This window comes from endosymbiont of Riftia pachyptila (vent Ph05) (assembly GCF_000224455.1).
GTDB lineage: Bacteria > Pseudomonadota > Gammaproteobacteria > Chromatiales > Chromatiaceae > Endoriftia > Endoriftia persephonae.
Window position 1 is genome coordinate 1 of record NZ_AFOC01000007.1, and the last position, 53,884, is coordinate 53,884.

Genomic DNA, 53,884 nt, shown 5'->3' on the forward strand with positions numbered 1-53,884 from the left:
AATTCATGACTTGATCAGGGGCTCCTTAAATAAATCGTTTGTAGGTTCGACTGTAGTTGGGCTGGCTCGGCTGAAGCTGAACCTACGGTGGCTGTGAGCCGATCTTCTGAATCTTTGGTGCCTTTGTCTGCGCCACCCTTCTCATTTGCGCGAAGCGGGCGAGTGCTCGGAATGTTGAACGATTTGATGTGCCTGAGTGATTTGTTCAGGGCGTTTTGGAACAGATCATTCAGCTGGGGGAAGTGGGATTTCTTGATCTGTATCAATGGCCTGGCTCTAACCATAGGAAAAACCGGGGTTTGTTGGTCAGGATAGGATTTGGCTCGGAATATGCAGATAGCTGAATCGAATTGGACCGTCGGCAGATCAATTAAGTTCCGGGGTCCGGATTCAGAATTTTCGGAATACCGATAATTGATAATCTGACTTGGAGGAAATCCAATGGGTGTACGAGTCAAGACCGGACATACCCTGCTGGCGGCAGCGCTGGGACTGGGTATGACGTTCGGTGCACAGGCCGGCAAGTATCCCGATATTTCACCTCTGCCTGATCTGAAGATCAACAAGGCAAAGGCAGAGTTGGGTAAGCGGCTGTTTTTTGATCGCCGTTTGTCGGGAGATGCAGGTATCGCCTGTGCCGACTGCCATCAACCGAAGCATGGGTATGCGCATCCCGATGCGCTCTCTCCGGGTTATCCGGGCAATGGCCATTTTCGCAACAGCGCCAGTCTGGTCAACACGGCACATAAGAAGGTGTGGAACTGGGATGGTCGTATCGGCACCAACCTGAACGATATGACCCGTGAGATGCTCACGGAAGACTACATCATGAATATGGATATGCGGATCATGCAGGAGCGTGTCAAGCAGGATCCAAAATATCTTGAGATGTTCAAGGCTGCGGGCATGGGCGAACCGTCAAACGGTAAGATCCGTAAGTTGATCCCTGAGTACCTGAAGACCCTGACCTCTCGCGGAGCGCCTATCGATACCGGCAAGATGTCCGCTGCAGCCAAGCGCGGCAAGAAGGTATTCGCGGGTAAGGGTGGCTGCATCCAGTGCCACAACGGTCCGCTGGCCTCTGATGGCAAGGCCCATAATACCGGTGTTCCCGAGAACTTTGATGTCTTCCTCGATCCGATGAACCACCAGGCATTCCTCGCCTTTGCGATGTTTCAGGGTATCGAGAACTACATGAACCTGAAGCGTGATCCGGGTTACTACAACGTCACCCTGAATGCTGACGACATGGGTAAGTTCGTGACTCCCAGTTTGCGTGAGTTGAAATACACCGCGCCCTACATGCACAACGGTATGCTGAAGTCGCTGGATGATGTGATCGCCTTCTACAACAAGGGCGGTGGCAAAGATAGCCGCAAGAGCAAGTTGCTGAAGCCTCTGAAGCTCTCCAAGCAGGAGAGACGCGATCTCAAGGCATTCCTGCTCTCCATGTCCGGTGAGCCTCTGACCAGCAGCAAGTATGTCTGGAAGGAAGCCTATCCGGCTGAGTATCCAGTGATCGAAAACTGGACTCAGGTCAAGAACTAAACGTCGAGGAGACAGCGATGAGTAAGATGAAACAGACTCCGACCCTGTTGGCCGCTGCCATCACGACAGCACTGCTGGCCGGTTGCGCTGCCCAGGTGACGGCGGAACAGTCCGCTGCCCCGGCTGCAGCGCCGGCAGCCGCAAAGATGGCCAAAGGGCCTGCGCCTCTGGCGCCTCTGCCTGCGCCGCCAATTCCGCCGGACAATCTACAGAGCCCTGAAAAGGTCGAATTGGGCAAGATACTCTTTTTTGATCCGCGTCTCGGTGGTGATGCCTCTACCGGTTGCTCCACCTGCCACGAACCCGATCAGGGCTGGGCATGGGCTGAGGACTTCTCCCGTGGTTATCCCGGTACCGTCCACTGGCGCAACAGTCAGACCGTGGTCAATAGCGGTTACATGCCCCGCCAGTTCTGGGCTGGTTCCGCCTCTTCCAATGAGAAACAGGCACGGGGTGCTGCCAGGGGTGGTGTGGCCGGTAATGGCGAGGCCGACATCATGGAATCACGGCTGAGACTGATTCCTGAATATGTCGAGCGATTCCGTGATGTATTCGGTACCGAGTGGCCCTTGGTTCGCGACGCCTGGCGTGCCATCTCCGCCTTTGAGCGCACTTTGAACAGTCGTGGTGAGTATGAGTCCCAGGTGGATAAGTACCTGAAGGGCGACAAGAGTGCACTGAACGCTGAAGAGATCAAGGGCAAGGCCCTTTTCGAGGGCAAGGCTGGCTGTATCCAGTGCCATAACGGCGCAGTGGCCTCTGATCAGGACTTCCACAATATCGGTGTACCGCCGAACAAGCGATGGGAAGAGGATGGCCTGGCACAGATCACCTTCCGCTTTGAGCAATATGCCAAGGGTCAGACTCAGGAGGGCTACCGTAAGGCCAAGTCAGATTGGGGCTTCTACTATCGCTCCAAGAACGCATGGGACAAGGGTAAGTTCCGCACCGCACCGCTGCGCTACCTGAGTTACACCGCGCCCTATATGCACAATGGTGTCTTCTACACCCTGGAAGAGGTCGTCGACTTCTACGATCGTGGTGGTTTTGATGAAGAGGGACGCACCACTCTGTTCCCAGAGAACAAGAGCAAGCTGATTAAACCGCTTGGTCTGACCGACGACGAGAAAGCAGCTCTGGTGGCGTTCCTCGAGGCGATGTCCGGTCCGGAGATCACCATAGAGAAACCCAAGATGCCCGAATATGCACCGCTCTTCACCAGGGCTGAGCTTGAAGCGGCACAGGAGGCAAAATAATGTCTGATATCGAGAAAAAAGACGAGACTGCAGCAGATCACGGCAAGTGCATGCTCAGCCGTCGTCAGTTCCTGATGTACAGTGGTTCTGCGGCAGCCGCAGCAAGTACTGTTTCGATCAGTCTGTTCCCTGGCCAGGCCGCAGCAAAGGCCCGTGTCGTGGGCTATCCGCGCAAGAAGATCGGCCAGCTCAGTGCCCTCAAGGATAACGAGCCGCTGAACTTTAATTATCCCGATGATAGCGCGATGAATATGCTGGTCAAGCTGGGTGGCGTGAAGGCTGGCGGCGGCGTCGGCTCACAGCGCGATGTGGTGGCCTTCAGCTACCTCTGCACCCACCAGGGCGGCAACATGATTGGCAAGTATCAGGCGGTGGGCAACCATCGGGTACTGGGCCAGTGCCCGCTGCACCTCTCCACCTATGATCTGACGCGTCACGGCATCATCGTCTCCGGACAGGCTTACCAGAGCCTGCCCCAGGTGCTGCTGGAGGTGGACGGCGACGATATCTATGCCGTTGGCATGATGGGCCTGATCTTCGGTCGTAACGAAAATCTATCGGAATCCTGAGGAGGAGAATAGACAATGGCAACTAAATATTACCTCCCTGAGGATCATACACCGCTGCCGCCGAAAAGCGCGGATGTGATGACCACCTGTTGCGACTACTGCATCGTGGCCTGCGGTTATAAGATCTATCGTTGGCCGGTAGGTGCGCCGGATGGTGGCCCGAAGGCCTCAGAGAACGCCTTCAATACTGATTTTCCTTCTGGTCCGCTGCAAGCTTGGGTGGCTCCCACCCAGCACAACGTCGTGATGCACAAAGGACGTCCCCACAATGTGGTGATCATCCCGGATAAGGACTCCAAGGTCGTCAACGTTGGCGGTGACTCCTCGATCCGTGGCGGCTGTATCGCGCAGAAGTGCTACAACCCCGACAAACCGACCAACGACCGCCTGACCTCGCCCCTGGTGCGGATCAACGGTACTCTGCAGCCGGTGAGCTGGGACTTCGCCCTTGATATCGCCGCCGACGTGGCCAAGCATGTCATCAAGGAGCACGGTGCCAACGCCTACAGCGTCAAGACCTACTCCTACCAGTACTTCGAGAATACCTACGCGATCAAGAAGTTTGCCCGTCGTCACATCAAGACCGCGGCGTTCACCTTCCACGATACGCCCTCTGATGTGACCTCCACCCCCGGCTTCCGGGATGCAGGTTTCGACAACTTCGGTCCGGCCTACAAGGACTGGGGGGATGCGGATGTCTTGATGATCTGCGGTACCGATCCGTATGAGACCAAGACGATGATCTTCACCCAGTTCATCAAGCCCGCCATCGACCGCGGCCAGAAGACCATTTGGCTTAACGTGCGTGAGACCGCCGGTATCGCCTACGCCAAGAGCCGCGGCAATGCGCTCTTCCTGCAGGTCAACCCCGGTACCGATACCCCGGTATTGGGCGCCATCTCCCGCATCATCCTGGAGAACGGCTGGGAGGATAAGGATTGGATCAAGCACTGGGTCAACGACAAGTGGGGCTCCAGCTCCGGCTTTGGCCAGGGTACTCGTAACACCCCCTGGCAGTGGCGTACTACCTGGGGCAAGTTCCAGACCAATGGTGTCTACGGCAAGAAGGGCTACAAGGCCTGGGTCATGTCCCAAAAGGAATATGAGCCCGAGGTGGCGGCCAAGATCGCCGGTCTCGATGCCAAGGATCTCTACAAGGCAGCCGAGTGGCTGACGGGGGCTGGCAAGGCGCGTCCCAAGGCGTCCTTTGGTATCGAGAAGGGCTTCTACTGGTCCAATAATACTGGCAACACCAATGCAATCTCTTCGATTGCCACCATCTGTGGTGCAGGTGGGCGTCCGGGTCAGGTGGTTGGTCGTTTCGGTGGCCACCAGCGTGGTGGTGCCGGTGGTGGCAGCTATCCGCGCAATAGGTCACCGGAGAAGGTGCCGGGGCGCCGTCGTCGCTCCCTGGATACCGATCGTTGGCTCTATTCAGGCCACACCCGCATGGCGCATGTCATCGGCACCACCTGGATCCAGGCGATGACTGGCTCCAACGGTCTGCACGCCAAGTTCGAGGAGCTGGTGACCAACAATCCAAACCAGGTCACCTCCTGGGAGAAGGATGAGATCATCAAGACCCTCAAGGCACGTGCCGACTCCGGCGGTACCGTGGTGATCGACCAGGATATCTACTTGCGCGATCCGATCGGCGCCCGCTTTGCGGATATCGTCTTTCCGGCTGCCACCTGGGGTGAGGAAGATCTGGCCCGCGCCAATGGCGAGCGTCGTATCCGCCTCTACCAGAAGTTCTACGATGCACCCGGTGATGCCAAGCCGGACTGGTGGATCATCGCCGGGCTGGCCAAGCGGATGGGTTTCGAAGGCTTCGATTGGAAAGACTCCAACCAGGTCTGCGAAGAGTCCTCCCGCTCCAGCCGCGGTAACCGCAAGGCCTACCACATGATCAAGGTCGCCGCCCATGCCGAGGGCAAGACCCTGCATCAGAAGCTGGCAGAGTTAGGTACCGAGGGCATCCAGGGGCCGACCTTCTACAATTACGAGACTGGCGAGCTGTTGGGGTCGGTGCGGCTGCACAACACCACCATGACTCAGGAGCAGATCGAGAAGGAAGGGCGCACCAAGGGTGCCAACATGATCAACAAGAAGGGAACCCACTTCAATTCCCAGACCGGTCGTGTGAACATCCAGAAACACCCCTGGAGCCTCTATGCAGACTACTGGGAGTGGATGAGTCCGAAAGAGGACGAGCTGTGGCACACCAACGGTCGTATCAACGAAGTCTGGCAGTCTGGCTTCGATGATATTGAGCGTCGCGCCTACATCACTCAGCGTTGGCCGGAGAACTTCACCGAGATCCATCCGGATGATGCCGCGGCCCGCGGTATCGAGTCGGGTGATCGGGTGATGCTCTACTCCAACCGCGTACCGGTGCACAAGAACACCATCAAGGGTGTGCATGGCAAAGACTTCCAGTTTTCTGAACTGATGAAGAACGGCCATATCGCACTGGAGAAGGGTGCCACCACGGCGATCGCGATCGTTACGCCACATGTGAAGAAAGGGACACTCTACTCCTACTTCATCACCCAGGGTCAGCCTTCGAATGCGCTGCAGGGGCGTGTGGTGGATAACATCAGTGGTAACTACAACTACAAACTCGGTGTCTGCAAGATTAAGAATCTTGGCCCTTCCGAGTATAAGGATGAGTTCCGCAGCATGTCGTTCGCACCGCGTAACATTGTCTGATCACATCTTCACTCTTTACTGAGTGACATGCGGGGCTTCGGCCCCGCTTTTTTTTGCTATGCAGGGCGAGTCCTATCCTCCTCACTATTTCATGGGCTACACTGGTCTCTGCCGGAGCCGGCCAGCTCCGATCGGCGTGGAGGAACGCCGCCACACAGGGAGCAAAAGGGGCGTCAGAATCCTGTGGAACCGATAATCAGAGCAGCGGATAGGAGCCACTCTCGTTGCATAACTCACCTGGGTGTTCACCTCTGTTCCCCCGTCTCTCCTTGCTGAGCCATCCATATTGAGGGGATTGCATGATGACAACAGTAGATTCAGATGCTGGTGGAGCCAGNCCAGCCTGTGCCGATGCGCAACAAAAATATCATCCTGTGCTCCGATGGCACCGGCAATCGCGGTGGTATTGGCAAGGGTACTAACGTATGGCGACTGTTTCAGGCGGTGGACCGACATGGCCATCTGCAACAGGGGGCGGATGAGCAGGGTGACGATGCACCCTGTGAGCAGATCACCTTCTATGATGACGGGGTCGGCACCTCTGACTACAAACTCCTGAAACTGCTGGGCGGTGGCATGGGCTTCGGTCTCAGTCGTAATATCCGGGACATCTACAGCTTCCTGGTAAAACATTACCAGACTGGCGATCGGATCTACCTGTTTGGTTTCAGCCGTGGCGCCTTCACCGCGCGCTGTGTGGCCGGCCTGATCGATACCTGCGGCATCATCGAGCCTGGTGCAGATGATGATGAGCTGAAGAGGCGGGTGAGTGAGACCTTTGCTGCTTATAAATTCAGCTATTGGCAGGGGCTGAGTGGCATGGATCGACTGGCCAGCCTCGCTGATGACAAGTTGAAACAGGTTGGCATCAAGTACCGCAGAGCCTGGCGATGCCAAACCAACCATGGTGAGGATGGCAGGGAGGCCCCTTCCACTGTGTTGGTGTCTGGGATACGGTGGGGGCGGTTGGCATGCCGGTAGATGAGTTGCGCGATGGCCTAACCTGGCTGCTACAACAGCTGGCCCGGATTCGCTTTCTTAGCAAGTATGTGCCGGTGGTTGAGTTTCTGGATGGCACCCCGCCCAGACATATGCAGCATGGGTTTCACGCCCTGGCAATCGACGATCAGCGCCAAGCCTTTCACCCTACGCTCTGGAAAGAGAGCGGAAACCCGGCAGAGGGGGCGCAGGTCGAACAGGTCTGGTTTGCTGGCATGCACTCCAACGTCGGTGGCGGCTACCCCAAGGATCAACTCGCCCTGGTCAGTCTCGACTGGATGATGGACCGGGTCGAGGCGTGTGGAGTGCGTTTTCTCGAATCCAGCCGTGCAGCGGTCCGCCAGCAGTTGGATGAGCATGGCAGGATGTACGATTCACGTGCTGGTCTAGGCATCTACTATCGCTTTATGCCCCGTGATCTGACAAAGCTCTGGAGTGATGCGACAAAGAGTGATGCGGCAAGGCCTATACTGATCCACCAGAGTGTCATGCAGCGCATTAGCGCCGCCACCCAGGGCTATGCCCCCCACAATCTTTCATCGAGCTTTAATCTGGTGAGTCGCACGGCCCTGAACCCGCCTGTTTACCAGCAACAGCCTTGGCAGGTGGATGCCGGCAAGTGTGACTATTACGATGTCTGTTTGGCGCGCAGTGCTCACTATGCCAGTTGGCGGCGGATCATCTACATGCTGCTGGTTGGCGCTACGCTCATCTTTCTGGGCCTGATCACCATGCTTGATCCCATACCCCAGGGAGAGATGATTGAAGCTTCACCGTTGTTGGGTGGGTTGATCAGCCTGCTGCAGTTTCTACTGCCGGATATGCTCGGTGGCCGTCTCGAGGCGCTAGGTGCCTACGAGGCGCCATTCTGGAGCCTTGTCGGGGTGCTTGCCCTCCTGTTTGTGGGCCATCGTCTGCTCAAGCGGAAGATGATAAATAGCGCCCAGGCGGGTTGGCGAAGGATCTTCCCGCTAAAGTCAGACTAACCAGTGTTGATCATGCAGAGCTACCAAACTACTCCCGGATCGAGGCAGCCGCTGGGTGCCTCACTCTCTTCGGCAGGCGCCAACTTCTCTATCGTCAGCCCTGACGCCACCCGGGTCGAGCTGCTGTTGTACGAGCATCATGATAGCCAGGCGCCGTTTCAGGTGATCGAACTTGATCCCGAGGTCAACCGGACCTTCATGTGCTGGCATGTCTTCGTCAAAAAGCTGAAGGCTGGCATCCACTACACCTGGCGGGTCGACGGTCCGTCGGACCCTTATCTGACAGGCAAGCGTTTTGATCCCAGCATCGAACTGCTCGACCCTTGGGCCAAGGCGGTCAGTGACAGTCGTTGGAATCGCACAGCCGCAATGCGTGGTGAAAAAAACGGCAGCATGCGCGCCATCGTGGTCAAGACCAAGGTCGGTAGCGGCGACCGGGAGGAGCGCCGCCGCCGTCGCATCCGGAAGGGGGCGTTTCGCTCCCAGGATGCGATCATCTACGAGATGCATGTGGGTGGATTTACGCTGCACCCCTCATCCGGGGTGGCGCCGGAGAAACGTGGTACCTTCGCTGGTGTGATCGAGAAGATCCCCTACCTGAAATCCCTCGGTATTACTCATGTGGAGTTGCTGCCGGTGATGGCATTCGACCGACAGGATGTGCCGGCGGGAGTGGCCAAGCGGGGGCTGAGCAACTACTGGGGCTACAGTACCCACAGCTACTACAGCCCGCACCCCCACTACTGCATCAGCCCGGAACGCGGTACCCACCTGGATGAGTTCCGAGAGATGGTGGATGCGCTGCACGAGGCGAATATCGAAGTGATCCTCGATGTGGTCTTCAACCACACCGCCGAGGCGGGAGAAAATGGGCCGGTGATCAACTTCAAGGGGTTGAACAACGACGTTACTTACCATCTCGATCCGGATGAGCCGAGCCGCTATCGGGACTTTACCGGCTGCGGCAATACCGTCAACTGCAACAATCCGGTGGTTTCCAACTTTCTGGTCAGCTGCTTGGAGTTCTGGGTCAACGAGCTGCATGTGGACGGCTTCCGCTTCGACCTCGCCAGTGTGTTGTCGCGGGGCGAGGATGGCGAGCCGATGGCCAGCCCACCGATCATCTGGGCGATCGAGCTGTCACCGGTGCTGAGCACCAAACGCATCATTGCCGAGGCTTGGGACGCGGTCGGGCTCTATCAGGTCGGCAATTTCCCCGGCTATCGCTGGAGCGAGTGGAACGGGCGTTATCGGGATGTGGTGCGGCGTTTTGTGCGCGGCGATCCTGGTATCCTCGGCGAGGTGGCGACACGCATTAGCGGTAGCAGCGACTACTATCGACACCAGGGGCGCCACCCCTTCAACAGCATCAACTTCGTGACCTGCCACGACGGCTTCACCTTGTGGGACCTGGTCAGCTTCAACCATAAACATAACCAGCCGAACGGTGAGCACAACCGGGATGGTCACAACGACAATCTCAGCTGGAACTGTGGTGTAGAGGGGCAGACCGAGGATGCAGAGATCCTCGCACTGCGGCGGCTGCAGGTGAAAAATTTCATGGCGATCCTGATGCTCAGCCAGGGGTTGCCGATGATCCTTGCCGGTGATGAGGTGCTGCGCAGCCAGCAANGAATAACAATGCCTGGTGTCAGGATAATGAAGTCGGCTGGTTCAACTGGGAACTGACCGAACAGAACAGGGAGATGTTGCGCTTCACTCGAGGCATGATCGCTCTGCGTAAACGTCACCCAAGCTTGAAACGGCGTCAGTTTTTGACCGGTGTGCCAGCGGCGGCGTCCGAGCTGGCCGATATCACTTGGCATGGAAAGAAATTCGGGCAACCTGCCTGGGACGATCCGGTTTCACGGGTGCTGGGTTTCACCCTCGCCGCGGTCGCGCCGGGTGAAGCCCATCTGCATGTCATCATGAATATGTCTGAGCGGCGACAGCGTTTCTCTCTGCCAGCAACGCCGGACATCAGCTGGCGGTTGGCTGTGGATACTGCTGCGGCTGCCCCTGATGACATCCCTGACCCTGATCAGCAGCCCTACCTCACTCGCGCTGAATTCGAGGTGGAGGCGCACAGTCTGGTGGTGCTGGAGGGGGAGGACTGCGGTAGCGGTTGCACAGACTGAGCCTTGCCATCATCATCACCCCCTTCATCCAGATTGCAAAGCAGAGAGGCAGATGGGTAATTCGCTACAGGATCAACTGCTACAGGCGGGAATGATCGCTAAACAGAAGGCCAAAAAGATCAAGAAGGCCAAACACAAACAGGACAAGCAGCAGCGCAAAACCAAGAGGCCTGTGAGTGATCAAGTCAAACAGCAGGCGCAGCAGGCACAGCAGCAGAAGGTGGCGCGGGACCGGGAGCTGAACCGGCAGAAGCAGCAGGCGGCAGAGCAACGGGCTGTTGTGGCGCAGATCCGCCAGCTGATCGAGCAGAATCAGGTGTCGGTAGAAGAGGGGGCTGAGATCGCCTACAATTTCACGGATGGCAGCAAAATTCGGCGTATCCATGTCAGCGAAGGCCAGCATGCCCTGTTGAGCAATGGCCGGCTCGCTGTGGTGCGACAGGGAGAGGGTTACGCGATGGTGCCGGCGGTAGTCGCTGAAAAAATCCGCCAGCGGGATGCCAGTGTCATCCTGGTGCTGAATGAGTCACAGCCGCAGGATGACGAGGATGATCCCTACGCTGACTTCAAGGTGCCCGACGATTTGATGTGGTAGGCGTTGTCTGCTTAGCCGCCTAGCAGGGCCGGCTTTTCGCCACTGCGCCGCCGACGTTGGGATCCACTAGCTGAGCGCTGCTGTGCAGGCCGTGTCGGCTTCTTGTGTGACTTGCTCTGGGAGCGGCGCTGGCCATCGGCGTGGCCGGCATGATCGGCATGGGAGTCGCCTCTTTTCTGCGTATTCGATCTCTCTGTCTGTGCACCAGAAGTGCTGCGTTTTGCACTAGAGCGGCCTTCGGAACGGCGCTGCTGGGGTTGCCCCGATCGCCGGCCCTGTCTCTGTCCGCCTGGCGCGCCGCGTCCCTGCCTGATCGGCTCTGCCGGGATGCTTGGGTCGGGTTCGTAACCGGGGAGCACCTTCTCGGTAATCTTGCGCTTCAGTAGCCGCTCGATGTCCCGCAGCAGCTTGTGTTCGTCGATGCAGACCAACGACACCGCCTCGCCCTCGTTGCCGGCGCGACCGGTGCGGCCGATACGGTGCACATAGTCCTCCGGCACATTCGGCAGCTCATAGTTGACCACATGCGGCAGCTGATCGATATCGAGCCCGCGGGCGGCGATGTCGGTCGCCACCAGCACCCGTACCTCACCACTCTTGAAGTTGGCTAGCGCCCGGGTACGTGCCCCCTGACTCTTGTTGCCGTGGATCGCCGCGGCGCTCAGGCCATCCTTCTCAAGCTGTTGTGCCAGCCGGTTGGCACCGTGCTTGGTGCGGGTGAAGACCAGCACTTGGCGCCAGTTGTTGGCGCCGATCATGTGGGAGAGCAGCTCACGCTTGCGCGCCTTGTCTACCGGGTAAACTACCTGGCTGACTAGCTCGGCGGCGGTATTGCGGCGGGCCACCTCGATCTGCTCCGGCTGGTTGAGCAAGTCGCTGGCCAGCCGTTTGATCTCCTGCGAATAGGTGGCGGAGAAGAGCAGGTTCTGGCGCTCATGGGGCAGTAGCCTCAGCACTTTGCGGATGTCGTGGATGAAACCCATGTCGAGCATCCGGTCTGCCTCGTCAAGCACCAGGATCTCGATGTGGGAGAGATCCAGGGTCTTCTGTGAAACGTGGTCGAGCAGGCGGCCGGGGGTGGCGACCAGGATGTCGACGCCGTGACGTAGCTTTTCGATCTGTGGGTTGATCTTCACCCCGCCGAAGATCACGGTGGATTTTAGCGGCAGATATTTGCCGTACTGCTCCACGCTCTCGCCCACCTGTGCTGCCAGCTCTCGGGTTGGGGTCAGCACCAGCGCCCGTACCGGGCGGCGGCCTTTTCCTTGAGCATGTTCCTCGAGCAGTTCCAGCAGCGGCAGGGTGAAACCGGCGGTCTTGCCGGTGCCGGTCTGGGCGCCAGCCATCACGTCGCGGCCGCTGAGGATGACCGGGATCGCCTGCTGTTGGACTGGCGTGGGTTGAGTGTAGCCCTGTTCGGAAACAGCACGCAGGATCGGGGCCGAGAGGCCGAGTTTCTCAAATGACATAGTGTTTTTGATTGCGCCAGAGGCGGTTGGGAGTAGAGCGTTGTGGGGGAAAGCGTAGAGATTGTCGCTGAATCGCGAGACTCTAGCGCGTGCTAAGCCAGATTGCAAATTCAGACCACACGACACCACTATCACGTCATCTATCTCAGCAAGTCGTTGTGTTACCACCAAGAGCACAAAGGACACGAAAGCGATAACAGTTTGTTTCTAATGCGGCTTTGTGCCCTTCGTCATTGCATGACGCAGTCTTGTAGACGGTGTCCTATTCGTAGCCCGGTGGCCGTTTGCCCGAGAGCAGATAGGCAAAGGCGATCACCTCGGCTACCGCACGGTAGAGGGCCTCGGGGATCTCATCACCCAACGGGATTTGTGCCAGCAGGGCACTGAGTTCGGTGTCCTGGTGCAGCGGGATATTGTGCTCTTTGGCGATAGAAAGGATCTGTTCCGCCACTGCCCCCCGCCCTTTAGCAGTGAGCCTGGGGGCGTTGCTGCCATCGTAGTTGAGGGCGATGGCGAGGTCGGCCTGCCGCTGTTTGTCGTCGCTCATGCCTTTTCATCCAGTAGCGAGAGGCCGCTGGGCAGTTCCCGCTCTTCTGTCGGTATGCCCTGATAGGCCTTGATCTGTGTGACTTCGAGGCCAGCCTTTTCGAAGGCGCTTTTCAGTTGGCTGGTATGTCGCTTCAGCAGTTGGGTGGTGTGTGACTGTTCCGCCCAAAATAGACTGGAGATGCTTTTTCCCTGCAGTCGCAGTTGTACCCGCATCGGACCGAGTCCCGCTAGGTTCATGCGCAGGGTGAGGCTCCAGATCTGTTCTTCATCCGGGTTCTCCTGAGTGCCCTGTCGCTTGATGAAGATGGTGAATAGATCGGTCTGATCCGCATTGCGGATCGGCAGCTCAAACTGCCACAGTTGGCGACTGGGGTCATCCTGGGGGAGGGAGTTGAGCTGCAGCGTTTCGATGCGGGCGAGGCCGGAGTCGAGCTGCTTAGCGAGGTCAAGCAGCAGCCGGGTGGCCGCTTCGCCCAGTGGTTGAGGTGCCTGGGGGGCGGCTTGGGGGAGTTGAAAGCGGCTTGCCACTCCAGCTCTATCTCCGAGCGTGAATTTGAGTACACCGAGCAGCTGCAGCAGACTGATCTTCAGGTCGCCCGCCTGTGGCCTGCCCTCCAGCAGGCTGCGTTCGCTGAAGAGGCCGCTGTTGCTCACGCCTTCACGCAGTCGCTGGATGAGCTCCGGCCGAGCGGAAGTGAGCAGCTGTTGGGTGATCTGGCCTATCGACTGGCGCAGACTCTCCGGCAGCTCCCGGCTGGCTGGGCTGGAGAGCAGTTCGGCGAAGCGCTGGAATAGCTGTGTAAGGGGCTGTTGTCGCGGCAGGATCGATTTCAACAGAGTACTCTGGATCTCAGCCAGGCTGCGTCCGGTCACCAGCTTGAGTTCCGGCAGCTCGCCTGCCTTCTCCACGCTCAGGGTAAGCTGCTGTCCGGTCTTGATGGCAAGTTGGGTCTGGGCGATTAGTTTGGTGACACCGATCTGCAGCCGCACACTGCCATTGATGTTGTCGCTCAGGGCCGTGGCCTTGAGCAGTTGCCCCGGCTTGAGGCTATTTAGCAACTGCTCCCGGGAGGGGGGCGGCGAGAGCTGCTCGGTCAGTTTCAGATGGGTGATGTGCATGGGCTGGTGCCGAAACCCTCTTTCAAGCGCTAAACATCCCTGCCGGCAGGGGCTGGAAAAAGTATAAGCGACTTGGAGGGCGATTCAATTTCGCTTTGGTTGCGCCGCTAACGGGGAAGACGAGGTGGCTGATGTCTACTGCGATGAGTGAACAGGAACAGAGATACCCGGACCAATGGCTGTTGCGCTGTAAGGGGGTGAAGCACGGGCCCTATCCAGCGGCTAGCGTGCGCCGTAAGCTGTTGCGGGGTGAATTGGAGCTGAGCGATGAGATCAGCCGAGATGGCCGCCAGTGGCAGCGGATTTTGCATGTCGCAGATGTGGTTCCCCTGCAACTGCGCGCCCTGCTTGGTGAGAAGCAGGCAGGGCGTCTGTTTGCCCATCGTGTGCACTCTGGGCATGAGCGGGAGGATGCACTCAGCGCACCTCTGAGTCCTGTGGTCATCCTCGCGTTGGTTGCGGGGCTGCTGAGCTTACTTGGTGTAGCGCTCTGGTTTGGCGTGCCGCCGCCAGTAGATCCACCCCGATGTGATGCGCCGCCCGGGCCAGGTGTCAACTGGCGCAACTGCGTGCTGGCGGGGGTCGATGTGGGCTCGGCAAGCCTGCAGGGTGCCAATCTGAATAGTACAATTCTGCGTGGTGCACATCTGACCGCCACCAATCTGGAACATGCCGATCTGCGTTATGCAAATCTGACCAAAGCCGATCTGGCCTATGCGCTGCTCAGCGGGGCGAGCCTGATGGGGGCGGATCTGCGTGGTGCGGATCTTTCCCACACTGATCTGCGCGGAGCAGATCTGCGGTTTGCCGATCTGAGCGGGGCGAGCCTGGCAGGTGCGCAGCTGCAGGATGCGCATTTTGACCAGGCGCTCTGGCTGGATGGCAAGCCCTGTCTGGTGGGCTCCAAAGGCAAATGCCTGCGCTGAATCTCACCCTTTCTGGGGCTGATCCTCTGGCCGGCTGGAGAAGGATTCGGTCTCGTATCGGAAAATCTGCACACTGCCGGACCAGTGGTTCTCGGGGAGTCCTGCCTTGCGCTTCAGTTGGCGAAGAAAATCTTCCGGTTGTGGCAGTGAATCCCAGACTGAGGGGAGGAAGGTGCCGCGATTATAGCCCTCTTTCAGGATCAGCCCGTCGCGACCGGGGCGCAGCTGGGCGAGCAGCTCGGCCTCGGAAGTGAACTCCAGTGGCACAGAGGGGGTCAGGATGGAGATGTGGAGTTCGATGCTGCTCAGCTCGCTGCGTTTCAATGGCGGGAAACGCGGATCCCGGAAGGCGGCGGCGTAGGCGTTGTCGGCGACATCTTTCACTAGTGGCTGGAAGGCCTCCAAGTGGCCGATACAGCCGCGCAACATGCCATGTTTGTTGAGTGTGACGAAGCTGGCGCGTTCCTGCTGCAGGGGCTCGGGGTAGGTGTCAAGCTTGGTCTCGGGGGCGCAGCCATTGTCGAGTCCATAGGCTATCGATTCGAACGCGACCGCCATCAGCGTGTCACGCTCCACGCTGCCCAAGCGATCGGTGGTTACCTCTATCATGGTCTCTACCATGTGTCGCCGGGAGCAAAAAAGCAAGTCTGGATTCACGCTACCCCATTCGCCATAATCCCGCCCTTTTCACACACAGGAAGCTCACCGCATGTGGTTTAAAAATCTGCGTATCTACCGTTTAAAGCAGGCGTTTGATCTCTCCCAGGAACAGCTGCAGGAGCTTTTGCAGGAGCGGGCGTTCCGCCCCTGTGGTCCTAATGAGCCGTTATCGGTGGGGTGGGCGGCGGTGGTTGCCGGTCAGGAGTCAGGCTTCTGTCACGAAAATACCGGTAGCCTGATGATCTGCATGCGTCAGGAAGAGCGGCTGTTGCCTGCGCCGGTGATTAACGAGGCGGTGGCGGAGCGGGTTGCGGCGGTGGAGGAGGCGGAGGCGCGCCGCGTTTCCCGCAAAGAGCAGCGGGAGATGCGCGATGAGATCACCTTTGAACTGCTGCCGAAGGCGTTTACAAAATCCTCTTATCTGCATGCTATGATCGATCGCTCGAATCGCTGGATTCTGGTGGATGCGGCCTCGGCAAAGCGGGCGGAAGCGCTGTTGAGCCTGTTGCGGGAGACACTGGGCAGCCTGCCGCTTCGTCCGCTTGAGAGCCAGATTGCCCCTGCGGCAGTACTGACCGACTGGGTCCGGGAGCCAGAGAGCAAACCGGGTTTCCTGCTGCTGGACAGCTGCGAACTGCGCGACAGCAACGATGAGTCTGCAGTGATCCGCTGCAAGGGCCAGGATCTGGCAGCTGAAGAGATCGGCGTTCACCTGGCGGCGGGAAAGCAGGTGGTGAAGCTGGGGATCGAGTGGGAAGAGCGGATCTCCTGTAGCTTGGAGTCCGACTTGGCGCTGAAGCGTTTGCGGTTTCTGGATCTGATTCAGGAAGAGGCAGCGGAAGCCGAGGCAGAGGATGCTATCACCCGCTTCGATGTGGATTTCGCCTTAATGAATCTGGAACTGCGACGCTTTTTGCCGCGGTTGCTGGAGCAGTTTGGTGGGTTGTTGGAGGAAGGGTAGCGGATCTTCTTTGTCAGACTTGCGGTCTTCAAACAAATACCCAACTGATAGAAGGGTTTAGTTGACTTGGGTCAATGCCAGGCGGGAAGGGCAACGGGTAGTCTATGCCTGCAACGTACACGGATTGGTCGTTTCCGTGGATAAGCGCTAGTCTGCAGGTGGGGTATTCTAAGCCCTCTAAGCCTCCTGGGTTGGAGGCCCCACCTGCGTTTTTTTCTCCCCGAATCCTCATTGAGAGCTGAAGCAGCACGCTACGTTGCTTCTACCTGGATCCGTGCGCCATTACGATGGCGCACGTGGCGCCATCGTAACAGCCTACAGATCAATAGCCGTAGAACTCCTTGAACCACTTGCCGAAGGCGGCGACGCCATCTTCCAGCTTGGTGTCCGGCTTGTAGCCGGTGTCCTTGATTAGATCATCCACGTCTGCGTAGGTGGCAACCACATCGCCATCCTGCAGCGGCAGCATGTTGACCTTCGCCTTCTTGCCCAGCGACTCTTCCAACAGCTCAATGTAACGCATCAACTCGGTGGGGTTGTTGCTGCCGATGTTGTAGATGCGGTAGGGCGCACGGCTGCTGGCGGTGTCCGGGTTGTCACTGTTCCAGTCCGGATTGGGCTGGGCTGGGCGATCCAGCACCCGAATCACACCCTCGACGATGTCATCGATGTAGGTGAAGTCACGCTGATGCTTGCCGTAGTTGAAAACGTCGATGTGCTCGCCCTTCATGATCTTGTGGGCGAACTTGAGCATCGCCATGTCGGGGCGGCTCCAAGGGCCATAAACGGTGAAGAAGCGCAGTCCGGTGGTGGGTAGCCGGTAGAGGTGGCTGTAGGTGTGGGCCATCAGTTCGTTGGCCTTCTTGGTAGCCGCGTAGAGGCTCACCGGGTGGTTGACGTTGTCATGCACCGAGAAGGGCATCGAGGTGTTGGCACCGTAGACCGAGCTGCTGGAAGCGTAGACCAGGTGCTCCACGTCGTTGTGGCGACACCCCTCCAGGATGTGGCCGAAGCCCATCAGATTGGAGTCGATATAGGCGAGCGGATTCTCGATAGAGTAGCGCACACCGGCCTGGGCCGCCAGGTTGACTACCCGGTTTGGCTTGTGGGTGGCAAAGAGATCGGCGATACCTTCACGATCCTCCAACTCCATCCGGATGTCGGTAAAGTTGGGGTGGTCCTGGGTACGCGCCAGGCGCGCCTTCTTCAGGTTGACGTCGTAGTAGTCGTTGAGGCAATCGATGCTGATGACCTCATCGCCGCGCTCCAGCAGGCGCAGCGCCAGCGCGGAGCCGATGAAACCGGCACCGCCGGTGATCAAAACTTTCATGGATTCTCCTTGGGAACCTTGAGTAATCGGGGTCGGGGCGGATGCCCTAGTTACAGGCGACCGTCCACCTGATCGGCGGGCAGGATATTCTTGACGTCGTAGAGTACGCCATCGGGTTTGCACAGGGCGCGGATCTTGTCGATGCCCATCTCGACAAACTCGTTGTGCGCTACTGCCAATACCACTGCGTCATAGGCACCCTCTTCGAGGTTGTCGATGGGGGTGACGCCGTACTCTTTGTGGGCTTCGTCCTTGTCCACCCAGGGATCGTAGACGTCGACGGAGGCGCCGTAGTCATCGAATTCGGCGATGATGTCGACCACGCGAGTGTTGCGCAGATCGGGGCAGTTCTCCTTGAAGGTCAAGCCGAGCACCAGCACCTTGCCGTTGCCGGAGATCACGCCGCGCTTCATCATCAGCTTGACCACGGTGTAGACCACATAGGAACCCATGCTGTCGGAGAGGCGACGGCAGGCAAGGATGATCTCGGGCTGGTAGCCGGTGGCCTGCGCCTTGTGAGCGATGTAGTAGGGGTCGACACCGATACAGTGGCCACCTACCAGGCCGGGCTTGAAGGGCAGGAAGTTCCACTTGGTGCCAGCGGCCGCCAGTACCTCCTCGGTGTCGATACCGAGGCGATTGAAGATCAGTGCGAGTTCGTTGATCAGGGCGATGTTGACGTCGCGCTGGGTGTTCTCGATGACCTTGGCAGCCTCGGCGACCTTGATGCTGCTCGCCTTGTGGGTGCCGGCCTGGATGATGCTCTTATAGAGATCATCAACATAGTCGGCGACATCGGGGGTGGAGCCGGAGGTGACCTTCTTGATGGTCACCAGGCGGTGTTCTTTGTCACCGGGGTTGATGCGCTCGGGGCTGTAGCCGGCGTAGAAGTCCTGGTTGAACTTGAGCCCGGAGATCTCTTCGATGATCGGGATGCAGTCTTCTTCGGTGGCGCCGGGGTAGACGGTCGACTCGAAGATTGCGACATCGCCAGGCTTGATCAGGCTGCCAAGCATGCGGCTGGCGCCGATCAGCGGGCTCAGGTCGGGCTGCTTGTGTTCGTTGATCGGAGTAGGAACCGTAACGATGTAGACGTTGCAGTCCTTCAGATCGTCCGGATTACTGCTGTAGCTGAGTTGAGGGCAGGCCTTGAGCTCTTCGGGTTCTACTTCCAGGGAGCTGTCGCGGCCCTGTTTCAGTTCCTCTACCCGAGCTTCGTTAATATCGAGGCCGATGGTTGGATACTGTTTGCCAAATTCGACGGCCAGAGGCAGACCGACGTAGCCCAGTCCAAGTACACCGATTCGTGTGTTCCTGAGGTCGAACATGCTGAGTCCTTGTTTATAACTTGTTGTAATTTAAGAGAATAACTAGATAGAGGGTTCTGCAGTAAGGGTGCAAAAAACCTTACGAATAGTAGCGTGTGGCTAATTCAAAGGCGAGATTTTTTCTTGAAGGTGAGATGTCGTTCCGAAAAATCTCTGGAGTCGAATCCAGCCGCCTTCAGCAGTGGCAGAGCCTGCTTTGCTGCGTGCTTATCCGCAATTACCACCACCACGCGAAATCGTTGTGCCGGGGTGCGGAACCAGTCGAAGTGGAGCGCCGGAAAACGGGCGGTGAGATGGGCCAGCATGGCCTCCGCCCGGTAGGGTCGGCTGAACTCGACCAGGAGCAGTTTCTGTTCACTTGCGAAGTCGGTCTGGCGCTGGCTAGTGGCGGTGGCAGCATAGCGGCCAAGCAGGCTCTGTAGATGACGGTAGATATAGCGGCTGTACCAGTCGGCGCCATCGGGGATCGGTGCATCCCCTTTGGTGATGCGACTGGGACCATAATTGTAGGCCGCCAGCGCACGGTGTAGATCGCCATCGTAGCGCTGTAGCAACTCCTTCAGATAGCGTCCGCCCGCCGCCACGTTACGACAGGGCTGATAGAGATCGGCGAGCCGATAGATGCCCAGATGATTGGCGGTCCCAGGCCACTGGATCTGCATCAGACCGTGGGCATTGGCTTTGGAGATGGCATTGGCGTCGAAGTCGCTCTCGCCCCGGGCCACGGCCAACAGCAACAGCGTGGGCAGCTGCTGGGCTGCCGCAGCCCGCTGGAAGCAGTGCAGATAGGGGAGCCTAGCTGAGATGGCAGGCTGATGCTCCTGCTGTTCAAGAAACGCCCGCCAACGTTGCTGCATCTCGCTGGATCGAGCGGATGAGGATCCAGGTGCTGCATAAAGCAGTGCCGGTATTAGCAGCAATGCGAGGGTGGCGGCGCCTCGGCTCAGGAAGGCCATCTATGGCGTTCCCTGTTCGATGGGAAGGCCGCTGGCACTGCTGATCAGCGCGAGTCCGACGCGCCGGTCTGGTTCGCCACGGTAGGCAAACTGGGCCTGGTATCTGCCGCTGCCGCTCTGTTCCACGTGGACTTCACGGCCACTGAGCCGGGCGATGCGGCTGGCAAATCCAAGCGCCGAGAGCTCGCTGCGGAAAGGTTTCCAGAACGGTTGCCAAGCCAGTGGCTGCTGTTCCGGCGAACTCACCTCTGACGGGGAGAGGGTTGCCGGTTGATGTTTCGTCGATTTGGCTTGGGCGATGGGCTGGCTTGCTGCCCTGCTAGTCTCTGCTGGTGCTGGAGTAGGCCGCTTATCGTGTTGTACCGCCTCGCTTATCTGCCCAAGAGTTGCGTCAACCTTGCTGTGCAGTTCGGTCAGTTGAGGTGGATCGAACAGGCTTAAAAGCAGTAGTGCAGCGATGCTGCTGCCGGTGATAAATCCCAATATCCTGAACATCTCGTCCTCCCGCGGTTATCTGTGTGCTTGGCGCCAGTGGGCGGTCTGATGGAGCGGCTCGCCGATCTCCAGGGCGCGCCAGCTGATCGTCTGTGGATGCTGATCGACGATCTGTTCTAGCGCTTCCAGCCAGAGCCGTTGCTGCTCTCGGGAGATGGCAGGCTGCTCATCCTGGTCACAGGGATCGGCCAGCTGGGCGAGATGGCGTGACAGGCGAGTGGCCGGCTCCCCCCGTTTGGCGAGCAGCAGGATGTAACGTTCCGGCCGCCGGGCGGAAAATAGCGCCGGTCGGGCGTGTGCAGAGGGTAACCGCAATCGTCGCCGGGGCTGTTCTGCAGACGGCTGTACACTCAGGGAGAGACAGCTGGAGGGGCTGAGGCGCAGCAGCCTCTGCCCGCCGGTCTGTTTGAAGGCAAACACGAACTCGTCTGCAGCTGCCTCGATCTCGATGGCAAAACAGCCGGGAATCCTCTCCGTTCGGTGGGCTGCAATCTGCTGCATGCCAGATTGCCAGGGGGTGGGTGAATCGCATAGCTGTTCCGAGGCGGGGCTGAGGATGCGTACAACAGGTTGTTTGACACCGCTCTGCTGCGGCTCACCGGCAGTCTGCAACGAATAGATGCTGCTGCCGATATCGAGCGGCGCTGCCTCTGCCTCGAGCGGCTTCAGTGTCACCCAATATTGGCTGAGAGAGGCCGACACCGATAGTGACTGCGCCTGCATCACCAGATCTGCCTCCTCTTTGTGCCGGGTCAGATGAACCCTGCCCAGGCGGCTGAGGTAGTGGCCCACCAGTTGCAGGCGGCGGTCACTGTCTTGCTGTTGCACAAGATAGAGTTGTGGGCTGGTTAGAGGCAGCTGACGGATCTGGCAGGCGAGATCGCTGGCCAGTCGATGTGCCGCCAGATCTGGCTGGTCTGTCCGGAATGGCAGTCTGCGCAGGCCGCGCAGCGCCTCGTCGTGATGCGCCTGCTGGCTCAGCGCCAGTTGTGCCGCATCCGCGCTCCCCTGCCACTGCAGTCCAACCCCGGAGACCCAGTGATTCTCCTGCAGATCCAGGATCCTGACCGAAACACTTAGTTGTGCGCCAGGCCGTCTCTCCATCTCGATGCCAAGCAGGTAGTGGACCTCCGGGGTCTCAGCACAGGCCCGCTGCCGTGAGTAGAAGCGCCACTTGTCTGTCGCATTGAGCGAGAGCAGGTTGATGCTGCGCTGCGGTAGCAGCCCCTGGGTCAGGCGACGCGCGATTGAATGGCTCAGCTGATCCTCCAGCGGGGAGATCTGGCCTGCTTGCAGGCCGCCGATCAGGATCGGCTGCCCCATCAGGCGTGGTTCACGGGTGAGTCTCTGTTGCAGGTGGGGGATCAGTTGCTGGTCGATCCAGCGATCCAGGCTGCTGCTTGCGGCAGGGCGCTGGGGTTGGCTGCCGCAACCGACGAGGATCAACAGAAACAGCGGGCAGAGAAGGCGCTCAATCTTCATCTACGGCTCCTTTGATGTGCACTTTGCCGTGGCGATCGATCACCAGATCGCCCTGGCGATACTGCTGCATCAGCTGTTTGATTTCGGTGTGGATTGCTGCGGGCAGCACCACTCCCCAGGTCATCTCGTCTGCCCTGCTGGTGGGCAGGGCGTTGATCAGGGCACTGGGGACGGTTGCAGCGCTCATCTCGTGGATTTGTGATGGCGGCCTCTGCTCGATGTAGCTGAGGGCGGAGGTGGCGCGCCAGGCCATCTCACCGGAGATGGCGAAAAACTTGATGTGGCGTTGGCGAATCAGCTGCAGCAATACCTGATCGGAAGCGAAGCGCAGGGTGAATCCGGGTTGTCTGAGCAGCTTTGCGGGTTGAGTGGTGTCGCTTGGCCAGCGCTGCGCCTGCGCCTCCCGGCTGCTTTTGCGCTGTTCGGTTGCGCTGGCCAGTTGGCCGCTTAACGCTTCGATCTGGCGGCGTTGCTGCTGGATGGTCGTTGCGGATTCGCGAGCCGACTGCGCCATTTGTTGCGCCCTCGCAGCGGCCTGCTCGAGCTGTTGGTGCAGTTGTGATAGCTCTGCCCGATGTTGTTCCCGCTGCTGCGTCAGCTGGCTGATCTGCGCGCTCAACGCCTCTCGTTGCGGGTCGTCTTGGGGCAGTGACTGGACCAAGGCAAAGATCGCCAGCAGGCAGAAGCCGAGGATCGCCATGAAGCGCATCACATCGGTCTGCAGGCTGTCGCCGCCGTCACCCTGCAGGAATGGATCAGTGGGCTCGATGTTCGAGTAGCTTGGGTACATGGTCGGTTTGGTCCTTATTTCCCATACTCTCCAGCTGCTGCTCAATACGCTGTAACACCAGCAGTATCGAGTCGCTCTGCTGTGCGTGGTGCTGCAGATAGAAGCGGCGCAGCTCGCCGCCCACAGAGAGGGCCTTGATCAGCCGCATCAGATAGCCGCCTATGCCGCCGAAGATGGTGGTGGATAGGGCCAGCAGGATGCCGCCATCGACCAGCCGCTGCAGGATCACAAACGCCCCCAGCTGGGCGCTAGAGGTCGGATCCCCAAGTGCCTGCAGCAGTGCGCCGCGCATGCCGATGGCGGTCCAGATTACGCCGATGCCGAAGAACAGGCCGGTCCAGACATCCAGCAGGTGCTCCGTCTGAGCGACCTGTTCGGGTGGGTCGCCACGCTGCAGCTTCTGCTTCAAGACAGTGAGATTGACCAGAAACAGCAGCGCGATCAGGCTGAACGGTAGCAGCGCGCTACCGAGGTTCTGGTTGAACCAGTCGAGCCACTGCTGCAGGCCATCAGTTTGCCGCTGTCGATGCTGATCGCTCCGCTCAGACTGGCGAGGTAGAGGCCACTGGCTCCCAGCAGCAGGGTCACACCACCGCCAGCGGCAAAACCCTTCAGAAAGTGACCTGTGGTTGTCTGGTTCATTTTGGCCTCAGTTGCTGCGGCAGGCGGTGCAGGTGGCTTCGAGTACCAACTCGGTCTCCTGCAGCAGACGGTCGGCACGCTGGTAGCCGCTGTTGTCTCGGCTGATCTTGAGCAATCCCTGCTCCTTGTCGAGCAGCTCCTGCTGCATCTCGCTGATCAGCTGTTGCTGGCGGGTGCAGCTGGTGGAGCAGTTGTTGTAGTCCCCCATCAGGGAGACATATTTGACGTTGAAATAGCGGTTGTAGAGTTCCCGGGCCTGGCGCTTGCTGAGCAGGCTGGTGCGGTGGGCCCACATCATGAAGTCGCTGAACTTCTCCTTGTTGGCGGGTTGTGGGTCGCCCTCGGCGATCTTCATCAACTGACTGAAGTAGGCATTGAAACGGTAGCCGCAGATGTCGCTGAGGTCCTGTTTTGCCTGCTGCATCGCCTGATTCAGATCGTGCCCTTCGGGTGGATTGCAGACGTTGGCCTTGACCGTCTCGCTGTTACAGCCGCTGATAGCGAAAAGAGTGGCTGCGAATGCGCTGGCGTAGAGGCTGTTTCGGATCTTCATGCTCTCTCTCCTGGTCTGTCTACATGGCTAGTGGGCTGTGGTAGCCGGCGGCCTGGGTGGCGGGAGGTGCGGCGATCGGCTGTTCTGCTGCCGGGTCGCCGAACAGGATCTGTTTCACGCCGTTCACAATCTGCTGCATCTCCGGAGTGATCACGCCGAAGGATTGCGAGAGCTGCCCCATCAGAGTGGCGCGGCTGATCTCTTGGCGGGTGCGGGTGATCAGGTTGGCGGTCTCCTCCATGTCGAGGTAGATGTCGGAGGCGATCACCGCCAGCGAGGTGTCGTTGGAGGCAGAGCCGTTGGCGACCAGCTTGTAGTACTGGTTGAAACGGTCGCTGAGACGCATCCCAGAACGGCCGCGCAGGCTGGGCCGGGTGCTGTCGGCTATCTGCTGCGACTCACCGAGCAGGGCCTGCTGCAACTCCCAGGGGGTCATGCGTTGCCCCAGTTCGGTGCGCAGGCGTTTCGCTAGACTCTTGCGGGTGGTCTCCACCGCACTCTCCATCTCAGGCAGGTTCTGCTCCATGATCTGCAGCATCTCCAGATAGCTGGTACTCAGCTGTTGGCGCAGCTGGTTGCAGCCGGGGTCCTCCTCGGCGCCATCGCATTTGCTCTCGATGGTCATCTGCTGCTGCAGATCGAGCCGTTCGATCACCTGTTGCAGGCCGCTCTCCATCTCCTTTGCCACCCTGCCGGTGTGGCGAATATCCTCTAGAACAGTGGTGGGGAAGAGCTTCAGCGTCGGAGCTGTGGCCGACGGGGTGGGGCTGGAAAAGAGTGCCAGCCAGACGGTAGCTGCGGCGATCAGGGGTAGGCCTCTGTGGCTGGCGGGGGTGGTGTGGGTTGGCATGGTTGGTCCCTCCTTTTGAATCTGCAAAGAGTTTGGACCTGCTTAACTGAACGGCTGCTGAATACCTTGTGCCGGTGTATAGTGCGCGCGATGATCGATCCTGACCGGTGCCTCAGCGCCGCATCCCACCCGGTAGCCCTGGTTGCACTGCATGCGGGCTACAGCCACTCTTCGCTGGCGATCCGCTCGCTGGCCGCCTTCTGCTGGAACGAGCCTTTCCATGCCGGGATCCAGCTGTTCGAGGCGCAGGTCAATGTCAGTCACCAGACGCTGCTTGAGGAGCTGGTGGCCTGGCAGCCGCGGCTGATCGGCTTCTCCTGCTATCTCTGGAATATCGATGCCTGCATCCGCTTGGCGCAGCTGCTCAAACAGCTGCTGCCGGAGTGTCGGATCGTCTTTGGCGGGCCGGAGGCAGGACCGCGGGGCGAGGCGCTGCTCAGGGCTGTGCCGATCATCGACTTTGTGGTGGATGGTGAGGGCGAGGCGGCATTTCGCGATCTATTGCGCTGGCAGTTTGCTGGGGTAGGGGAGTTGTCAACCATCTCTGGCCTGATCTGGTGGGATCAGGGCCAGATCCACCGTAATCCGATCCGGTTGTTACCGGTGGAACAGATCCCCTCCACCATCCTGCTGAGTAGCTTTGATGCGGGGAAACCGCTGATCTACTGGGAGACCTCCCGCGGTTGCCCTTATAAATGCACCTTCTGCACCAGCGCCACTGACCGTCTGCGTGCCTTCCCCATCGAACGGGTGGAACAGGAGCTGGCGGTCCTCTCCCGATTAAAAGGCAAGACCATCAAGCTGCTCGATCGCAGTTTCCATCTCGGCAAACAGCGCACCCTGCGTCTGCTGCAACGTTTTGCCGAAGCGGAGGGTGATCTGCGTTTCCATCTGGAGCTCAACCCGGATCGTATCTCTGCGGAGGCGATGGTGATCTTCCGCCACGCCGAGCCGGGCCGTTTTCAGTTTGAGATCGGCCTGCAGACCCTCAATGAACCGGTGCTCAATGCCATCGAACGGCAGATGGAGGTGTCCAAGGCGCTGGATAATATCCGCGAACTGGTGGCGATGAAGCGCCATCCAGTCCACCTCGATCTGATCGTCGGGCTGCCGGGGGAGGATGCGGCACACTGCGCCGACTCACTCAACCGGGTGTTCCGGCTGTTTCCCGAGCATCTGCAGCTCGGCAGCCTGAAGCTGCTGCCCGGAACGCCGCTGCATGATCAGGCACAGACGCTGGGCTACCGTTGGGATCCGCAGCCACCCTACGAGGTGTTGGCCCATCCGCTGCTTAGCTTCCAAGCGTTTGCCCGCTTCAAACGCTATGCGGCCCTGCTGGAGCGGCTCTGGAACAGTGGCTATCTGGTTGCGACCCTGATGCGGCTGGTGCCGCACCACTTCAACGATGAGCTGGTGTGCTTTTTCGATACGCTGATGGAACAGTTGGGGGAGGGCATCGCACGGGAGAAGATGCAACCTGAGCGACTGTTCGGGCATCTGGTCGGTTTTCTTGAGCCCTGGCTGGATGGTGATCCGCTGCTGCAGGAGCTGCTGCTCTGGGACTATGCCAACTTTACCCTGCCGAACCGCAACACGCCGGCCTGGATCGCTGCCCGGATTGATTGGTCGCCACCCCTGGTGGTGGATGGGAGCCGTCGCCGGTTGCCTGTGCTGCGGCTCTCGGCAGCGGCGGTGTCGATCATTAACCGCCGGCGTCTGGAGCCACTGCAGGCTGGTCATTATGGGGTCTGGCCACGTCAGCACAAGCGTGGCAAGCCGGTGACTCTGGTGTCGCTGAGAACGGAATAGGAATCCCCGCTGGGCGCATGAATTTCCTGAGTTGCCTTCGTCCCGTTAATCTAAATCCTGAACCCTCAAAAATGCCTTAACCCCGCACTGATCCTGCCGCTATCGCGCATCAACAACAGCTAATATGCATCTGAGAGCCACCACGAGAGCTTGACTCTTTCAGGTGCGGATATCAGACCGGTTTGTTGTCGAAACTAGCCTAGTGTTAAAGAGGTGATGCCTATGATTAGAACGCGCAATGATCAGCGGGATATCAGCAGCTACGTGATCACTTCCATGGTGATGTTCGCATTGCTGGGAGTGATCTTGACCGGGAAGCTGCTCTTTTGGGGGGTTCATAATCTACTCAACTGAGTTTGCTGGCCCCCTGAGTTGATCGCTCAAGCTGAGGCTGCAGTCTGCCGGGAAAGCCGGCGGGCTGCAGCTTCTTTCATTTTCGGCCCAGGTGGCTTTCTTCGCATTGCTCCACCCGCTCTGTTTTCATATTAGTCTGCTCACTGCTGGCTTGTTAAGGAAACACTTATATGCACGCCGCCCGTTTGCCAAGTGAAACGCGTTGGCGAAGAGAATCGATGGTAGTCTTACATCCGGCCTGTTGATGGAATCTGTGCTCCTGGCCTCTATGATATTCGCCGACGGGGCCCTATCTGAATAGCGAGGTGCTTGCCCTCAAGAGTTCCCTCAGATTTGACTCGTCGCGGCTCGACCTGCTTCGCCATGGTTTTATTTGCGCAACTGCTGAGAGACCTCTGTGACTTGTTAACTGATTTGAGTAAATGTCTCCATTGCTTGAATCCGGTTCCGTGCAGCTCTGCTAGCCACTTTGTCACCCGCAATAAACTCTTTGTACACATTTCAAACCATCTGTTAACGTTCCGCAGTTCAACAAACAACCGGAACCCCAACACAGCATGAGTCACCAGAAACTCCACGGCCTGACCCGCCGGATCATGATCGCGATGGCCAGCGGCGCCCTGCTGGGCATACTGCTCAACCTGCTATTCGGTGCTGAAGGCCTGCTCAAGGATTATCTGACCGACGGTCTGCTCTATGTGGTCGGTGCGATCTTCGTCGCTTCGTTAAAGATGCTGGTGGTGCCGTTGGTGTTTGTCTCCCTGGTGGGCGGGGTCACCTCGCTTGGCAACCTGTCGGCGCTGGGGCGGATGAGCGTCAAGGCGATCCTGCTCTACCTTTTTACCACCGCGGTGGCGATCAGCATCGCCCTGATTCTGGCGACGGTGGTCGGGCCGGGCCAGGGCTTCGAGGCGGGGGTTGCCGATGTGAGTTTCCAGGGCAAGGAGGCGCCGCCGATCTCCCAGGTCTTCATCAGCATGGTGCCGACCAATCCGGTGGCGGCCCTCTCCGAGGGCAACATGCTGCAGATCATCGTCTTCTCGCTGCTGTTCGGCATCGCCATCACCCTCGCCGGTGAGCGCGGCCGGCACGTGCTCAACCTGTTCAACGACCTGGATGCGGTGATCATGCACATGGTGGAGATCATCATGCGTCTCGCTCCTTACGGCGTGTTTGCGCTGATCGCACGCACCTTTGCCACTCAAGGACTCGATCTGATCGTGCCGCTGCTGGCCTATTTCCTGACCCTGACGGTGGCGCTCGGGCTGCATGCCTTCGTCACCTACCCGCTGTTGCTGAAGCTGCTGGCCGGGCTCAACCCGCTGCGCTTTCTGCGCAAGATGCGCGATCCAGCTACCTTTGCTTTTTCCACCGCCAGTTCCGGCGCCACCATCCCGATCACCATGCGTACCGTGGAGGCGAAGATGGGGGTGGATACCTCGGTCGCCTCCTTTACCGTGCCGCTCGGTGCCACCCTCAATATGGACGGTACCGCCATGATGCAGGGGGTGGCGACCGTCTTCATCGCCAACGTCTACGGCGTAGATCTCGGCGTCACCGAGTATCTGATGGTGGTGCTGACTGCGACTCTGGCCTCGATCGGCACCGCCGCGGTGCCCGGTGTCGGGTTGGTGATGCTGACCATGGTGCTCAACCAGGTCGGCCTGCCGGTGGAGGGGATCGCGCTGATCATCGGCGTCGACCGCCTGCTCGACATGATGCGCACCGCCTGCAACGTCACCGGTGACTGCGCCGTCTCCTGCATCATTGCTAAGGGTGAGGGAGCGCTGGATCAGGTATGTTTCGACGATCCGCATGCCGGCTCGGTGGAGACGGCGACCAGCGATCTGGCGGGTGCGGTGGCCCAGGAGAAGGCTTAAGCCAGAAGGGTAGATCCCGCAGGAGGCTAGCGCTCTTTGCTCGGTGCCTCGGCAGCGTGCTCCATCAGGTCGAGCCAATAGGGCTCCGCCTCGCAGGAACAGCAATCATGCCAGACCTCAACGCCATCGTGCATGCTCAGACTCTGCCGTGGCTGCTGCGCAGTGGGGCTGGGAAAATTTGGGGCTTGGTTGGTCTCAGGGCCGGAAGCTCGGTTGGTCATGGGGAAACTCCTCGATTATTGCGTATATCGGGTTTATAGCAGCTGGAGCGCTGGCGGCTCATCCATCGGACGATTTTGTTGTAACATCCCTGGCATCTTTTGGCTGATCAGGACCCAACGCATGATCTCTTTTCGCACCATTCTCACCAGCTGTTTCCTGTTGTTTTCTTTCGCTCTCCAGGCCGATTTTGAAGAGGGGGAAGAGGCCAACCGGAAAGGTGATAGAGCAACCGCTTTCAAGGAGTTTCAGGCCGCCTCGCAGGCTGGTGATACCCGTGCCTACAGCAAGCTTGGCAGCATGTATCTCTATGGCCTGGGAACGGAGACGAACTACCCGATGGCCTATGTCTGGTTTGCCCTGGGTATGCAGGCGGGAGACAGATATGCCGAGCGTTTCAGAGATACGGCCGCCGCGGCCATGCCGCTGGAGCAGATCCGCCACGCAGAGGAGTTATTGAGTGAGTATCAGGCCAAACTGGGGTTGCCTGAGCCGGCATCAAAGTGAATCTGTGATCTCGGATTGATTGAACGACTCGAATGCGCCTTGCCGAGCAGACAAAAGTCGGAGTGCTCCCCGCGCTGCTGTTCGCCACCCTTCTATCGGCCTGCGACCACACAGAACGGACAACCATCTATGTCAATGACGTCCGTGCTGAAGTGGAGTTGGCGGCGGATCTGGAATCGCGAGCGACTGGCCTGATTGGGCGAGAAAAACTTGCCAAGGATCAGGGCCTGCTGATGGTGTTTCCCCATGAGAAGATCGTGAAGATCTGGATGCTGAACATGTCCATGCCCCTCGATGTGGGCTTCTTCGACAGCGAGGGTCGTCTGCTCAATACCCACACTATGCCTCCCGATAGTGGGCTGACAACCTACGCTTCAGCCGGGCCGGCCATCTACGCCCTGGAGATGAACAGAGGTTGGTTTGAAAAACATCGCCTGATAAAAAACGCCAGATTGTATCTGCCAAACCCGATTCAGGCACACTGAGCTGCCGCCGCCGGCCAGAAGCGGACGGTTTGTACAGCAAAGACTGTGGTATGCTCCCCATTGCTGCGATGACCAGGGCTCAAGGGCTGGAGCGGGTATTCACGGCCAACGTCGAGACCGGCGACGCATGCGGCAGCGTGCTGAAGGTGGCCAATCTCGCGTAATGGACGGGTTTAGTTTGCATTTCAGCCTAAGGCGATATATCTTTTGCGTCTTCATGATCTTAGTCCTACCTATAACGCCTAACATTCGCTGTTTCCTCACAGATACATTCGAATCGAGCTTCATAGTGCCTGCCAAGATTCGTGGTGGTGGTTCGTTCATTGAGACGGACATATTTGCAATTCATTGAGGTATTTACAGATGTCAGAAAGACAAACCGGAACCGTCAAATGGTTCGACAGCGGAAAGGGTTATGGTTTTATCGAACGCGAGGGTGGCAAAGACCTGTTTGTTCATTTTCGCGCGATTGTTGGTGAAGGCCATGTTTCTCTTGAAGATGGCCAAAAGGTCGAGTTTACTGAAGTCGATGGCAAGAAAGGCCCCCAAGCTGATAACGTAGTTCCGCTGTAAGTTTTGTTTCAATCCGCTGTCCCGTTTCTTTATGGGACGGTTTTCCGAACCGTTGTCGCAGCGGATTAGATAGGTGCAGGGATGCACAGACTTATTTGTCGACGAATTACGCAGCAGGTCAAAAGCATTGATTACCCTTTCGGTTCGTGGTCTCCCTAGATCGACCACAGAAGAGAGTCTGACAGCACTCTTTTCGGAATACGGCGTGGTCCGTTCTCTCAAACTGGTAAAAGATCTCTTCTCCGGTGATTGCAAGGGCTTTGCCGTTATCGATATGGAAGGACACGAAGCCCGCGCCGCTATTGCAGCGCTCGACGGCAGTGAATTCAACGGTAGCATGATCCGTGTCGGGCCCGACCGGCCAAGAAGAGGACGTGGCGGCAGACGCCGCTGACCATCTCACTGTCTTGATGCCTTCAGTTCGAGGCTGCTAAATCGGCCCAACGATCGCAGCTGCGCACACGGATGGGTGCCGGCGGAGGCGAGCCGTAAAAGGCAGAGTGCAATGGGGCGGGCATCGCCGTGATCAGTCAGCAGTTGCCACACTGATCACGGCGATGCCCGCCCCGTTAGCCGTTACTCCAGATAGGCGGCTAGGCTCTTTCTCAGCTCCTCAGAAAGTGGCATTGAGCTGCCATTGCTGAGGTCCAGCATGACGTGGGTGGTTCTCACCCGCGCCAGTTTACCCCCCTGTGAATCAAAAAATTGATAAGCGATGGTGAATGAGCTATCGCCTAGCCGTTCCACCTGTAACCGGATTTCGACTGCATCACCATGGCGCATGGGGCGTAGATAGTCAGCTTCGCTGTGGACCAGGGGCAGACCCTGTTTGGCTTCGATCAGATCATGCAGGCTGAAGCCCATTTCCGCCATGAAGGCCTCATAGGCATCGTGGGCGTGGCGCAGGGTATGGGAAAAAAATACCACCCCGGCGGCGTCGATATCGTGTAATTGGACTCTGAAGTGGTAGTCGAATCTGCTGCTCATCATTGCGGTGACTCCAGGTTGTGCAGGCCCCTTAGGCCAAGTCCGATAACGTCGTTTAACAGCAGCTGGCCCGCAATGATTTGCGGTGGCTGGGCCAGATCCCGGGCCAGCCAGTCGCTGGTGGCCAGCCCGTGGGCCAGTGGTTGTTCTGCGCCGCCGATTGCCGCGGCGAGCTGAGCGGCGGCCTGAATTCCCACTGCACTCTCGAGGCTGCTGGTGACCAGCGCCTCCATGCCGGACTCGGCAGCTCGTTGGGCCAGTCTGAGCGATGACAGCAGCCCGCCCTGAACCATCGGCTTGATGATCAGGCGCCGCACTGGCGGGTGTTGCAACAGCCTCTCCAGCTCGAAGCGGGGCAGGGATTCATCGATCGCTAGAGGGTAGTGGGTCTGTGCCTGAAGTGCTGTCAGGCTGGCGGTCTCCGGAGTGCTTAAAGGCTCCTCGATCGATTCCACCGGCAGCCCTTCGATGTCTTGCAGGAAGGCGCTCGCCTGGGCAAAATCCCAGGCGCCGTTAGCATCCAGCCGCAGCCGGGTGGATGGTGGCAGGCTTGCCGCCAACTGCTCCAGCCGGGCCAGCTCCTGCCCAACGCGATCCAGTCCTAGCTTGAGTTTGAGGATATCGAACCCCTGCGCTAGGGCCCGTTCGCTACGCTCGCCGACTTGCCCATCTAGCGCGCCGATGTTGGCATTCACCGGCACCGATTTCGCCGCCTGGGGATTGAGCCAGTGGCGAAGGCTTACGCCTTCAGCCTGACTGATGAGATCGAGCAGCGCGCTCTCCAGTGCACATCGGGCGGCAGGGCAGCCGCCCCCTATTGGTAGTGCGGCAAGCCGCTCTCTTGGTGAGTCTCCCGTCAGGGCCGGCATCTGTTGAGAGAGCCAATGCTTGGCCTGTTCCCTGTTTTCTGTGCCTGCAACCGGCAGGGGGGCGCAGTCGCCACAGCCACGCAGCCCTGCCTCTGTCTCCAAGGCGACCAGCCAGCCCTGCCTCTCCTTCAGTGTGCCCCGGCTGGTGCGCCAGGGCCGTTGCAGCGGCAACCGGTAGGGGATCAGACGCGCATGCTTGATTTGCATCTCAAAGCAGCAGGCCGCCGCTCAACAACAATCCGTAGGCGAGCTGCAGTTGGGCGGTCTGTGCCAGGATTTGATTGAAGGCCGGGCCAGGGGGTTCGCTGATGAAACGGTAGAGCAGCCGCAGCGCCAACGGCAGGGCAATCAACACCAGCCAGCCGCCTGGGCTGATCTGTGGCGCCAGCAGTGGCAGCAGGAAGGGCAGCAACAGAAGGAGGGCGTAGAGTTGTCGAGCGTGCGCGCGGCCCAGATAGTGCGCCAGGGTCAGCTTGTCGGCCCGTTCATCGGTCTCTAGGTCTCGATAGTTGTTGACCAACAGTACCGCAGCGGCGAGCAGGCCCACCGCCACCGCGGCGGCGAAGGCGTTGAACGACAGACTCATTGTCTGCAGATAGTAGCTGCCGAGTACTGCCGCCAGGCCAAAGAAGAGGAACACAAACAGCTCGCCGGAGGCGCTGTAGGCGATTGGCCTGGGGCCGCCGGTGTAGGCGTAACCTGCCGCCAGCGAGGCGAGCCCCAACAGCACGATCGGCCAGCCGCCGTGCCAAGCGAGATAGAGGCCGATTAGAAACGCCAGACCGAAGGCGAAATAGGCAGCCCGCTTCACCTCGGCGGCGCTGAACCAGCCCTGGGCGGTAGCGCGGGCCGGGCCGATGCGCTCGGCGGTGTCGGCGCCACGCTCGAAGTCGGCGGCATCGTTGTGCAGGTTGGTGCCTATCTGGATCAGCAGCGCGCCAGCTAGGGCCGCCAGGGCGGTTGGCCAGTGGAGCTGCGCCGTCTCCGCCCAGGCGAGGCCGCTGCCCACCAGTACTGGCACCAGCGAGATCCCCAATGTCTTGGGGCGAATCGCGAGCAGCCAGCGCTTCATGGGCGACGCGGGAATTTGTTGAAATCCGCCGGACGCTTCTCGACGAAGGCGTCGCGCCCCTCCTGGGCCTCTTCGGTGAGGTAGAAGAGGGCGGTAGCGTTGCCCGCCAGCTCCTGAATGCCGGACAAGCCATCGGTATCGGCGTTGAATGATGCCTTCAGCACGCGCAGCGCGGTGGGAGAGAGCTGTAGCATCTCGCGGCACCACTGCACCGTTTCCGCCTCCAGCTCAGCTAGCGGCACCACGGTATTCACCAGCCCCATCTGCAGTGCCTGTTGCGCGTCGTACTGGCGGCAGAGGAACCAGATCTCCTTGGCTTTTTTGAGGCCCACGGTGCGCGCCAGGATGCCGGCGCCTAGGCCGCCGTCGAAGCTGCCGACACGGGGGCCGGTCTGGCCGAAGCGGGCGTTGTCGGCGACGATACTGAGGTCACAGATCAGGTGTAGTACGTGGCCGCCGCCGATAGCGTAGCCCGCCACCATCGCTATCACTGGCTTGGGTAGGGTGCGGATCTGGCGCTGCAGCTCCAGCACGTTGAGCTGCTCCACGCCGTTATGGTCCCGGTAGCCGCCGTCGCCGCGAATCTTTTGATCGCCGCCGGAGCAGAAGGCGAGATCGCCGGCGCCGGTGAGGATGATGACGCCGATCTGCGGGTCGAGATGGGCGCGGCGGAACGCCTGGCCCAGCTCCTCCACAGTCTCTGGCCGAAACGCATTGCGCACTTCAGGGCGGTTGATGGTGATCTTGGCAATGCCCTCGGCCTGGTGGTAGAGGATATCTTTAAATTCGATGTCGGCAGGGCTCTGCCACTGGATAGGCTTGTTCATAATTGGAATCTGTTATCAATTTTCATCCGGTAATTAAACATGACACCGTATAGGTCGGGCTGCGCCCGACATCATCCTTGATTTCAATTGATGACACGCGGCGGCCACGGGCCGTCCTATATTCTGTTTACTCTTCCAACACCCAGCCGATTTCGGCGGCGCTCTGTGGGCCGATCACACAGTGGCGCAGGCTAGCCGGCATCTGTGCTTCGCTGGCAGAGACGGCGAGCCGACCCGCCATTATCTCACAGCGGCTTTGCGGGTGAAGGGGTTGTTTGTCGGGCCGGGCGTAGCCGATGGGGAAGAGCGGCATGCCATCGGCGCCATATTTGTCGCTCGCGCCCACCGTATGCAGTAGCTCATGGGCGATCACAAGGTTGTTCTTCTGCGTCTGTTTGTCGATGGCGTAGGCGTGCACCACGCCTAGCAGCCCCTTCTGCAGACCCAGCGAGTGGGCCAGGGCGGCGCCCTCCCGTCCCTGCTGATAGAGCACGAAGATCCTCACGCGATGCTGGTTGGAGTCTTCATCCGGGGTGTTTTTCCAGGCCCAGTAGCGTAGCTGGAGGCTCCAGGTGAGCCTCTCCAGCAGGCTGGCGTCGATGGCCGGTACTGCGGGAGGTGGGGTGTCGATCTGCGTTCCCAGACGGGTACGGGTGGGGGGGGCGATAAACACCTCATAGCGCTTCGATTGTTGTTGGATGAACCGGTCGATGGCGGCGAAGTCTGCGTCTTTTAGGCGCTGGATATAGGCCGCGGTGTCGGTATTACCATCCGCATTGATGGGGAATATCACCACATCCAGAGGCTCGAACCAGGATGTCGAGTCGAAGGCCTGATGGTGGGTATAGAGGGCGACGAACAGCAGCAGACCGAGCAGCAGTAGGATGCGGAGGTTACGAAAGCTGAAGAGCATGATTGGTCGGTCTCCGGTCGATCAGTCGCGGGCGACGGTCTGCCAATAGTCGTGCTGGCGCTGCAGACTCAGGCTCCGGTTCAGCACCACCTCGATCAGGCTGACACCGTTTGCCTGTATGGCCTGCTCTAGTGCTGGTCTGAACTCGGCCTGCCGGGTCACTCGCTGGAAGTTCAGTCCATAAAGTCTGGCGCTGTGTGAAAAGTCGAGTCCGGTGGGCATCAGCCAGTGGGCTTCGAACTGCTCCAGCCCCGCTTGGGGCAGTTGGCCGAAGATGGCGCCGCCACCGTTGTTGAGCAGGATGATCACACCCTGCAGATCTCTGGCCGCGAGCAGGCCGTTCATGTCGTGGAACAGCGCCAGATCCCCTAGCAGACCGACCACTGGCGTCTCGCTGGCAGCCATCAGGCCGAGCAAGGTGGAGACGTTGCCGTCGATGCCACTGGCGCCCCGGTTGGCGAAGATGCGCAGCCTCTTTGAGCCACTGCCGCTGAAACTGTCGAGCTGGCGGATCGGCAGGGAGTTGCTGCTGAACAGGGTCGAACCTGCCGGCAGCCAATCGATCAGCTGTTGGATCAGCTGATCTTCGAAGGGGATCTTCTCGGCCGGGAGGCGGCAGGTGGCCGCCTGTTGCTCAGCACGCACGAAGGTTTCGAGCCAATCGGCCGGGGCCGGCGTGAGGCTTGTCTGGCTGAGCGCCTCACAGAGTGCTGTGGCGTCGGCGCGAATCATCTCGCGGCTCTGGTGTAGCGGATCGGGCCAGTCGCCACGAGGGGAGCAGAGCAGGGTGGCAGGTTCGGTCTGCGCCAGATAGTCGAGCAGGGCCCCGGAGACCGGGGCGGCCCCAAAGCGCAGCAGCCATTGGGGTTGGTGGCTGCGGCTGAAGCGGTTTCGGCGCAGGAAGGCGTCGTAGTGGCAGCAGACCCGGGAACGATCGTGCTCGCCGAAGCGCAGCTGGCTGAGCGGATCGGCGAGGATCGGGCAGTCGAGGCGGGTGGCCAGGGTTGTCACCGCTTCAGGGAAGCCGGCTCTCTCCTGGTCGGGGCCGCAGAGGATCAGACCCGGCTTGCCGGAGATGTGCGTACTGATTCGATTGATCTGTTGCGGATCGGGCAGCAGCCGTGGCGGCGACCAGGGCTGTGCCTCGCCGGGGGTGGATGGTGCGGGTATCTGCTGGGGCACCAGCGGCTCACGAAACGGCAGGTTGATGTGCACCGGCCCGGGATTTGGCCAGCGGCTCTGCTGGCTTGCCTTGATCGCCAGGCTACGGATGAAGTGCAGTGCCTCTGCTCCTCTCTGGGCCGGGCCTGGGTCGTGGAAGGCACGCACCTGGCTGCCGAATAGGTGGCTCTGGTCGACGGTCTGGTTGGCGCCGCAGTCGTGTAGCTCCGGTGGACGGTCGGCGCTCAGCAGCAAAAGTGGGATGGCGGCGCGGTTGGCCTCGATCACCGCCGGGTACCAGTGGGCCGGGGCGCTGCCGGAGGTGGCGATCAGCGCCACCGGTTGATGATTATGGCGGGCCAGGCCGAGGGCGAAGAAGCTGGCGCTGCGCTCATCGGGGTGGTGCCAGCAGCGCATCTCGGTGCGCCGTTCCAGGGCTAGGATCAGCGGCGTGGAGCGGGAGCCGGGGGAGAACACGGCGCGTCTGACCCCGGTGGCGATCAGGCCGTCGATCAGGGCATCGGCCCACTGCAGATTGCGCAGGGCGGTGTCGTGCATCAGGCGTTTTCCAGGGCTTCTAGCATGGCGGCCAATTTTAGCTCAGTCTCATCGAACTCCGCGTCTGGATCTGAACCGGCGGTGATGCCGGCGCCGGCGTAGAGGTGTGCCTGGCTGCCGTCGAGCAGGGCGCAGCGCAGCAGTACCGCCAGTTCGCCGTCGCCCTCGGCATTGATCCAGCCGGCGGCGCCGGTGTACCAGCCGCGTTCGAGCGCCTCGTGCTGTGCCAGCCACTGGCTGGCAACTGCTGTGGGGACGCCGTTGACCGCGCCGGTGGGGTGCAGTCGGGCGGCCGCCTGTAGCAGGCTGGTGTCTGGCTTGAGGCTGCCCTGGATCTCGGTATGCAGGTGCTGTAGTCCCCGTAGCGGCAACAGCTGTGGGCCGCTGCTCGGTTCAAACCGACTGCAGATGGGGGTCAAGGCATGCTGGATGGTGTCGACCACCAGGGCGTGTTCGTGCAACGCCTTGGGGTTATTTAGTAAGGATTCGCCGAGTATCTTGTCTTCACGCTCGTCGGCCGAGCGGCGGCTGGTACCGCCGATGGCGTCACAGTTGATCTGCGATCCTTGACAGGCCAGCAGGCGCTCAGGGGTGGCGGCGACGAAGCTGTGTTCGCCGATGCGGAATGCCAGGTGCCGGCTGCTGGGGTAGAGGCAGTCGAGGGTTGCCATCAGGCGGCCGGGATCGAGCCGGCGTTGCGCTTCGACCCGGATTTGGCGGGTTAGTACCACCTTTTCCAGATCGCTGTTGCGGATCGACTCTTTGGCCTGCTGCACCAGTGCGTGCCATGTCTGCGGGTCGGGTTGCTGGCGGGTGCGGGTGAGGCGTGTCCGCTGTCCCGGCGGGCCGGATTTCCGGTCGAGTGCCTGCAGCAGTTGATCGAACAGTGCCAGCCAGCGCTCAACTAGCAGCNTCGGTTCGGCTCTCGCTGGCGATGTCGTGGCTGAAGCAGAGGCTGCAGCGATTGTTGCGCTGCTGGATCAGGATCTCCGGCAGAAAGATGGCGGCATTCGGTAGCCCCTTCCAGGGGGATATCATTGGCCTTTGCGGCACAAAGGCAAATCCGCTGAAAGCGGCCGGGGGGATGGCGGTATGGTCGGGGTCGAGACAGCGCCAGCGGGCCTGCAGCTGCTGAAATGCCCCAGCCAGATGCTGGATCGGGGTACTGCCACTGGCGTCTATGCGCAGTGCTTCGCCGGCGCCGAACAGGTACTCCTCTTTCTCGGGTTGTCGCCAGTACCAGTAGGATTGGCAGTCGCGTAACTGCGGCAGTCCGCGGAAGTGGATCTCGGGCAGTGCCAGGGTGATCGAGTAGAGTTGCCCGGCGGCAGGCGGATGGGCGGCCAGTGTCCGCGAGACTGCCGTGTGAATGCGATCGCGAAGGGATTGCCTGTCGAACATGGATGGGTGTTGTGCCTGATGGGAATGCCGGGGGCCGTTGGGGGGATCTACCATTTATCCTTCCCCGGGTGCCTGCATGCGGGCTGGACCGCTGAGATTAAATCAACGGGATTCTCTCACGCCTTTGATTTCAGTCAACCGGGATCTGTTTGCGTGGGGTAGGTGGTCTTCCCGGAAGACTTGATTTGAAACAGTTACAATGCCCGCCTGATGATTAGAATGCAGTCCGGTTGATGGAGTCTTTATTCATGAAGTTGAGAAAATCTTTACTGTTTGGTGCCCTGTTCCTGCAGGGGATGCTTCAGGCGCATGCGATTTCTGATGCCAAGTTGGAGGTTATTCGTGAGTTGGGCCGACTGAATGGTATCGCGCTGCAGTGTGGCTATCTTGAGCAGACACAACGGATGAAGCGGGCGTTGGTGTTGCGCTTGCCGAAGCTGCGGCAGTTGGGTGAGCTGTTTGATGTAACCGCCAATAAATCGTTCATGGAGCTCATTGAGCGGGGGGAGAGTTGCCCCTCTGCCGGCACTTTGGCCGATCAGGTTGGTAGTGCAATCGACTCCCTGGAGCGGGAGTACCCCTCCAGCGAGAGTAGGTGAGGTCCATGGGTTTCCGTCCGAGTTTTTTGCCGCGTTGCTAGTGGCGTTCTGTCTGCTGTTCAACAGCGCTGCCGCGCTGTCGGAGAGTAGTTTCCGAGTCATCGCCACAATCAAACCGATCCACTCCCTGCTGGCTGCTCTGATGGATGGTGCGGAGTCGCCGGAGTTGCTCATCTCGGGGGAGCAGTCACCCTATGGATTTGAGCTGTCGAAGGCGCAGGCTGAGCGGCTGCGCCAGGCCGACATCCTGGTCTGGGTGGGGCCGGAGCTCGAGGCATCATTGGCGAAGACGATTCAGGCGTTGCCACCTGATGTGCGGGTAATCGAGCTGTTGTCGAGTGATGTGTTGAAGATTCTGCCGATGCGGGCAGATCACAGCCAGCGTGATCCTTTTTTCTGGCTCGATGATCGCAATGCGATCCTCCTGGTTGAAGAGTTTGCTCGCTTGCTCAGTGAGGCCGACCCGAAACGAAGCCATATCTACGCCAAAAACCGACGCAAGCTCAGAAGGAGCTGGCCCGCATTGACCGGGAGTATGAATATGGTTATCGCGGCCTGAAGGCAGGACTAGGGCTGCAGTACTACGATACTTTGCAGTATTTTGAGCAGGCTTATGCGCTGACGGTGCTGGAGCATGTTGCGGCCTCTCCTCGGCATAACACCGATGCACATGCCCTGCTTAAAGTGCGCCAGCGCATCGCGGATGGTGAGGCGGTGTGTCTGCTGACTGAAGCGGGTATGCAGGCTGAACATCTTGCGCTGCTGACTGAGGGGCAGACGATCAATGTGGGCCAGCTGGACAGCCTGGGAATCCACCTTGAGCCAGGGCCGGGTCTCTATGTCAGGATGATGGATCACAATACCGACACCATTAAGCGCTGCCTGAATGCGGATGTTGCCGAGGCGGCCCGGGCGCGGGATGTTGCCAAATCTGAGGAGGCGCCAGCCGCTGTCCATATCGGCGGTCGTTTCATCCTGACCGACCATTTGGGGAGACTCTTCACCCAAGAGGATTTTCTGGGTAGTTATTCACTGCTCTACTTTGGATACACCTACTGTCCGGATGTCTGTCCCACCTCATTGCAGGTGCTCTCCTTGGCGCTGGATATGCTCGGTGATCGGGCCGATGGGATAAAACCCTACTTCATCACCATCGACCCGGAGCGGGATACAGTAAAGGTGATGCGAAACTATGTGGAGTATTTCAATCCACGTCTGGTAGGGCTGACAGGTTCCAAGGAGATGATCGAGCGTGTTGCGCAAGAGTTCAAGGTCAAGTACGAGAAGGTGACAGAAGATGCGCCCAGTCCGGAACTCTATCTCATGGATCACTCCGCCAGCCTCTATCTGATGGGGCCGGATGGTCGCTTTATCACCAAGTTTGCCCACGGTATCACCCCCGAAGATCTGGTCAAAGAGTTGGCCTTGATCCTGCCCTGAACGGATAAGTCAAAACGCCTTGTTGCAGATGAACCCTCCCGGTTCAAGGAGGCGTGCGTCTAATATTTATCACTTAACTGATAGAGATATGTCGGATTTCTGCCTTCACTCTTTTGGATTCCTGTCTAGAATAAGACGGTGATTTGAAAAAGTGTGTCATTTGACACAAATCAAGGAGTCAAATGACCCAACGGGAGGAGGATTGCCCCGTTGCATTTTGTCATTGATCGATAGAACGCAGGCTGTATCAATCCGTTCGGAGGAACCATGAAAGCTGCCACTAAGCGAATATGTTCGGTATTGACCGGGGTTGGCCTCGGTTTGGGGTTATCGACGAGTGTCTGGGCCCAGGCCTCGCTCGAAGATGTGATGAAAGAGCGTGGCCTAACGCAGAAAGACTTGTTGGCCGCCGCCAAGACCTATACACCAACTGGCGGTCGTGACGAGTATCTGGCCTTCAGTTCAGGCGGTCAGAGTGGTCATGTGATCGTCTACGGCATCCCGTCGATGCGTATCCTGAAGTACATCGGTGTGTTTACACCGGAGCCTTGGCAGGGTTACGGCTTCGATGACGAGTCCAAAGCCATCCTGGCTCAGGGTAAGATCAATGGCAAGCAGATCACCTATGGTGATACCCACCATCCGGCCTTCTCTGAGACCGAGGGTGAATACAACGGTAAATACCTGTTTATCAATGACAAGGCAAATCCCCGCCTCGCGGTGATCGATCTGCACGACTTTGAAACCAAGCAGATCGTGGTTAACCCCTTCATGAAGTCCGATCATGGTGGTGCCTTCGTCACCCCGAATACGGAATACGTGATGGAGGCTTCCCAGTATGCAGCGCCTGTCAGCCACGATTATGTGCCACTGGAAGAGTTCAATGATAAGTATCGTGGCGCACTGACCTATTGGAAGTTCGACATGAAAGAGGGGCGCATCAAGCCTGAAGACTCTTTTACTTTCGAACTGCCTCCCTATAGCCAGGATCTCTCCGACGCGGGTAAAAAGGTCAGTGCAGGTTGGGGCTTTACCAACTCCTTCTGCTCCGAGCGTTATGTGGGCGGTATCGAGCGTGGTCGTCCTCCCTTCGAGGCAGGTTGCTCCCAGAAGGATACCGACTTCCTGCATGTGACAAACTGGAAAAAGGCCGCTGAGCTGGTTGCCGCCGGCAAGGTTCATAAGGTCAATGGTTCCTATCAGATCACCATCGAGCAGGCTGTTAAAGAAGGCCTGCTCTATCTGATCCCCGAGCCCAAGAGTCCGCACGGTGTGGATGTGAGCCCCGATGGTAAGCACATCATCATCGCCGGTAAGCTGGATAGTCATGCCTGGGTCTACAGCTGGGAGAAGATCCAGAATGCCATCAAGAACAAGAAGTTCGAAGGCAAAGATCCCTATGGCATCCCGATCATCTCGATGAAGGATACCCTGCACACGCAGGTGCAGGTGGGCCTCGGTCCGTTGCATAACCAGTATGATTCCAAGAAGTGCGTGGTCTACACCTCTATCTATGTGGACTCCATGGTCACCAAGTGGGACTACTGCCAAGGCAAGGTGCTGGATCAACTCCACATCCATTACAACATCGGCCACCTGGTCTCCATGGAAGGCGATTCCGTCTCTCCTGACGGCAAGTATCTGGTCTCCCTTAACAAACTGGCCATCGATCGCTTCAACCCTGTTGGCCCCCTGCATCCGCAGAACCATCAGCTGATCGACATCAGTGGTGACAAGATGCAGCTGCTCTACGATATGCCGCTGCCGCTTGGCGAACCTCACTATGTGGTTGCCATCAAGGCCGACAAGCTGAAACCGGCCGTACGCTACAAGTCCGGTTGGGACAGCCGTTCCGACAAGAAATCACCCTGGAAGACCCGTGCTGGCCGTGAGAAGGTGGTGCGCAAAGACGGTGTGGTTCATGTCTACGGTACGGTGATTCGCTCTCACATCACGCCTGAGATCATTGAGGTCGAAGAGGGTGAGACTGTCTCTATCCATCTGACCAACCTGGAACGTGCTGAGGACGAGACCCATGGTTTCGCCATGTATAGCCAGAACGTCAACCTCTCTATTGAGCCTGGCAAGACCGTATCTGCCACCTTCAAGGCTGATAAAGCCGGTGTCTATCCTTACTACTGCACCGAGTTCTGCTCCGCCCTCCACCTGGAGATGCAGGGCTATCTGCTGGTCAAGCCCAAGGGCTACGTGGCCAAAGCAGGCAAGATCGAGGAAGGTCAGAAGTACACCAAGGCTGATTACGACAAGCAGGTGAAAACCAACATCGACACCCAGGCTGTCATCAACTCCGTGGTGGGCTTCATCACCAGTCATAACTACAAGGACTTCCCGGAGGTTGTGGCGCTGGTTGAGGATGCGACCGATCAGCTCGGTTTTGCTGACGAAGCCAAGAAGAAGGCCGAGGCCTATGCCGCCAAGGGTGACTACCAGAACGCGACTCTCTGGGCTGGTCAGCACTGGCAGTACCAGGTCAAGACCGCTGACTTGGGGCTGCGAGCCAAGACCTTCCTTGAGGAGCATGGCGCAAAGAAGGTCGAGCCGAAAAAGGCTAAATAGTGCTGAGAAGCAATTGACCTGAATGAGGAAGGGGGCCTAACGGCCCCCTTTCCTGTTTCTGGGCAGTTATTTCGTTAAAAATTGTGGGTGTATTTTGAGTCAGAGGTTCTCCTGATAACCGTTCAGAACTCGGATATATACATCACTATGAGCCATAATTTGCTGAGGGGCTTCTATTTGATGTTGCTCAATGCGGGGTGCTTTACCCGGTGAGAGACTCCGTCCCCATGAAAAATGGTTGCCTAGTCTGGGTGACTTTGTCTGAAGAAAGAGGAAATACTAATGTTGAAATTGATCTCTTATGCCGCAGTAGCTGCTACACTCTCTTTTGGCGCGCTTGGCAATGCAGTTGCTGCTGACGGTGCGGCGCTCTTTCAAAGCAAGACCTGCTGGTCCTGCCACGGCAAAGATGCCAAGACCCCGATCATGCCCATGTATCCCAAGCTGGCCGGTCAGAATGCCGACTATGCCTTCAACCAGATGAAAGATATTAAGTCCGGTGCTCGTAATAATGGTCAGACTGCTGCCATGAAAGGGGTGATGGGTTTGGTCTCCGAGGCAGAGATGCGTGCCATCGCCGATTGGCTCACCACTCAATAGTCAAAATAATCTTGCAATGAGATTGGATCCGCTGTGGGGTTCATTTCCGTAGCGGGGTTTGACGTATATCAATGAGCGCTAATATTCCCCGTGGAAGAATCCGTCTCCGGAATAGAGGTTGAATTTCCGGTCAGGCAAGAGGTCGGTGAACTCGACCTGGTCTGCGTTAAAGTATTTGTGCCCCGGCACCGGGGAACAGGAGAAAACTTGTAATGAGTATTAAATCTGCATTGACGACCCTATCACTGGCTTTAGGGTTAGCCGTTTCCAGTAGCAGTTTTGCGGGAGAAGGCGATGCCCAGGTGACGGATGTCAAAGACTGGAACAAAGCGGGTGGTGAGAAGACCGAGGCGATGCTCCTGACGCCAGACAGGGAGCGTGGCATTGCGGTCTATGAAGTTTGTTCCGCCTGCCATCTGCTGGAAGGCTGGGGTCTGAAGGACGGCACCTTTCCCCAGCTGGCCGGACAGCACCGGAATGTGCTGATAAAGCAGCTGACCGATATCCGTGCCAAGAACCGTGACAACCCCACCATGTACCCGTTTGCTCTGGATGAACAGATCCTGGCGGTGGCCGGTTATCATGAAGGCGAGATAAAGCCTGCACAGCTGGTTGCTGACGTCACCACCTATATCTCCAAGCTGCCGATGAATCCGGACAACGGCAAAGGCATCCTGGGCAGAGGGTACGCCGGAATTTGAGCAGGGTAAGAAGCTCTACGCCGACAACTGCACCCAGTGCCACGGCGACAATGGCGAAGGCAGTAACGAAAAGTTCTATCCTAGGATCCAGGGGCAGCACTACGCCTATATGCTGCGCCAGTTCGAGTGGATTCGTGACGGTAAACGTCGCAATGCAAACCCTGACATGGTGAAACAGATCAAAGGTTTCTCTGACATGGATATGAAGATGGTTATCAATTACGTATCCCGTCAGAAGGTTCCTGCTAAGGACCTTGCTCCTTCCACAGATTACCAGAATCCTGATTACGATTAATCAATGACAGCTGCACCGGATGCCTGGAATATCCGGTGCAGGCTTTCCCGTATATTTCCCCGGGAGCCGCTTAAGGAGCTTCGTTCAGAGGCTCCTTAAGGCTCACCAGGGGACTCAATAACATGTCAGTGATTATGCAAAACAAGCAAACGCTCCAAGTCGCAATACTCTCTCTGATCGCTGCAGGTTTGCTTGCGGCCATCTTTTACAGCCCAATCTGGTGGGTCTCTCTCACGGCGCCAAACTATCCGCCTGAGTCCTTCCCGGATGGTGTGCGGATCCATTTTCATATGAATGGCGTCTTCAACGGCTGTCAAAAGCAGGATAAAGCTGAAATCACTGAAGATGAAGCGCTGGATTGCGTGCATGAGATGGATACCATCAACCACTACGTCGGCATGTATCCGATTGCTGCGGGTGGTCCGGTAGAGCGTGGCTTCGGCCAGTTTCTGATGGTGTTCATGGCCGTTATGCTGTTGGGATTTATCTGCACCAAACCGAAAATCCGTATGGCGTTAATGAGTGCCGGTTTTGCAGGCATTGCCATCTGGATGTCCCTCACACTGTATGGTGAGGATGGTTTTAATCTGCAGAATGAAGGATTTGTCACCGCGCTGGTGACCTCCCTTGACCAGGAGGCGTCCGGCGAATCCGCAGAGCCCGAAATCGTGATAGGCGGGATTACCGGCGTCCTGAAAGACTCGCTGGAGGAGTCTGGAGTGGAGGTCATCCTTCCGTCTGAGGTTGCTGCGAAAAAGGCAAAGGCTAACAAGGTCCATGCCAGCAAGGCACACCTGATTGAACAGCTCAGAACGTCCTACGACATCGACCAGGTCAAGTCGGATACGCTGGAGCCCTGGAACGGTAGTTCGTTCCAGGTCATGTCCTGGCACTATGCGAAAAGTTTGGGCCGTTACTTTAATAACCAGGAAGAGATCGTGCCGATGGTCGCCACCCTGGAGCTAGCTATCAATGTGGTATTCATTGGCCTGATTGGTGCGATGGTGGTGGTTGTGGTCGGCGCGCGGAAGAATAATGGCTTCTTCTATTGGTTGCTGGTGCTGGTGCCTATGGCGTTGCCTGTTTTCTTCATTATCGACTACTCGGCCTGGCTCTGGTGGTATGGCCACACCCTGAATGATATGGGCGCCTTTTCGGTCAAACCCTTCATGCCGACAGTATTTGGTGATGGTAAAGTGGCTCAGTTTGCGACCCACTCCTATCCCTACACAGGCTTCTTTTTGATGCTGTTGACCTCGGTAGTGCTGATTGTGGCGGCATTGATCCGTAAGAAACAGTTTAAGGAGTCGAGTGATTGAAGCCATCGCTTTGGTCACATGCGCTGATCTGTCTGGCCTTTTTGTTGCTGCCTTTGGGCAGCAGCCAGGCAGCCTATCCTTCCTTCCAGGCGCTGATCGATGCGGCCGATCCTAACGGTACGCTGATTCCACCGCCCGGCACCTATGCCGGGCCGGTGACCATCGAGAGTGCCATCACCATCGACGGTCAGGGGAAGGTCACCATCGATGCTGGCGGTAAGGGCTCCGTTATCTACCTGGATACCGATGGCGCAACCCTCAAAAATCTGCATCTGACCAACTCCGGTGAGTCCCACAACGATATCGATTCGGGCATCCAGGTTCGTGGTAACTTCAATGTCATCAAGGATAATGTCATCGACAACACCCTGTTCGGCATTGACCTCCAGCAGTCCGAGAACAACCTCGTGCAGCGCAACCGCATCTCCTCCAAGCCTTTCGATCTTGGCATGCGGGGTGATTCTGTGCGTCTCTGGTACAGTTTCAACAATAAGATTACAGACAATATTATTCGCAATTCCCGGGATATGGTCGTCTGGTACTCGGCGGACAATCTGATTGCCCGTAACGATTCCCGTGGTGGCCGTTACTCTCTGCACTTCATGTATTCAAAATACAATGAGGTGCTTGAGAACCACTACGAAAATAATTCTGTGGGTATCTTCCTGATGTACAGCGACGGCGTACAGGTGAAGAATAACTATATTGCCCACGCTCAAGGCCCAACTGGGATGGGTATTGGTTTTAAAGAGACGTCCGACGTGGATATCGTTGGCAATCAGATTCTCTATTGCGCCACCGGCATCTATCTGGATATCTCCCCCTATGATCCTGATACGACCAATCGGCTGAAGAATAATCTGATCGCCTATAGTGGGATTGGTATGCTGTTCTTGAATGATTGGACGGGGAATATCCTGGAAGGCAATAGCTTTAAGGGTAATATTACTCAGGTCGCAGTTTCCGGTGCGGGCAAAACGGCAAATAGGAACGACTGGCTCGGAAACTACTGGGATGATTATGAAGGTTTCGACCAGGATCGCGACGGCGTGGGTGATAAGCCCTACGAGCTATACAGTTATGCCGACAGAATCTGGATGGATGTGCCGCCTGCCCGTTTTTTCAAAGGTGCACCGGTATTGGAAGTGATGGATTTTCTGGAGCGCCTTGCTCCGTTTACCCGCCCAAATATGCTGGTTCGGGACAAGAAGCCGATGATGACTGCTCAACTAGCTCAGACAGTTGTTACCGAGCTGGGGGCGGAGAGTGGGTCTGCTGTGACCAGCGAAACAACTGAGGGCGTCAAGGGGGAAAGTCAGGAAGCTTTTGATCCGCTAAAGGCGCTAAGAGAATCGCTGGGAAGGTAGTAACAGCTCAAATTTCTGGAGGCAGGGTCTCTGATGAGTGACAAAACGACGAAAAAACCCAACGCCAAAAAAACGCTTTCACCACGGCGGAAAGAGCAGAGCCGGCGGGAGTTCCTGCGTTCCACTGCGTTGACTGTGGGAGTGGTTGGTGCATCCTTGCTTGGGATTATCCCCGTGGTGCAGGGGGCATCGATCCGGCTGCGCCCCCCCGGTGCGATCAAGACCCCTGATGATGAGCAGGAGTTTTTTGCCTCCTGCATCAAGTGTGGCCAGTGTGTGCAGGTCTGTCCGGTCAATGCAATCAAACTGGCGGACCTCAATGATGGCTTTGGTGTCGGTGTTCCCTATATCGATGCCCGAGCGCAGGCCTGCGATTTCTCCTGCGATGGTTTGCAGTGCGTATTGGCCTGTCCAACCGGTGCCCTGACCCATCATCTCGACTACCCAGCCGATGCCCGTATGGGTTTTGCTCGTCTCGCCCGTCCCGGTGCCTGCCTTGCAGTACAGGGTAAAGGCTTCAAAGGTCAGGCCAGGGGGCCGGACTATGAAGGACTGTTACGCTATGACAAGGTGGACCGCTGGAATCCCATTCCGGTGGCGGATCACCCTTACGACCTGGAGTTATGCGATCTCTGTGTGCGCCAGTGTCCTATTGAGATTCGTATCACCCAGTGTGCGGAAAAGGCGAAGCAGGCCGCAGCCTCTGGAGATAGCGGCAAGGTCGCACGGGTAGCGGAACAGCATGGCAACGAATGTCCGCCAAAGCATGCGATTGCGCTGGAGCCATTCGAGCTGCCCAATGGGGAGACGAGGATGGAACCCGTGATCAAGGAGGGGTGCGTCGGTTGCGGTGTCTGTGAAATGATCTGTCCGGTCGAGTCCGCTGCAATTGTGATCGATCTGGATAAAACTACGGATACGCTGGGAGGTTGATATGCGCTACATAAGAGACTCCCTGTCACAGATATTTGGCGCCAAACCCCGTCGGCCCGCCAAGGGCGAGCAGCCGACCGAATTGCTGGAGATCTATCAGGGCAAGAAAGGCAATCTCTCCAAAGCCGAGATTGAGACAGTACGCCATGAACACAGGAATACCTGCTGTAATAAATGGCAGCGGCGGCGCTGGATCACCCTGATACTGGTCAATCTGCTGTTTGTCGTCTCCTACTATTTCGACGTGCAGCTGCTGGAAGGCGCGCTTACCGCATCACGCTTTGTGGGGTTTCACATGGCGGATCTCAACTCAGCACTGCAGGTGGCTTTGGCATACAAGCATATTGTGCTGAATCTGGTGATCGGCACCACCACCGTGTTTGTGTTGTGGTTGTTGCTCGGTGGCCGCACCTTCTGCTCTTGGGTCTGCCCCTACCACCTGCTCTCCGAGTGGGCGGAGTATCTGCACCTCTGGTTGGTGAAGAAGAAGATCATCAAGAACCATAGTTTCCATCGCGGTACCCGCACCGTCTTCTATCTGATCTTTGCCCTGCTGGCACTGCTCTCGGGCTATACCGTGTTCGAGACGATCTCCCCCACCGGCATCCTGAGTAGGGCACTGATCTATGGCCCGGGAGTGGCGCTGCTCTGGGTCGGGGCGTTGTTGCTGTTTGAGGTTTTCTACTCGCGCCGTGCCTGGTGCCGCTATGTCTGCCCGATTGGCGTTACCTACGGTGTGGTGGGTGTGTTGTCGCCGGTGCGGGTCAAGTACAATGCCGAGGCCTGTCACCATGAGGGTGACTGCCGTAAGGTCTGTCTGGTCCCGCATGTGTTGGATCTGACCATTCGTGGCGCGGCCTATGATGTGAATCAGGATGTGGGCGCAGACTGCACTCGCTGCGGCATGTGTGTGGATGTCTGTCCTACCAGTTCGTTGACTTATGAAGTCAAAGGGTTAAACAAATTTCTCTAGGGCCTGTTAACAGGCCTGATAGTTGCGGTCGCATATTGCATGATCCACTTTTCTAATCTGGTCAAACGTTTTCGTCGCCATGAGGTGCTGAAGGGCGTAGAGCTGACCATCGAGCGCGGCCAGCGGGTCGCGCTGGTGGGTTCCAACGGTGCTGGCAAGACCACCCTGATCCGCTGTCTGCTGGGCGAATACACCTGCGAGGGGCGGGTTACGGTGGATGGCATGGAGCCACGTAAACAGCGCCGCGAAGTGCTCTCCATGGTGGGCTTCGTGCCTCAGTTGCCGCCGCCGCTGCGCATGCCAGTGGGGCAGTTGATTCGCTTCTCCGCTAGCCTCTGCGGGAGCGACCCGGCGCGCATGATCGGGGTGGCGGGCCAGCTCGGCTTTGATGTCGACAAGTTCCGCCATCAGCCCTTCGTCAAACTCTCCGGCGGGCAGAAACAGAAGCTGCTGATCGCCATCGCCCTGGGTCGCGAGAGCGAACTATTGGTGATGGACGAGCCGGCTGCCAACCTCGATCCGGAGGCGCGCCACATCTTCTTCCAGCTGTTGGCGGAGAAGCAGCAGAACGCGGCGATGCTGATCTCCAGCCACCGTCTTGACGAGGTGGCCTCGCTGGTCAATCGGGTGATCGAGATGGACCAGGGCCTTGTGGTGCTGGACGACCAGGTAGCCGATCTGGTGGAGCTCTCCTCGCGGCTACGTGTCCAGGTGCGACTGGTACAGCCGGCCGAGGCGTTCGCCAAGGCGATCGGCGAGTGGGGGTTTCGCGGCTCGGCCGACGGCTTGAGCTGGAGCGGTGTCATCGCTGGCCCCGACCGGTTGCGTTTCCTCGGCCTGCTGTCGCGCTATGCGGCGCTGTTGGCGGGGATGCAGATGGATGAGGCCGAAGCGGATGCCGCATAAGCTTGCCTGCTGGTTGGCGGTTGGCCTTGTGTTGCTGCTTGCCGCCTGCTCCGGCGATCCGGGCACAGGCCCAAAAGATGTGAGGTGGGATCGGGATGCCTGCGAGCGCTGCCGCATGGTACTGAGCGATCGTAACTTCTCGGCCCAGATTCGCTATTTCCCCGAGGGAAAAACCCGCTCCCGAGTGGTCGTCTTTGACGACATTGGCTGTGCCATCTTATGGCTCGAAGAGCAGCCCTGGAAAGATGATCCGCGCACCGAGATCTGGGTCACCGACCACCGCAATGGCGAGTGGATCGACGCCCGCGTCGCTACCTACGTAAAAGGCAAGATCACGCCGATGGAGTTTGGCCTGGGCGCCCAGCCAGAGCCACTCGAGGGCGGGCTCGATTTCGAGCAAGCCAAGCAGCATATCCTCAAGGTCGAGGAGCGCTTCAATATTCACGGCGTGCATCTGCTGGAGCGCTTCAAGCAGCAGGCGGCGCAGCGTGATGCCGCACGCAAGGCGCAGCGGGCGGAGTCGACATTACCCACCATCATTCCCGAGCAGAAACCCTGATGAAACACCTCTGGCTCACCGCCTACACCGATATCATTGAATCCCTGCGTGCGCGCTGGTTTATGGTCTACTCCATGGTCTTTGGTGGCCTGATAGTGATTCTTTTCGCCTTTGGCCTGGCTGAGTCGCGCATCATGGGTTTCACCGGCCTGTCGCGGCTGTTGATCACTTACATCCAACTGTCGATGGCGATGCTGCCGGTGTTTGTGCTGATCACCACGGTGCGTTCGGTTGCGGGGGATCGGGAGGCGGGGATCTTCGAATACCTGCTGTCGCTGCCGATCACCCTCAGCGCTTGGTTTTGGGGGCGGGTCTTCGGCCGCTTCTTCGTGGTGTTTCTGCCGGTGTTTCTAGCGATGCTCGGGGCCACCGCCTGGGGCATGGTGAAAGGGGCGGAGATCCCTTGGGATCTGCTGATCTACTACACTGCTCTGCTGATGTCGCTGGCCTGGTGTTTTCTCGGTATCGGTATGCTGATCTCGACCCTGGCGCGCTCCTCGGATGTGGCGCAGGGGGCGGCGTTTGTGGTCTGGCTGACCCTGTTACTGTTTCTCGATCTGATCCTGCTCGGGGTGATGATCCGCGAAAACCTGCCGCCGGAGACCGCGGTGGCGCTCGCTTTGGCCAATCCGATGCAGGTATTCCGCACCGCCACCATGATGCTGTTCGACCCGCAGCTGGTGCTGCTTGGTCCGACGGCTTACGTGATCCTCGACAACTTTGGCCAGAGCGGCTACATCGCCTATGCGCTGATCTATCCGATCCTGCTGGGTACTGGTTGTGCCGGCCTGGGTTATTTTTTCTTTAAACGCAGCGATCTGCCATGATCCTGGCAGGCTGCTGAAAAACCTTCCTAAACTGCACTCGTCTGAGACCGTTCCTACAACCTGCTAATCATCAACGATGGAGAGATAAGCGAAGATATCGCCTAGCTGCTGGTCGCTGAAATCTGCCAGCAGCTCTTCATCCGGCTCTTCGGGATCGTGGATGCGGATCTTGTTGCGATACTTCTTCACTTGCCGCCAAAGGTAGTTGGTGTATTGGCCGGCTAGCATCGGTACGGCTTTTTTCTGGTCACCCAAGCCTTCACGACCGTGGCAGCTGGCGCACTCCTTTCGGTAAAGCGACTGGCCCTTCGCGATATCCCCCGGCGCGCGCGGGATCTGCATTAGCTTCTTCGACGCCAGCAGCCGGGCATAGGCGTCGAAGTCAGGGGCGGTTTCGTCTACCGGCGGCAGTTTGGTCTTCAGACGAACGCTCTCCAGGTAGATCGCAATATCCTGGATGTCTTCATCTGGCATCTGGCGGTCATCCACATACTCCACCATCGCCAGGTTGGGGCGTTCGCGGTCACGAAACAGGTGTAGCTGGAGGGCGATGAATTCACGCGGCATCCCCGCCAAGCGGGGATATTCGCCATCCTTGCCGCCTTGGCCATACTCGCCGTGACAGCCGGCGCAGAGCTCGTTGATCTCCTCGCCATTGTCCGGGTCATAGTCGTGGGCCGCCAGGCTGAAGGGGGGCAGTAGCAGGGTGAAACCGAGCAGGAGTGTGGTGTATCGAAGTATTTGCATCTGTTCTCTGTTGGGGTGCCGTTTACGGCGTGAGTTTTTTGTTACGGCTGGTTCGTGCCGCGAGCGGCTCTGTTACGGATAATAAAGGATTGAAACAGGGCCGCCCACGGGTGGGCATTAATCTATATCAAATTGGTTGGTTATTCTATTCCCTCTTATTCTGCTTTGGTCGTTTCTCAGCAACTTGCTCAGCGGTCTGATACCAGTCGATATTACGGGTCAGGTACATCACCAGGCCAAGCATCAGAAATAGTCCGATGGAGCCGGCCAGCAGTGCGTACTCCTGTTCATGCAGCAGGGCAAATAGGTAGCCGCAGAGGGTGCTTAGTCCGCCGCTGATCAGGGCGGCGTGGCGTCTGCTGGTGAGAATTCTGCGGGTGTATCCATATATCGGGCCGATGGTCAGCAGGGTTGCCACACAGTAAGCTGCGGTAAAACCGATCTGCTCCGCCAGCGATAGCAGCAGAGAGAAGAGTGTGATGGCACATCCCGCCAACCAGCCCGCACACCTGGTTGGAGTTCGAGCGGTTGCCCGCCCCACATCAGCGGGCTGGCCGAATCGATTGCCTTCGGGTCGCTTATCACGATCACCAGGCTGGCCCGATCCTAGTGCGCCGTGTATCCCGGGTACTCATTCGAGATGGTTTCGATCCTGAAGCGACCGGAGAGTTGCAGCTTTGCCTGGTAGGCGGTATCTCGTAGATGCCTCTACGGCGGGTTTCGCTGGCCAGCCGGGCATGCGCCTGCGCCGCCTGCTCACGACTTAAACTCCGTTCAGCGATCAACCCATCCACCATTGAGATAGAGGGATCTGCAGCAGCAGGATCAGCCCAAAGATGATCAGCAGGCGCAGTGCCGGGTTTTCCTGCTGGGGCCGGGTCAGGATCTTCTGAATGCCAGTCATACTTCGTTCCTCCAGTTATTACCTGGACTATTGAGCCGGATGATTCAGGAGGCCTGATGGCAAAACTGTGGCAATCTGCTGGCATCAAAACCCATGTGACGGGAGTTAGATGCGGGAAAATCTGCTGGAGTAATGCTGTCAGCGCGGGTGTCGGCAAGATTTACATTTTTTTTGGCTCTGCTCTGGCAGCGGATCGTTCATTTTGCCAGGGAATTTACTGACTGCTCAGGATATTAAGGCTGGTATCTAGCGCGTTTTATCTGTTTCCACGGGGCGAACGCCGGGGGAGAGGTGTCGGGGATCTTTACAGAGGCTTTGCCAGCCCTCTTTTGTTATTCAGTTAAGTCATTGGTCGTTATAGGGGAATTAAATTGTGGCCTGAATTTTGCAAAAAATTGTGACAGTCCCTATATCTGATGCCCAGCCTGCAGGTTGGCGTGAGGTGATTTCCTCCGTTTTTGGTATGGCGTGTCATCGGCAACGCTTACCCGTGCGGCGCGAATACGATGTCCATTCGTTTCCGCAGAGGTCAGATACGCCTGGGATGTAGCACCACCTAATAACAATAAAGGTAGACAATGACGATCAAACACCCCCTCAATTGGCCCG

Annotated in this window: 55 protein-coding genes and 2 pseudogenes; 31 read left to right on the plus strand and 26 right to left on the minus strand. The window is 58.4% G+C overall.

Annotated features, from left to right (window positions below):
* The first annotated feature begins 441 nt into the window (after positions 1–441).
* The 8 genes and pseudogenes from RIFP1SYM_RS01870 to RIFP1SYM_RS01905 all read left to right on the plus strand — a co-directional run bounded on the left by RIFP1SYM_RS01870 (position 442) and on the right by RIFP1SYM_RS01905 (position 10,803).
* A complete protein-coding gene (locus RIFP1SYM_RS01870; protein WP_005958939.1) occupies positions 442–1,548 on the plus strand; it encodes a cytochrome-c peroxidase in 1,107 nt (368 codons plus the stop codon).
* A 17-nt stretch (positions 1,549–1,565) separates the two neighbouring features.
* On the plus strand, positions 1,566–2,804 hold the full coding sequence (locus tag RIFP1SYM_RS01875) for a cytochrome-c peroxidase (RefSeq protein WP_005958940.1): 1,239 nt from the start codon (positions 1,566–1,568) through the stop codon (positions 2,802–2,804).
* Positions 2,804–3,373 carry an arsenate reductase (azurin) small subunit gene (locus tag RIFP1SYM_RS01880; protein ID WP_005958941.1) on the plus strand — a complete coding sequence of 190 codons (570 nt, stop codon included), beginning with the start codon at positions 2,804–2,806 and terminating at the stop codon, positions 3,371–3,373. The genes RIFP1SYM_RS01875 and RIFP1SYM_RS01880 overlap by 1 nt, the downstream gene beginning before the upstream one ends.
* Positions 3,374–3,388: 15 nt before the next feature.
* Entirely contained in the window at positions 3,389–6,085 is a 2,697-nt protein-coding gene (locus RIFP1SYM_RS01885; protein ID WP_005958942.1) for an arsenate reductase (azurin) large subunit, read from the plus strand.
* Positions 6,086–6,436: 351 nt separating this feature from the next.
* Positions 6,437–7,066 (plus strand): phospholipase effector Tle1 domain-containing protein, encoded by a 630-nt coding sequence (locus RIFP1SYM_RS18535; RefSeq protein WP_276123607.1) that lies wholly within the window; start codon positions 6,437–6,439, stop codon positions 7,064–7,066.
* Positions 7,057–8,070 carry a phospholipase effector Tle1 domain-containing protein gene (locus RIFP1SYM_RS18540; RefSeq protein ID WP_139042035.1) on the plus strand — a complete coding sequence of 338 codons (1,014 nt, stop codon included), beginning with the start codon at positions 7,057–7,059 and terminating at the stop codon, positions 8,068–8,070. Before RIFP1SYM_RS18535 ends, RIFP1SYM_RS18540 begins: the two co-directional genes overlap by 10 nt.
* A gap of 12 nt (positions 8,071–8,082) precedes the next feature.
* A pseudogene (glgX, locus tag RIFP1SYM_RS01900) lies at positions 8,083–10,208 on the plus strand (glycogen debranching protein GlgX).
* Positions 10,209–10,260: 52 nt separating this feature from the next.
* Complete coding sequence (locus RIFP1SYM_RS01905; protein WP_005958947.1) at positions 10,261–10,803, plus strand: DUF2058 domain-containing protein; 543 nt, start codon at positions 10,261–10,263, stop codon at positions 10,801–10,803.
* Positions 10,804–10,814: 11 nt separating this feature from the next.
* Here RIFP1SYM_RS01905 and rhlE read toward each other — a convergent pair whose 3' ends face one another.
* The 3 genes from rhlE to fliK all read right to left on the minus strand — a co-directional run bounded on the left by rhlE (position 10,815) and on the right by fliK (position 13,940).
* Complete coding sequence (gene rhlE, locus RIFP1SYM_RS01910) at positions 10,815–12,272, minus strand: ATP-dependent RNA helicase RhlE (RefSeq protein WP_006473886.1); 1,458 nt, start codon at positions 12,270–12,272, stop codon at positions 10,815–10,817.
* Positions 12,273–12,534: 262 nt separating this feature from the next.
* Positions 12,535–12,819, minus strand: a complete 285-nt coding sequence (locus RIFP1SYM_RS01915; RefSeq protein WP_005958949.1) for an EscU/YscU/HrcU family type III secretion system export apparatus switch protein — start codon at positions 12,817–12,819, stop codon at positions 12,535–12,537.
* Positions 12,816–13,940 carry a flagellar hook-length control protein FliK gene (gene fliK / locus RIFP1SYM_RS01920; protein WP_005958950.1) on the minus strand — a complete coding sequence of 375 codons (1,125 nt, stop codon included), beginning with the start codon at positions 13,938–13,940 and terminating at the stop codon, positions 12,816–12,818. The genes RIFP1SYM_RS01915 and fliK overlap by 4 nt, the downstream gene beginning before the upstream one ends.
* Positions 13,941–14,071: 131 nt before the next feature.
* Between fliK and RIFP1SYM_RS01925 the strand changes: the two genes are divergently transcribed.
* Positions 14,072–14,866, plus strand: coding sequence for a pentapeptide repeat-containing protein (locus RIFP1SYM_RS01925; RefSeq protein WP_006473884.1), 795 nt, complete (start codon positions 14,072–14,074; stop codon positions 14,864–14,866).
* Between the two features lie 3 nt (positions 14,867–14,869).
* Here RIFP1SYM_RS01925 and amrA read toward each other — a convergent pair whose 3' ends face one another.
* On the minus strand, positions 14,870–15,475 hold the full coding sequence (gene amrA, locus RIFP1SYM_RS01930) for an AmmeMemoRadiSam system protein A (protein ID WP_039959574.1): 606 nt from the start codon (positions 15,473–15,475) through the stop codon (positions 14,870–14,872).
* 100 nt (positions 15,476–15,575) lie between these two features.
* On the opposite strand from amrA, the gene rdgC reads away from it, so the two are divergent.
* Entirely contained in the window at positions 15,576–16,487 is a 912-nt protein-coding gene (gene rdgC, locus RIFP1SYM_RS01935; RefSeq protein WP_005958953.1) for a recombination-associated protein RdgC, read from the plus strand.
* A gap of 322 nt (positions 16,488–16,809) precedes the next feature.
* Here the strand turns inward: rdgC and RIFP1SYM_RS01940 are convergent, their stop codons facing one another.
* The 10 genes from RIFP1SYM_RS01940 to RIFP1SYM_RS01985 form a co-directional block, all read right to left on the minus strand.
* Positions 16,810–17,817 carry an NAD-dependent epimerase gene (locus RIFP1SYM_RS01940; protein WP_006473882.1) on the minus strand — a complete coding sequence of 336 codons (1,008 nt, stop codon included), beginning with the start codon at positions 17,815–17,817 and terminating at the stop codon, positions 16,810–16,812.
* 50 nt (positions 17,818–17,867) lie between these two features.
* On the minus strand, positions 17,868–19,145 hold the full coding sequence (tviB, locus tag RIFP1SYM_RS01945) for a Vi polysaccharide biosynthesis UDP-N-acetylglucosamine C-6 dehydrogenase TviB (protein WP_005958955.1): 1,278 nt from the start codon (positions 19,143–19,145) through the stop codon (positions 17,868–17,870).
* Between the two features lie 104 nt (positions 19,146–19,249).
* Positions 19,250–20,101, minus strand: coding sequence for a lytic transglycosylase domain-containing protein (locus RIFP1SYM_RS01950; RefSeq protein ID WP_005958956.1), 852 nt, complete (start codon positions 20,099–20,101; stop codon positions 19,250–19,252).
* Positions 20,102–20,596, minus strand: coding sequence for a hypothetical protein (locus tag RIFP1SYM_RS01955; protein WP_005958957.1), 495 nt, complete (start codon positions 20,594–20,596; stop codon positions 20,102–20,104).
* Between the two features lie 15 nt (positions 20,597–20,611).
* On the minus strand, positions 20,612–22,078 hold the full coding sequence (locus tag RIFP1SYM_RS01960; protein WP_240991986.1) for a hypothetical protein: 1,467 nt from the start codon (positions 22,076–22,078) through the stop codon (positions 20,612–20,614).
* Positions 22,068–22,868 (minus strand): hypothetical protein, encoded by an 801-nt coding sequence (locus RIFP1SYM_RS01965; protein WP_005958960.1) that lies wholly within the window; start codon positions 22,866–22,868, stop codon positions 22,068–22,070. Before RIFP1SYM_RS01965 ends, RIFP1SYM_RS01960 begins: the two co-directional genes overlap by 11 nt.
* Positions 22,834–23,277 carry a hypothetical protein gene (locus RIFP1SYM_RS01970; protein ID WP_005958961.1) on the minus strand — a complete coding sequence of 148 codons (444 nt, stop codon included), beginning with the start codon at positions 23,275–23,277 and terminating at the stop codon, positions 22,834–22,836. The genes RIFP1SYM_RS01965 and RIFP1SYM_RS01970 overlap by 35 nt, the downstream gene beginning before the upstream one ends.
* 32 nt (positions 23,278–23,309) lie before the next feature.
* Complete coding sequence (locus tag RIFP1SYM_RS01975) at positions 23,310–23,510, minus strand: hypothetical protein (RefSeq protein ID WP_005958962.1); 201 nt, start codon at positions 23,508–23,510, stop codon at positions 23,310–23,312.
* A 7-nt stretch (positions 23,511–23,517) separates the two neighbouring features.
* Entirely contained in the window at positions 23,518–24,063 is a 546-nt protein-coding gene (locus tag RIFP1SYM_RS01980; protein WP_005958963.1) for a hypothetical protein, read from the minus strand.
* A gap of 19 nt (positions 24,064–24,082) precedes the next feature.
* Positions 24,083–24,913, minus strand: a complete 831-nt coding sequence (locus tag RIFP1SYM_RS01985; RefSeq protein ID WP_039959580.1) for a hypothetical protein — start codon at positions 24,911–24,913, stop codon at positions 24,083–24,085.
* A gap of 90 nt (positions 24,914–25,003) precedes the next feature.
* Here RIFP1SYM_RS01985 and RIFP1SYM_RS01990 point away from each other — a divergent pair, with 90 nt between their 5' ends.
* Positions 25,004–26,722, plus strand: a complete 1,719-nt coding sequence (locus RIFP1SYM_RS01990) for a B12-binding domain-containing radical SAM protein (RefSeq protein WP_006473877.1) — start codon at positions 25,004–25,006, stop codon at positions 26,720–26,722.
* Positions 26,723–27,633: 911 nt separating this feature from the next.
* Positions 27,634–28,956 carry a dicarboxylate/amino acid:cation symporter gene (locus RIFP1SYM_RS01995; RefSeq protein WP_005958966.1) on the plus strand — a complete coding sequence of 441 codons (1,323 nt, stop codon included), beginning with the start codon at positions 27,634–27,636 and terminating at the stop codon, positions 28,954–28,956.
* 26 nt (positions 28,957–28,982) lie between these two features.
* Here the strand turns inward: RIFP1SYM_RS01995 and RIFP1SYM_RS02000 are convergent, their stop codons facing one another.
* Positions 28,983–29,177, minus strand: coding sequence for a hypothetical protein (locus tag RIFP1SYM_RS02000; RefSeq protein ID WP_010084547.1), 195 nt, complete (start codon positions 29,175–29,177; stop codon positions 28,983–28,985).
* 121 nt (positions 29,178–29,298) lie between these two features.
* Between RIFP1SYM_RS02000 and RIFP1SYM_RS16220 the strand changes: the two genes are divergently transcribed.
* The 4 genes from RIFP1SYM_RS16220 to RIFP1SYM_RS16800 all read left to right on the plus strand — a co-directional run bounded on the left by RIFP1SYM_RS16220 (position 29,299) and on the right by RIFP1SYM_RS16800 (position 31,134).
* On the plus strand, positions 29,299–29,682 hold the full coding sequence (locus RIFP1SYM_RS16220) for an SEL1-like repeat protein (RefSeq protein WP_006473872.1): 384 nt from the start codon (positions 29,299–29,301) through the stop codon (positions 29,680–29,682).
* Positions 29,683–29,714: 32 nt separating this feature from the next.
* Positions 29,715–30,167 carry a DUF192 domain-containing protein gene (locus tag RIFP1SYM_RS02010; RefSeq protein ID WP_005958969.1) on the plus strand — a complete coding sequence of 151 codons (453 nt, stop codon included), beginning with the start codon at positions 29,715–29,717 and terminating at the stop codon, positions 30,165–30,167.
* Positions 30,168–30,530: 363 nt separating this feature from the next.
* A complete protein-coding gene (locus RIFP1SYM_RS16795) occupies positions 30,531–30,740 on the plus strand; it encodes a cold-shock protein (protein WP_006473869.1) in 210 nt (69 codons plus the stop codon).
* A gap of 127 nt (positions 30,741–30,867) precedes the next feature.
* Positions 30,868–31,134: an RNA recognition motif domain-containing protein gene (locus RIFP1SYM_RS16800; protein ID WP_081417686.1), complete on the plus strand. Its 267-nt coding sequence runs from the start codon at positions 30,868–30,870 to the stop codon at positions 31,132–31,134.
* Between the two features lie 182 nt (positions 31,135–31,316).
* Here RIFP1SYM_RS16800 and RIFP1SYM_RS02020 read toward each other — a convergent pair whose 3' ends face one another.
* From RIFP1SYM_RS02020 to RIFP1SYM_RS02050, 7 genes are all read right to left on the minus strand, one after another.
* Complete coding sequence (locus tag RIFP1SYM_RS02020) at positions 31,317–31,730, minus strand: acyl-CoA thioesterase (RefSeq protein WP_005958973.1); 414 nt, start codon at positions 31,728–31,730, stop codon at positions 31,317–31,319.
* A complete protein-coding gene (gene menC / locus RIFP1SYM_RS02025) occupies positions 31,727–32,803 on the minus strand; it encodes an o-succinylbenzoate synthase (RefSeq protein ID WP_005958974.1) in 1,077 nt (358 codons plus the stop codon). Before menC ends, RIFP1SYM_RS02020 begins: the two co-directional genes overlap by 4 nt.
* Position 32,804: 1 nt before the next feature.
* Entirely contained in the window at positions 32,805–33,668 is an 864-nt protein-coding gene (locus tag RIFP1SYM_RS02030) for a 1,4-dihydroxy-2-naphthoate polyprenyltransferase (protein WP_005958975.1), read from the minus strand.
* Entirely contained in the window at positions 33,665–34,495 is an 831-nt protein-coding gene (gene menB / locus RIFP1SYM_RS02035) for a 1,4-dihydroxy-2-naphthoyl-CoA synthase (protein ID WP_005958976.1), read from the minus strand. Before menB ends, RIFP1SYM_RS02030 begins: the two co-directional genes overlap by 4 nt.
* A gap of 127 nt (positions 34,496–34,622) precedes the next feature.
* Positions 34,623–35,408 carry a hypothetical protein gene (locus RIFP1SYM_RS02040; protein ID WP_005958977.1) on the minus strand — a complete coding sequence of 262 codons (786 nt, stop codon included), beginning with the start codon at positions 35,406–35,408 and terminating at the stop codon, positions 34,623–34,625.
* 21 nt (positions 35,409–35,429) lie between these two features.
* The gene (gene menD, locus RIFP1SYM_RS02045) at positions 35,430–37,127 is read right to left on the minus strand and encodes a 2-succinyl-5-enolpyruvyl-6-hydroxy-3-cyclohexene-1-carboxylic-acid synthase (RefSeq protein ID WP_005958978.1); all 1,698 of its coding nucleotides are present in this window, start codon (positions 37,125–37,127) and stop codon (positions 35,430–35,432) included.
* Positions 37,127–38,092: an isochorismate synthase gene (locus tag RIFP1SYM_RS02050; RefSeq protein WP_081417687.1), complete on the minus strand. Its 966-nt coding sequence runs from the start codon at positions 38,090–38,092 to the stop codon at positions 37,127–37,129. The genes menD and RIFP1SYM_RS02050 overlap by 1 nt, the downstream gene beginning before the upstream one ends.
* A 684-nt stretch (positions 38,093–38,776) precedes the next feature.
* Between RIFP1SYM_RS02050 and RIFP1SYM_RS02060 the strand changes: the two genes are divergently transcribed.
* From RIFP1SYM_RS02060 to RIFP1SYM_RS02120, 14 genes and pseudogenes are all read left to right on the plus strand, one after another.
* Positions 38,777–39,127: a hypothetical protein gene (locus RIFP1SYM_RS02060; RefSeq protein WP_006473864.1), complete on the plus strand. Its 351-nt coding sequence runs from the start codon at positions 38,777–38,779 to the stop codon at positions 39,125–39,127.
* A 142-nt stretch (positions 39,128–39,269) separates the two neighbouring features.
* Positions 39,270–39,949: pseudogene (locus RIFP1SYM_RS17750) on the plus strand (metal ABC transporter solute-binding protein, Zn/Mn family); the annotation flags it as partial.
* 27 nt (positions 39,950–39,976) lie between these two features.
* A complete protein-coding gene (locus tag RIFP1SYM_RS02070; RefSeq protein ID WP_240991990.1) occupies positions 39,977–40,567 on the plus strand; it encodes an SCO family protein in 591 nt (196 codons plus the stop codon).
* A 267-nt stretch (positions 40,568–40,834) separates the two neighbouring features.
* The gene (nosZ, locus tag RIFP1SYM_RS02075; RefSeq protein WP_005958984.1) at positions 40,835–43,144 is read left to right on the plus strand and encodes a Sec-dependent nitrous-oxide reductase; all 2,310 of its coding nucleotides are present in this window, start codon (positions 40,835–40,837) and stop codon (positions 43,142–43,144) included.
* Between the two features lie 282 nt (positions 43,145–43,426).
* Positions 43,427–43,744 carry a c-type cytochrome gene (locus RIFP1SYM_RS02080; RefSeq protein ID WP_005958985.1) on the plus strand — a complete coding sequence of 106 codons (318 nt, stop codon included), beginning with the start codon at positions 43,427–43,429 and terminating at the stop codon, positions 43,742–43,744.
* Between the two features lie 302 nt (positions 43,745–44,046).
* Positions 44,047–44,445 (plus strand): c-type cytochrome, encoded by a 399-nt coding sequence (locus tag RIFP1SYM_RS17755; protein WP_050798693.1) that lies wholly within the window; start codon positions 44,047–44,049, stop codon positions 44,443–44,445.
* Positions 44,396–44,740, plus strand: coding sequence for a c-type cytochrome (locus RIFP1SYM_RS17760; protein ID WP_240991991.1), 345 nt, complete (start codon positions 44,396–44,398; stop codon positions 44,738–44,740). Before RIFP1SYM_RS17755 ends, RIFP1SYM_RS17760 begins: the two co-directional genes overlap by 50 nt.
* Before the next feature lie 122 nt (positions 44,741–44,862).
* Positions 44,863–46,059, plus strand: coding sequence for a hypothetical protein (locus RIFP1SYM_RS02090; RefSeq protein ID WP_005958988.1), 1,197 nt, complete (start codon positions 44,863–44,865; stop codon positions 46,057–46,059).
* Positions 46,056–47,426, plus strand: coding sequence for a nitrous oxide reductase family maturation protein NosD (nosD, locus tag RIFP1SYM_RS02095; RefSeq protein WP_005958989.1), 1,371 nt, complete (start codon positions 46,056–46,058; stop codon positions 47,424–47,426). The genes RIFP1SYM_RS02090 and nosD overlap by 4 nt, the downstream gene beginning before the upstream one ends.
* A 33-nt stretch (positions 47,427–47,459) precedes the next feature.
* Positions 47,460–48,359 (plus strand): 4Fe-4S binding protein, encoded by a 900-nt coding sequence (locus tag RIFP1SYM_RS02100; protein ID WP_005958990.1) that lies wholly within the window; start codon positions 47,460–47,462, stop codon positions 48,357–48,359.
* A 1-nt stretch (position 48,360) separates the two neighbouring features.
* Entirely contained in the window at positions 48,361–49,332 is a 972-nt protein-coding gene (locus RIFP1SYM_RS02105; RefSeq protein WP_005958991.1) for a NapH/MauN family ferredoxin-type protein, read from the plus strand.
* 39 nt (positions 49,333–49,371) lie between these two features.
* Positions 49,372–50,238: an ABC transporter ATP-binding protein gene (locus RIFP1SYM_RS02110; protein WP_005958992.1), complete on the plus strand. Its 867-nt coding sequence runs from the start codon at positions 49,372–49,374 to the stop codon at positions 50,236–50,238.
* Complete coding sequence (locus RIFP1SYM_RS02115) at positions 50,228–50,797, plus strand: multidrug ABC transporter ATPase (protein WP_006473857.1); 570 nt, start codon at positions 50,228–50,230, stop codon at positions 50,795–50,797. The genes RIFP1SYM_RS02110 and RIFP1SYM_RS02115 overlap by 11 nt, the downstream gene beginning before the upstream one ends.
* Positions 50,797–51,624 (plus strand): ABC transporter permease, encoded by an 828-nt coding sequence (locus tag RIFP1SYM_RS02120; protein ID WP_005958994.1) that lies wholly within the window; start codon positions 50,797–50,799, stop codon positions 51,622–51,624. Before RIFP1SYM_RS02115 ends, RIFP1SYM_RS02120 begins: the two co-directional genes overlap by 1 nt.
* Positions 51,625–51,687: 63 nt before the next feature.
* On the opposite strand, the gene RIFP1SYM_RS02125 is transcribed toward RIFP1SYM_RS02120, so the two are convergent.
* The 3 genes from RIFP1SYM_RS02125 to RIFP1SYM_RS18545 all read right to left on the minus strand — a co-directional run bounded on the left by RIFP1SYM_RS02125 (position 51,688) and on the right by RIFP1SYM_RS18545 (position 53,275).
* Positions 51,688–52,371 (minus strand): c-type cytochrome, encoded by a 684-nt coding sequence (locus RIFP1SYM_RS02125; RefSeq protein ID WP_005958995.1) that lies wholly within the window; start codon positions 52,369–52,371, stop codon positions 51,688–51,690.
* Between the two features lie 145 nt (positions 52,372–52,516).
* Positions 52,517–52,867 carry an inner membrane CreD family protein gene (locus tag RIFP1SYM_RS02130; protein ID WP_006473856.1) on the minus strand — a complete coding sequence of 117 codons (351 nt, stop codon included), beginning with the start codon at positions 52,865–52,867 and terminating at the stop codon, positions 52,517–52,519.
* Between the two features lie 285 nt (positions 52,868–53,152).
* Positions 53,153–53,275, minus strand: coding sequence for a hypothetical protein (locus RIFP1SYM_RS18545; protein WP_005958997.1), 123 nt, complete (start codon positions 53,273–53,275; stop codon positions 53,153–53,155).
* Positions 53,276–53,331: 56 nt separating this feature from the next.
* Here RIFP1SYM_RS18545 and RIFP1SYM_RS17765 point away from each other — a divergent pair, with 56 nt between their 5' ends.
* Positions 53,332–53,496, plus strand: coding sequence for a hypothetical protein (locus RIFP1SYM_RS17765; protein ID WP_240991575.1), 165 nt, complete (start codon positions 53,332–53,334; stop codon positions 53,494–53,496).
* 186 nt (positions 53,497–53,682) lie between these two features.
* Here RIFP1SYM_RS17765 and RIFP1SYM_RS17770 read toward each other — a convergent pair.
* On the minus strand, positions 53,683–53,884 hold a 202-nt coding region (locus tag RIFP1SYM_RS17770; RefSeq protein WP_240991987.1), incomplete at its 5' end, for a hypothetical protein.

Coding starts and splice junctions, on each gene's coding strand:
- menC (WP_005958974.1), bottom strand. CDS start 32,803: ATGCAAATCAAGCATGCGCGTCTGATCCCCTACCGGTTGCCGCTGCAA.
- RIFP1SYM_RS02125 (WP_005958995.1), bottom strand. CDS start 52,371: ATGCAAATACTTCGATACACCACACTCCTGCTCGGTTTCACCCTGCTA.
- RIFP1SYM_RS02000 (WP_010084547.1), bottom strand. CDS start 29,177: ATGACCAACCGAGCTTCCGGCCCTGAGACCAACCAAGCCCCAAATTTT.
- RIFP1SYM_RS18545 (WP_005958997.1), bottom strand. CDS start 53,275: ATGACTGGCATTCAGAAGATCCTGACCCGGCCCCAGCAGGAAAACCCG.
- RIFP1SYM_RS02010 (WP_005958969.1), top strand. CDS start 29,715: ATGCGCCTTGCCGAGCAGACAAAAGTCGGAGTGCTCCCCGCGCTGCTG.
- rdgC (WP_005958953.1), top strand. CDS start 15,576: ATGTGGTTTAAAAATCTGCGTATCTACCGTTTAAAGCAGGCGTTTGAT.
- RIFP1SYM_RS02110 (WP_005958992.1), top strand. CDS start 49,372: ATGATCCACTTTTCTAATCTGGTCAAACGTTTTCGTCGCCATGAGGTG.
- RIFP1SYM_RS01990 (WP_006473877.1), top strand. CDS start 25,004: ATGATCGATCCTGACCGGTGCCTCAGCGCCGCATCCCACCCGGTAGCC.
- RIFP1SYM_RS01870 (WP_005958939.1), top strand. CDS start 442: ATGGGTGTACGAGTCAAGACCGGACATACCCTGCTGGCGGCAGCGCTG.
- RIFP1SYM_RS01995 (WP_005958966.1), top strand. CDS start 27,634: ATGAGTCACCAGAAACTCCACGGCCTGACCCGCCGGATCATGATCGCG.
- RIFP1SYM_RS02060 (WP_006473864.1), top strand. CDS start 38,777: ATGAAGTTGAGAAAATCTTTACTGTTTGGTGCCCTGTTCCTGCAGGGG.
- rhlE (WP_006473886.1), bottom strand. CDS start 12,272: ATGTCATTTGAGAAACTCGGCCTCTCGGCCCCGATCCTGCGTGCTGTT.
- RIFP1SYM_RS02115 (WP_006473857.1), top strand. CDS start 50,228: ATGCCGCATAAGCTTGCCTGCTGGTTGGCGGTTGGCCTTGTGTTGCTG.
- RIFP1SYM_RS02070 (WP_240991990.1), top strand. CDS start 39,977: ATGGATCACAATACCGACACCATTAAGCGCTGCCTGAATGCGGATGTT.
- RIFP1SYM_RS02030 (WP_005958975.1), bottom strand. CDS start 33,668: ATGAAGCGCTGGCTGCTCGCGATTCGCCCCAAGACATTGGGGATCTCG.
- RIFP1SYM_RS01940 (WP_006473882.1), bottom strand. CDS start 17,817: ATGAAAGTTTTGATCACCGGCGGTGCCGGTTTCATCGGCTCCGCGCTG.
- RIFP1SYM_RS16795 (WP_006473869.1), top strand. CDS start 30,531: ATGTCAGAAAGACAAACCGGAACCGTCAAATGGTTCGACAGCGGAAAG.
- RIFP1SYM_RS18540 (WP_139042035.1), top strand. CDS start 7,057: ATGCCGGTAGATGAGTTGCGCGATGGCCTAACCTGGCTGCTACAACAG.
- RIFP1SYM_RS02090 (WP_005958988.1), top strand. CDS start 44,863: ATGTCAGTGATTATGCAAAACAAGCAAACGCTCCAAGTCGCAATACTC.
- RIFP1SYM_RS01985 (WP_039959580.1), bottom strand. CDS start 24,913: ATGCCAACCCACACCACCCCCGCCAGCCACAGAGGCCTACCCCTGATC.
- RIFP1SYM_RS01885 (WP_005958942.1), top strand. CDS start 3,389: ATGGCAACTAAATATTACCTCCCTGAGGATCATACACCGCTGCCGCCG.
- RIFP1SYM_RS02105 (WP_005958991.1), top strand. CDS start 48,361: ATGCGCTACATAAGAGACTCCCTGTCACAGATATTTGGCGCCAAACCC.
- RIFP1SYM_RS18535 (WP_276123607.1), top strand. CDS start 6,437: ATGCGCAACAAAAATATCATCCTGTGCTCCGATGGCACCGGCAATCGC.
- amrA (WP_039959574.1), bottom strand. CDS start 15,475: ATGATAGAGGTAACCACCGATCGCTTGGGCAGCGTGGAGCGTGACACG.
- RIFP1SYM_RS01975 (WP_005958962.1), bottom strand. CDS start 23,510: ATGAACCAGACAACCACAGGTCACTTTCTGAAGGGTTTTGCCGCTGGC.
- RIFP1SYM_RS17765 (WP_240991575.1), top strand. CDS start 53,332: ATGGCAAAACTGTGGCAATCTGCTGGCATCAAAACCCATGTGACGGGA.
- RIFP1SYM_RS01955 (WP_005958957.1), bottom strand. CDS start 20,596: ATGTTCAGGATATTGGGATTTATCACCGGCAGCAGCATCGCTGCACTA.
- RIFP1SYM_RS01875 (WP_005958940.1), top strand. CDS start 1,566: ATGAGTAAGATGAAACAGACTCCGACCCTGTTGGCCGCTGCCATCACG.
- RIFP1SYM_RS01905 (WP_005958947.1), top strand. CDS start 10,261: ATGGGTAATTCGCTACAGGATCAACTGCTACAGGCGGGAATGATCGCT.
- RIFP1SYM_RS01925 (WP_006473884.1), top strand. CDS start 14,072: ATGTCTACTGCGATGAGTGAACAGGAACAGAGATACCCGGACCAATGG.
- fliK (WP_005958950.1), bottom strand. CDS start 13,940: ATGCACATCACCCATCTGAAACTGACCGAGCAGCTCTCGCCGCCCCCC.
- RIFP1SYM_RS02120 (WP_005958994.1), top strand. CDS start 50,797: ATGAAACACCTCTGGCTCACCGCCTACACCGATATCATTGAATCCCTG.
- menD (WP_005958978.1), bottom strand. CDS start 37,127: ATGCACGACACCGCCCTGCGCAATCTGCAGTGGGCCGATGCCCTGATC.
- RIFP1SYM_RS01980 (WP_005958963.1), bottom strand. CDS start 24,063: ATGAAGATCCGAAACAGCCTCTACGCCAGCGCATTCGCAGCCACTCTT.
- RIFP1SYM_RS02100 (WP_005958990.1), top strand. CDS start 47,460: ATGAGTGACAAAACGACGAAAAAACCCAACGCCAAAAAAACGCTTTCA.
- menB (WP_005958976.1), bottom strand. CDS start 34,495: ATGAACAAGCCTATCCAGTGGCAGAGCCCTGCCGACATCGAATTTAAA.
- RIFP1SYM_RS01915 (WP_005958949.1), bottom strand. CDS start 12,819: ATGAGCGACGACAAACAGCGGCAGGCCGACCTCGCCATCGCCCTCAAC.
- RIFP1SYM_RS01960 (WP_240991986.1), bottom strand. CDS start 22,078: ATGAAGATTGAGCGCCTTCTCTGCCCGCTGTTTCTGTTGATCCTCGTC.
- RIFP1SYM_RS02080 (WP_005958985.1), top strand. CDS start 43,427: ATGTTGAAATTGATCTCTTATGCCGCAGTAGCTGCTACACTCTCTTTT.
- RIFP1SYM_RS01880 (WP_005958941.1), top strand. CDS start 2,804: ATGTCTGATATCGAGAAAAAAGACGAGACTGCAGCAGATCACGGCAAG.
- RIFP1SYM_RS01965 (WP_005958960.1), bottom strand. CDS start 22,868: ATGTACCCAAGCTACTCGAACATCGAGCCCACTGATCCATTCCTGCAG.
- nosZ (WP_005958984.1), top strand. CDS start 40,835: ATGAAAGCTGCCACTAAGCGAATATGTTCGGTATTGACCGGGGTTGGC.
- RIFP1SYM_RS02040 (WP_005958977.1), bottom strand. CDS start 35,408: ATGCTCTTCAGCTTTCGTAACCTCCGCATCCTACTGCTGCTCGGTCTG.
- RIFP1SYM_RS02020 (WP_005958973.1), bottom strand. CDS start 31,730: ATGATGAGCAGCAGATTCGACTACCACTTCAGAGTCCAATTACACGAT.
- tviB (WP_005958955.1), bottom strand. CDS start 19,145: ATGTTCGACCTCAGGAACACACGAATCGGTGTACTTGGACTGGGCTAC.
- RIFP1SYM_RS01950 (WP_005958956.1), bottom strand. CDS start 20,101: ATGGCCTTCCTGAGCCGAGGCGCCGCCACCCTCGCATTGCTGCTAATA.
- RIFP1SYM_RS16220 (WP_006473872.1), top strand. CDS start 29,299: ATGATCTCTTTTCGCACCATTCTCACCAGCTGTTTCCTGTTGTTTTCT.